At 73.0% G+C, this 57671-nt stretch carries 44 protein-coding genes (2 of these 44 running past the window's edge); 29 read left to right on the top strand and 15 right to left on the bottom strand.

The window, feature by feature from the left end; genetic code table 11:
* The 8 genes from BJ965_RS09215 to BJ965_RS09180 all read right to left on the bottom strand — a co-directional run.
* On the bottom strand, positions 1-497 hold the 5' end (the start) of the coding sequence (locus BJ965_RS09215) for a beta-ketoacyl-ACP synthase III (protein WP_184908227.1). It extends 511 nt beyond the left edge of the window; only the first 497 of its 1008 coding nucleotides appear in the window; the start codon lies at positions 495-497; its stop codon lies off the left edge, out of view.
* Positions 494-1486, bottom strand: a complete 993-nt coding sequence (locus BJ965_RS09210) for a ferritin family protein (RefSeq protein ID WP_030854087.1) — start codon at positions 1484-1486, stop codon at positions 494-496. The genes BJ965_RS09215 and BJ965_RS09210 overlap by 4 nt, the downstream gene beginning before the upstream one ends.
* Positions 1483-2040, bottom strand: coding sequence for a flavin reductase family protein (locus BJ965_RS09205; protein WP_184908226.1), 558 nt, complete (start codon positions 2038-2040; stop codon positions 1483-1485). Before BJ965_RS09205 ends, BJ965_RS09210 begins: the two co-directional genes overlap by 4 nt.
* The gene (locus tag BJ965_RS09200) at positions 2037-2645 is read right to left on the bottom strand and encodes a hypothetical protein (RefSeq protein WP_184908225.1); all 609 of its coding nucleotides are present in this window, start codon (positions 2643-2645) and stop codon (positions 2037-2039) included. The genes BJ965_RS09205 and BJ965_RS09200 overlap by 4 nt, the downstream gene beginning before the upstream one ends.
* Positions 2646-2666: 21 nt before the next feature.
* On the bottom strand, positions 2667-3149 hold the full coding sequence (locus tag BJ965_RS09195; RefSeq protein ID WP_043378878.1) for a type II toxin-antitoxin system RatA family toxin: 483 nt from the start codon (positions 3147-3149) through the stop codon (positions 2667-2669).
* A gap of 2 nt (positions 3150-3151) precedes the next feature.
* Positions 3152-4447: an aspartate aminotransferase family protein gene (locus tag BJ965_RS09190; RefSeq protein ID WP_030862352.1), complete on the bottom strand. Its 1296-nt coding sequence runs from the start codon at positions 4445-4447 to the stop codon at positions 3152-3154.
* Positions 4448-4670: 223 nt separating this feature from the next.
* Positions 4671-5810, bottom strand: coding sequence for an acyl-CoA dehydrogenase family protein (locus BJ965_RS09185; RefSeq protein ID WP_184908224.1), 1140 nt, complete (start codon positions 5808-5810; stop codon positions 4671-4673).
* Positions 5811-5855: 45 nt separating this feature from the next.
* Positions 5856-7487, bottom strand: a complete 1632-nt coding sequence (locus BJ965_RS09180) for an aldehyde dehydrogenase family protein (protein WP_150483467.1) — start codon at positions 7485-7487, stop codon at positions 5856-5858.
* A 151-nt stretch (positions 7488-7638) separates the two neighbouring features.
* Here BJ965_RS09180 and BJ965_RS09175 point away from each other — a divergent pair, with 151 nt between their 5' ends.
* From BJ965_RS09175 to BJ965_RS09125, 11 genes are all read left to right on the top strand, one after another.
* A complete protein-coding gene (locus BJ965_RS09175) occupies positions 7639-7953 on the top strand; it encodes an acyl carrier protein (protein ID WP_030854101.1) in 315 nt (104 codons plus the stop codon).
* Positions 7954-7964: 11 nt separating this feature from the next.
* A complete protein-coding gene (locus BJ965_RS09170; protein WP_184908223.1) occupies positions 7965-13673 on the top strand; it encodes a type I polyketide synthase in 5709 nt (1902 codons plus the stop codon).
* Between the two features lie 18 nt (positions 13674-13691).
* Positions 13692-15308 (top strand): fatty acid--CoA ligase, encoded by a 1617-nt coding sequence (locus BJ965_RS09165; RefSeq protein ID WP_184908222.1) that lies wholly within the window; start codon positions 13692-13694, stop codon positions 15306-15308.
* 38 nt (positions 15309-15346) lie between these two features.
* Entirely contained in the window at positions 15347-16351 is a 1005-nt protein-coding gene (locus BJ965_RS09160) for an LLM class flavin-dependent oxidoreductase (RefSeq protein ID WP_184908221.1), read from the top strand.
* Positions 16352-16404: 53 nt separating this feature from the next.
* On the top strand, positions 16405-17172 hold the full coding sequence (locus BJ965_RS09155; RefSeq protein WP_184916983.1) for a thioesterase II family protein: 768 nt from the start codon (positions 16405-16407) through the stop codon (positions 17170-17172).
* A 454-nt stretch (positions 17173-17626) separates the two neighbouring features.
* Positions 17627-18880, top strand: coding sequence for a cytochrome P450 (locus tag BJ965_RS09150; protein WP_184908220.1), 1254 nt, complete (start codon positions 17627-17629; stop codon positions 18878-18880).
* Positions 18881-18940: 60 nt separating this feature from the next.
* A complete protein-coding gene (locus BJ965_RS09145; RefSeq protein ID WP_184908219.1) occupies positions 18941-20413 on the top strand; it encodes an MFS transporter in 1473 nt (490 codons plus the stop codon).
* A 30-nt stretch (positions 20414-20443) separates the two neighbouring features.
* On the top strand, positions 20444-21274 hold the full coding sequence (locus BJ965_RS09140) for an alpha/beta fold hydrolase (RefSeq protein WP_184908218.1): 831 nt from the start codon (positions 20444-20446) through the stop codon (positions 21272-21274).
* Between the two features lie 455 nt (positions 21275-21729).
* Entirely contained in the window at positions 21730-22695 is a 966-nt protein-coding gene (locus BJ965_RS39875) for a diacylglycerol/lipid kinase family protein (RefSeq protein ID WP_184908217.1), read from the top strand.
* An 82-nt stretch (positions 22696-22777) separates the two neighbouring features.
* On the top strand, positions 22778-23146 hold the full coding sequence (locus tag BJ965_RS09130) for a nuclear transport factor 2 family protein (protein WP_030234889.1): 369 nt from the start codon (positions 22778-22780) through the stop codon (positions 23144-23146).
* Positions 23147-23273: 127 nt separating this feature from the next.
* A complete protein-coding gene (locus BJ965_RS09125) occupies positions 23274-24827 on the top strand; it encodes an MmgE/PrpD family protein (RefSeq protein WP_184908216.1) in 1554 nt (517 codons plus the stop codon).
* A gap of 88 nt (positions 24828-24915) precedes the next feature.
* Here the strand turns inward: BJ965_RS09125 and BJ965_RS09120 are convergent, their stop codons facing one another.
* On the bottom strand, positions 24916-25566 hold the full coding sequence (locus BJ965_RS09120) for a ScbR family autoregulator-binding transcription factor (RefSeq protein WP_246545872.1): 651 nt from the start codon (positions 25564-25566) through the stop codon (positions 24916-24918).
* 334 nt (positions 25567-25900) lie between these two features.
* Here BJ965_RS09120 and BJ965_RS09115 point away from each other — a divergent pair, with 334 nt between their 5' ends.
* On the top strand, positions 25901-26866 hold the full coding sequence (locus BJ965_RS09115) for a ScbA/BarX family gamma-butyrolactone biosynthesis protein (protein ID WP_184908214.1): 966 nt from the start codon (positions 25901-25903) through the stop codon (positions 26864-26866).
* 45 nt (positions 26867-26911) lie between these two features.
* On the opposite strand, the gene BJ965_RS09110 is transcribed toward BJ965_RS09115, so the two are convergent.
* Positions 26912-27505: a TetR/AcrR family transcriptional regulator gene (locus BJ965_RS09110; RefSeq protein ID WP_313666767.1), complete on the bottom strand. Its 594-nt coding sequence runs from the start codon at positions 27503-27505 to the stop codon at positions 26912-26914.
* A 98-nt stretch (positions 27506-27603) separates the two neighbouring features.
* Here BJ965_RS09110 and BJ965_RS09105 point away from each other — a divergent pair, with 98 nt between their 5' ends.
* Together BJ965_RS09105 and BJ965_RS09100 are read left to right on the top strand one after the other, a co-directional pair.
* On the top strand, positions 27604-28839 hold the full coding sequence (locus BJ965_RS09105; RefSeq protein ID WP_313666766.1) for an acyl-CoA dehydrogenase family protein: 1236 nt from the start codon (positions 27604-27606) through the stop codon (positions 28837-28839).
* Positions 28829-29584 carry an HAD family hydrolase gene (locus BJ965_RS09100; RefSeq protein WP_313666765.1) on the top strand — a complete coding sequence of 252 codons (756 nt, stop codon included), beginning with the start codon at positions 28829-28831 and terminating at the stop codon, positions 29582-29584. The genes BJ965_RS09105 and BJ965_RS09100 overlap by 11 nt, the downstream gene beginning before the upstream one ends.
* 27 nt (positions 29585-29611) lie before the next feature.
* Here BJ965_RS09100 and BJ965_RS09095 read toward each other — a convergent pair whose 3' ends face one another.
* Positions 29612-29998 carry a hypothetical protein gene (locus BJ965_RS09095; RefSeq protein WP_184908212.1) on the bottom strand — a complete coding sequence of 129 codons (387 nt, stop codon included), beginning with the start codon at positions 29996-29998 and terminating at the stop codon, positions 29612-29614.
* A gap of 100 nt (positions 29999-30098) precedes the next feature.
* Positions 30099-31157 (bottom strand): PucR family transcriptional regulator, encoded by a 1059-nt coding sequence (locus tag BJ965_RS09090; RefSeq protein ID WP_184908211.1) that lies wholly within the window; start codon positions 31155-31157, stop codon positions 30099-30101.
* Positions 31158-31404: 247 nt separating this feature from the next.
* Here BJ965_RS09090 and BJ965_RS09085 point away from each other — a divergent pair, with 247 nt between their 5' ends.
* Positions 31405-31821, top strand: a complete 417-nt coding sequence (locus tag BJ965_RS09085; protein WP_184908210.1) for a hypothetical protein — start codon at positions 31405-31407, stop codon at positions 31819-31821.
* A gap of 663 nt (positions 31822-32484) precedes the next feature.
* On the opposite strand, the gene BJ965_RS09080 is transcribed toward BJ965_RS09085, so the two are convergent.
* Positions 32485-33423, bottom strand: a complete 939-nt coding sequence (locus tag BJ965_RS09080; protein WP_313666764.1) for an MBL fold metallo-hydrolase — start codon at positions 33421-33423, stop codon at positions 32485-32487.
* Positions 33424-33694: 271 nt separating this feature from the next.
* On the opposite strand from BJ965_RS09080, the gene BJ965_RS09075 reads away from it, so the two are divergent.
* From BJ965_RS09075 to BJ965_RS09060, 4 genes are all read left to right on the top strand, one after another.
* A complete protein-coding gene (locus BJ965_RS09075) occupies positions 33695-33901 on the top strand; it encodes a hypothetical protein (protein WP_184908209.1) in 207 nt (68 codons plus the stop codon).
* Positions 33888-35294, top strand: a complete 1407-nt coding sequence (locus tag BJ965_RS09070) for an amidase (RefSeq protein WP_184908208.1) — start codon at positions 33888-33890, stop codon at positions 35292-35294. The genes BJ965_RS09075 and BJ965_RS09070 overlap by 14 nt, the downstream gene beginning before the upstream one ends.
* Positions 35295-35374: 80 nt before the next feature.
* Complete coding sequence (locus tag BJ965_RS09065) at positions 35375-35935, top strand: TetR/AcrR family transcriptional regulator (RefSeq protein WP_184908207.1); 561 nt, start codon at positions 35375-35377, stop codon at positions 35933-35935.
* Between the two features lie 437 nt (positions 35936-36372).
* Positions 36373-36633, top strand: coding sequence for a WhiB family transcriptional regulator (locus tag BJ965_RS09060; RefSeq protein ID WP_184908206.1), 261 nt, complete (start codon positions 36373-36375; stop codon positions 36631-36633).
* 148 nt (positions 36634-36781) lie between these two features.
* On the opposite strand, the gene BJ965_RS09055 is transcribed toward BJ965_RS09060, so the two are convergent.
* Positions 36782-37993, bottom strand: a complete 1212-nt coding sequence (locus tag BJ965_RS09055) for a mannose-binding protein (protein WP_184908205.1) — start codon at positions 37991-37993, stop codon at positions 36782-36784.
* Between the two features lie 533 nt (positions 37994-38526).
* Here BJ965_RS09055 and BJ965_RS09050 point away from each other — a divergent pair.
* From BJ965_RS09050 to BJ965_RS09035, 4 genes are all read left to right on the top strand, one after another.
* Positions 38527-39255 (top strand): type VII secretion system-associated protein, encoded by a 729-nt coding sequence (locus BJ965_RS09050; protein ID WP_184916971.1) that lies wholly within the window; start codon positions 38527-38529, stop codon positions 39253-39255.
* A 248-nt stretch (positions 39256-39503) separates the two neighbouring features.
* Positions 39504-40772 carry a ricin-type beta-trefoil lectin domain protein gene (locus BJ965_RS09045; protein WP_313666763.1) on the top strand — a complete coding sequence of 423 codons (1269 nt, stop codon included), beginning with the start codon at positions 39504-39506 and terminating at the stop codon, positions 40770-40772.
* Positions 40773-40915: 143 nt separating this feature from the next.
* Complete coding sequence (locus BJ965_RS09040) at positions 40916-44233, top strand: right-handed parallel beta-helix repeat-containing protein (RefSeq protein WP_184908203.1); 3318 nt, start codon at positions 40916-40918, stop codon at positions 44231-44233.
* Positions 44230-45474, top strand: coding sequence for a S8 family serine peptidase (locus tag BJ965_RS09035; protein WP_184908202.1), 1245 nt, complete (start codon positions 44230-44232; stop codon positions 45472-45474). Before BJ965_RS09040 ends, BJ965_RS09035 begins: the two co-directional genes overlap by 4 nt.
* A 336-nt stretch (positions 45475-45810) precedes the next feature.
* On the opposite strand, the gene eccCa is transcribed toward BJ965_RS09035, so the two are convergent.
* Positions 45811-49869, bottom strand: a complete 4059-nt coding sequence (gene eccCa, locus BJ965_RS09030; protein ID WP_184908201.1) for a type VII secretion protein EccCa — start codon at positions 49867-49869, stop codon at positions 45811-45813.
* A 467-nt stretch (positions 49870-50336) separates the two neighbouring features.
* Here eccCa and eccD point away from each other — a divergent pair, with 467 nt between their 5' ends.
* The 6 genes from eccD to BJ965_RS09000 form a co-directional block, all read left to right on the top strand.
* Positions 50337-51743 (top strand): type VII secretion integral membrane protein EccD, encoded by a 1407-nt coding sequence (eccD, locus tag BJ965_RS09025; protein ID WP_184908200.1) that lies wholly within the window; start codon positions 50337-50339, stop codon positions 51741-51743.
* A gap of 46 nt (positions 51744-51789) precedes the next feature.
* Positions 51790-53397, top strand: a complete 1608-nt coding sequence (eccB, locus tag BJ965_RS09020) for a type VII secretion protein EccB (protein WP_184908199.1) — start codon at positions 51790-51792, stop codon at positions 53395-53397.
* A gap of 423 nt (positions 53398-53820) precedes the next feature.
* On the top strand, positions 53821-54156 hold the full coding sequence (locus BJ965_RS09015; RefSeq protein WP_184908198.1) for a hypothetical protein: 336 nt from the start codon (positions 53821-53823) through the stop codon (positions 54154-54156).
* A gap of 102 nt (positions 54157-54258) precedes the next feature.
* Positions 54259-54567 carry a WXG100 family type VII secretion target gene (locus tag BJ965_RS09010; RefSeq protein ID WP_030838417.1) on the top strand — a complete coding sequence of 103 codons (309 nt, stop codon included), beginning with the start codon at positions 54259-54261 and terminating at the stop codon, positions 54565-54567.
* Positions 54568-54927: 360 nt separating this feature from the next.
* Positions 54928-55398 (top strand): type VII secretion system-associated protein, encoded by a 471-nt coding sequence (locus tag BJ965_RS09005; protein ID WP_184908197.1) that lies wholly within the window; start codon positions 54928-54930, stop codon positions 55396-55398.
* 121 nt (positions 55399-55519) lie between these two features.
* On the top strand, positions 55520-57671 hold the 5' portion of the coding sequence (locus BJ965_RS09000; RefSeq protein ID WP_449343236.1) for an AAWKG family protein. 1496 nt of this gene lie beyond the right edge of the window; 2152 of the gene's 3648 nt are visible here — the first part of the coding sequence; the start codon lies at positions 55520-55522; its stop codon lies beyond the right edge, outside the window.

Here is a 57671-nt window from a genome sequence, read left to right as displayed (position 1 = left end):
ACCGCGCCCGCGCCGTCCGCGAAGATCACCGCTGTGGTGCGGTCCTCGGGGTTGATGATCGTCGTGAACGCGTCCGCGGCGATCAGCAGCACCCGGTCCGTCACCCCGGCGGCGATCAGGCCCGCCGAGCTGGCCAGGCCGTAGAGGAAGCCGGAGCAGACGGCGGCCACGTCGAAGGCGGGCACCTCGCCGAGTCCGAGCCGCGCCGCGACCTGCGGCGCGGTGGCCGGGCACGGCTGGTCCGGGGTGGTGGTGGCCAGCACCACCGCGCCCGCCCGCCCGTCTCCCGCCGACTTCAGCGCCCGCAGGCCCGCCTCGACCGCCAGGTCGCTGGTCGCCGTGCCCGGGGCGACCACACGGCGCCGGGCGATCCCGGTGCGCGAGCGGATCCAGTCGTCCGAGGTGTCCAGGCGCCGGGCCAGGTCCTCGTTGGTGACCACGTCGGGCGGGACGTACGACCCGATCCCGCAGATCACGGCGGCCCGTCCGGTGCTCACGCGCCCGGCCCCGGACTGCTGAGGATCTCCAGGGGCAGGCCCATGTAGGCCATCCGGGCCTCGGCCATCTCGTCGGTCCACCGCTCGGCCATGTCATAGCGCTGCTCGGGAGTGGTGTCGAGCATCCGCACGCCGGGCCAGATCTCGTAGTCGCCGATCCGGTCGGCGTGCCGGAGCATGCCCTCCTGGAACAGTTCCTCGCGGTGGATCACGAACTCCCGGTCGGGGATCTCGTCCCACAGCCGCACGCCGGCCCGCAGGATCTCCAGCAGGCGCGGACGGTACTCGGGGTGCGCGGCCACGTGGTCGCGCAGGATGGTGCTGGCCACCGTCAGATGGCGGATCTCGTCGATCGCGGTGCCGCGGGAGATCTCGCCGGTGGCCGGGGACAGGGGAGTCCACTTGCGTTCGCTCAGCTCGGCGGCCGGCGCCAGCACGCCCTCGATGACGATGGCGAACACGGCGACACCGCCGGGGAAGTCGGCCTGGTCCCGGACGATGTCGAGGGTGAAGTCGACCACCGGGTCCAGCACCCGGGCGCGGTAGTCCCGGGCCATCTCGTCGATGCTCTTCAGGAGCGTGTCGGCCGGGATGCCGAGCTCCACCAGGTGGTTGCGGAACACGCGGGCGTGCCGTGCCTCGTCGAGCAGCTGGGTGGCGTAGAACTCCATCTCGGGGATGCCGGGCGCGATCGACACGTAGTGGCCGAGCAGCCGGGTGGCCAGCTCCTCGGACAGCCCGCGCAGACCGAACTCCAGCACCAGCGCCTCGCGCAGCGGGCCCGGCTCCTTCAGGAAGTCCGGGACGATCGCGTCGTCGTGGTGGCCGGTCACGCCGCGGTCGCGCAGCGTGCCCTGGGCCACCGAGGTGATCCAGTAGGCGAGGTCGCACTCCTCGGGACCGAGGGTGAGTTCCTTCGCCCCGTCCAGCAGACCGGGCGCCTTGTCCCAGTCGGCCTCGGGGGCCACGAGTACCTTGGACTGCGTCATGACGCGGCGGCCTCCTTCGCCGGATGCAGGGTGCCGGCGTGCAGGCGGCCGGCGTAACTCAGCAGGGGGAGCCCTTCGTCCGCCCTGGCGCGCACGACGTGGCCGAGCAGCAGCTCGCTGTCGCCCGCGGGATGGGCGGAGTGGAAGCGGCAGGTGTAGTGGGCGAGCGCGCCCGCGATGAGCGGGGCCTGCGCGTACGGGTCCGCGGTCCAGGGCAGGCCCGCGAACTGGGCGCTGCCGTCGGGGCGCCCGCTGTCGGCGAACCGGCGGGCCACCTCCGCCTGGTCACCGCCCAGCACGTTGATCGCGAACCGGCCCTCGGCGGCGGCCCGCCGCGCGAAGGACGAACCGGCCCGCAGCACGACGCCGACGAGGAGCGGCTCGCGCGAGACCAGGGTGACCGTGCTCGCGGTGGTGCCGTGCATCCGGCTCTCCGGGCCGGTGGTCAGCACCGACACGGGGGACGCCAGGTGGTAGAGCGCCCGGCGCCGTTCGGCCGGGTCCTGGCGGACGGGCCGGCGCGTGCGCGGGCCGGTCGCGGTCGCGGTGCTCATCGCAGCGCCTCCGCTTGCCGGGCCGCGGGCTCTCCGGCCGCGGCGGCCTGCGTCGGGGCCTCCTGCGCCGCGGCGGCGTCCGCCCGCGACGCCGGCACCGGCTTGCGGACCGGGACGTGCCCGACCGGCACCGGGTCCGTCACATGCCCGACCGGCTTGGGGTGCGGCAGGCCCAGGTCGTCCAGGAGCCGCAGGTAGCCGGGCTGGCGGACCGGCTCGAAGGGCAGCGCGAAGGACTTCATGAAGTTGCCGAACAGCCCGCGGTCGCCGAAGAGGTGGAAGGGCAGCACCAGCAGCGCCCACTCCGGCTTCACCAGCCAGCACCACAGCGCGGCCACGGCGGCCTGGGTGATGAGGCTGTGCATCACGTTGTACAGGACGTAGTACGCCTTGTGGATCGGCCGCCCGCCACTGCGCCGGAACGCGATCGCGCCCGGGATGTAGCCGATCAGGTCGATGTAGAGGAAGAGGGCGATCGCCGGCAGCCAGCGGATCTCGCCGAAGTGGGCGATCATCAGGCCGGTGGTGACGGCGAAGGCCACCAGGTACTCGGCGCGGTGCAGCGAGTACGTGCGTGGTGTCTCGAACGGGTTTGCCTGGTCCATGGTCAGCAGCTCCCTGATGCGCTAGGCGCCGACCGCGGCGGGCGGGGTGAGTTCGATGCCGCCGCTGATGCGCACGGCGGGGAACAGACCGGTCAGCGCCCAGGCCACGGTCTCCTTGATGACCCGCTCGGCGATCGGGTCGAGGATGCCCTCCAGACTCGGGATGCCGAAGTCGAAGTCGGCGTCGAAGCGGACCGCGACGTCGTCGCCGTCCTGCGTCACCGACCAGGTCCCGGAGAAGGAGTCGAAGTCCCCGTCGGACTGCTCGAAGCGGATCTCGCCCTGCTCCGGCAGCACGGTGTCGTCCTCGGTCCAGCGCAGCAGGCCGCTGCGGAAGTGCAGCTCCCAGCTGGAGGAGGCGGCGGGGTCGGGGTAGGCGGCGTGCACCGTGGTCGCGTTGACGTGGGGCGCCAGGTCCGGGTACCGCTCCCAGCGCCGTACGGCGTGCAGGACCGTCTCGGCCTGCTCCCCGGGTATCAGGGCATCGAGTTCGACGTGCCTCACGATCAGTTACCGCCTTCCGGCATCTTGGCCGCGCCCCGTACGAGGTCGCGGGTGGCCAGGTCGAAGGAGTTGAGGAGGAAGTCCACGTCGGTGTCGCCGAGCACGGCGGGCGGGGTGAACCGCACCACCGAGCTGCCGTTCATCGAATGGTTGGCGACCACTCCGTGGTTGAACAGTTCGATCAGCAGCTCGCCGGCCAGCCCGGCCTCGACGAGCTCGACGCCGATCAGCAGGCCCCGGCCGCGCACGTCCACCACGAGGTCGGGGATGTTGCGGCGCGCGATCTCGGTGATCGCCGGCAGCAGCCGGGCGCCGAGGTCCAGCGCCCTGGTGACCAGGCGCTCCTCCTTCACGGCCCGGATGGCGCCCTGGACCGCGGCCATCAGCACCGGCTGGCCGGAGAACGTGGCGGTGTGGACGTAGGGGTCCTTGTCGAAGGGGCGGAAGGCCTTGCGGGTGGCGACGGCCGCCGAGACCGGCATCACTCCGCCGCCGAGCGCCTTGCCGGCGAGCAGGACGTCCGGGAGGACGCCCTCGATGTCGGCGCCCCACCACTCGCCGAGCCGGCCGAAGCCGGACTGCACCTCGTCGAGGATCAGGAAGCCGTCGTACTCGCGCACCAGCTCCTCGACGCGCTTGAGGTAGCCCTTCGGCGGGATGATCACACCACCCTCGCCCTGGACCGGTTCGAGGATGACGCACACCTCGCCCGGGTGGGCGGCGAGTTCGGCCTCCAGGGCGTCGGCGTCACCGAAGGGCAGGTGCAGGAAGTCGGGCACCAGCGGGCGGAACGGCCGCTGGTAGACCTCCTTGGCGGTGGCCGACAGCGCGCCGAGGGTCTTGCCGTGGTAGCCGCCGCGCATGGAGACCGTGCGCTTGAAACCGCCCGCGCGGGCCAGCTTCAGGCCGGTCTCCACCGCCTCCGCCCCCGACAGCGCGAAGTGCACCCGGTCCAGACCGGGCGGCAGCACCGAGACCAGTGCCTCGGCCGCGCGGGCCACGGTGGGCTCCAGCAGGATGCGGGTCGCGGTGGGGTGGGTGCGCAGCTGGCGCTCCACCTCCTCCATCACGATCGGGTGGCGGGCGCCCATCACGAACACGCCGTAGCCGCCGGCGTTGAGGAAGCGCTCACCGTCGCTGGTGGTGAGCCAGGCGCCCTCGGACGCCACCTCCATGTGGCTGCCGAACAGCTCGGCGAGCGTGGCCCGGCCCTTGCTCAGATGCGCGCGGTACAGGCCAAGGACCTCTGCCTCGGCGTCGGCGGACGAAGCCGCCGGGGATTCCTGGATGACGGTCACGTGTGGCTCACTCCAAGGGGTCGTGGGGTCGTGCGGACAGGACCGGGACCGTGCCGCGGCCGAGGCCCTGTCCCGCCGCGGCAGTGGTGCCGTGACCGGGTTCTCACCGGCCGGCGAACCGTTTCAGCCGCGGCCCTAGGGCCTGTGGTTTGGATCAGGTCGGCCGAGAGTGACTGCGCCTCTCGGCCGCCCGCTCGGGTCGGCATGATCCAAACGACAGGCTCTAGGCGAGGACGAGCTCTCCGCCGTCGAACCAGCGCAGCAGCGGTTCGGCGGCGGCGGCGCGCGACGGCGGGTGGAAGGCGAGGGCCCGCAGCGCCGCGGCGGCCTGTGCCGGACCGGAGCCGCTGATGAAGTCCAGGCCGCCCAACAGCTCCAGGGCGCGGGAGGCGATGTCGGGCAGGGCGTTCTGCACGGCGTACCGGGCCACCAGCACGCGGGCCACCGACTCCTCGTCACCGGGCTCCGGGCCGGTCGCCCGCGCGACGCCCTCCAGCAGCGCGACCGCGGTCTCCATGTCCACGGCGAGGGAGGCCCGCTCCGCCACGCTGCCGCGCTCGCGCTCCAGCACCTGCTCCACCAGCGCCAGCGCACCGCCCGCGTAGCCGGCGGAGATCAGCATCTCGAACCAGACGAACCCGGCCGACTGGAGGTCGTCGAGGCGGTTCGGGTCGTCGGCGCCGGCCCGCACGACCATGCCGGCCGGCACGAACACGTCCTCCAGCCGCACCTCTTCGCTCTCCGCGCCCGCCAGCAGGTCGTTACCCCAGTACGGGTGCACGGTCAGGCCGGGCGCGTCGGCCGGCACCAGGGCGAGCGCCAGCTCCGGCTCGCCGTCGTCGCCGTGGATGGCGACGCTCGCCGTGAGCAGGCTCATCGAACGGGAGAGGCTGCACGGCTTCTTGGCGCCGGTGAGCAGGAACCCGTCGCGCACCGGGCGGGCGGTCACGGCCGGCTTGAGGATGTTCTGCGCCGTCCGGCCCTCGGCCCAGCCGGACGCCATCACCTGCTGGTCGGGCACGATCCGGCGCAGCAGGGCCGTCTGCTCGTCGGTCAGCCGGCCCTCCTTCACGGCCAGCGAGTACAGCATCGCGATGGTGAAGTGGTGCATCGACACGGCCGCCACCAGCGACGGGGACACGGCGCCCAGGGCCAGCTGGACCCGCAACGCGTCCAGGGCGTCGGCGCCGTGGCCGCCGTACTCCTCGGGGATCAGCAGACCGACCCCGCCGTGGATGCGGAACAGGTCGATCACCGGACTGCCGGGCCGCTCGCGGTCGGTGTACGGGATCTGGTCCAGCTCCTTGAGCAGACCGGGGTGGAAGCGCTCGCAGACGGAGCGGGCGAGTTCGAGGGAACGCAACGGAAGCCTCCAGCGGAAACGGCGGGGTTCAGGGGCGGATGGCGGTCAGGCGCCGAACACCGCGTCGTACGGGCTGACGCCACGGGCGATGCTGACGCCCTGCACGTGGGAGGTCTTGAGCATCGGGTAGTTGGCCTCGCCGAAGGCGCCGCCGGTGCGGCCGGTGCCGCCGTGGCTGGGCAGGTAGGGCAGGAAGCCGATGTGGGAGTCGTTGACCTTCAGCAGGCCGCCGTTGACGACCCGCCGCACGAAGGTCTCGATGACGTGGTCGGAACGCGACCACAGGGAGTTGCGCAGCCCGTAGTCGTTGCTGTTGACGAAGCGCAGGAACGCCTCCAGGAGGGCGTCGTCGTCCTCCCGCTCGGGGACCACGATCGGCACTAGCGGGAAGAACGTCTCCTCGCGCACCACGTCGTAGGTGCGCGCCCGGTCCAGGCCGTCCACGCGCACCACCGTCGGCTGGAGGAAGACCCCCGTCTCCGAGGGCGTGCCGTCCAGTTCGGTGCGGTGGCCGCCGGTGACCAGCTCGGCGCCGTTGTCCAGCGCCTGCCGCAGCAGCCGGAAGAACCGCTCGCTGCGCCGCACCGGCGACAGCAGCACGTCCTCCTCCTCGGGCAGGCCCGGCCGGATGCCCTTGACCTGCTCCTTCACCTCGGCGATCAGGCTGTCCGCGACGTCCGGGTGCACCAGCACGTAGTTGGGCACCATGCAGATCTGGCCGGAGCCGTAGAAGGCCTCGGTGATGGCCTCGGCCGCCCACTTGACGTCGGCGTCCTTCCACACCACGATGCCGTCGTTGCCCGCCAGTTCGAGGATGGGCTTCTTGCCGTGCGCCACGCACTGCTGCTCGAAGCGCAGGCCCTCCTGGCTGCCGCCGATGTAGAAGATGTCGTTGATCAGCGGGTCCGCGATCCAGCGGTCCATGGTCTGCTTGGGGTTGCTGCACACCGCATTGAGCACCCCGGCCGGCGCGTCCATCTCCTCCAGCAGCGGTGCCACCACGTCCCGCAGCAGCCACATGGTGCTCAGCGCGATGCTGCGCGGCGCCCGCACCACCACCGCGTTGCCGGCCATCAGCGCCAGCACGCACAGGGCGGCGCTCGGCAGGGGTGCGTTCTGCGGCGGGTTGAAGGCCACCACACCGTCGGGCTGGCGGTGCAGCACCAGCGTGCGGCCGGCGTACTCCTTCTCCACCCGCATCTGCTTGGTGTACCAGCGCAGAGAGCCCGGGGAGTAGATCTGCAGCAGGCAGCTCAGCTCCCAGCGGGCCAGCTTGACCGGGTGGGATTCGGCGACCAGCATGCGCAGGAACTCGTCCTGGTGCTTGATGAGTTCCTCGCGGAACCGGGTGCCCAGCCGCATCCGCCGCTCCAGCGGCACGGCCGCCCAGTCGGGTGCGGCGGCTGCCGCGGCCTGCGTGGCCAGGTCGATGGACGCGTCGTCCGCGACCGCGCAGCGCCCGACGACGTACGGGTGCCTGGCCGCCTCCGACTCCGGGTCCTGCTCCAGGGCGCGCTTCAGGCTCACGCTGGTGAACACGTCTTCCAGCAGGGACCGGCCGCTGACGGTGTACACCCACCCGTCACCCGCGACGTCCTTGCCCGCTATGTAGAGGTCGTAGCTCTTGATATCGGAAGGTGCCTCGGCACTCTCCTCCTGCGCGGCTTCGCGAAGCATCTTCAGCCTTTCACCTGTGGCGAGCGGATTTTTCGAAGCAGTGCGAGCGTGGCAGTGGAATCTGACCCGGCGCTGACAGGGGGCTGATTCAGCCAAGCCGGCCCAGCCGTCCGTCAGTGGGGCGTCAGCCCGCGTTGCTTGCATGAACCGCATGCCACCCGTCGACAGCACTGTTCAGCGCCTGCGTGATCTGCCGCGCGCCGAACTCGCCGAAGAAATCGAGTCGATCGTCCTGAAGAAATTCAGGGCGGTTCTCCTCATGGACGAATCCGAGGACCTCCCGCTCGACATCAGCTATTTCGATCTCGGACTCACCTCACTGCGGCTGACCGAGATACGGCAGAGCCTGGAGCGGCTCCTTGATCTCTCCATCAACGTCAGCGTGCTCTTCAACGAGCCGACGGTCGCCCATCTGGTGGACCACCTGACCCAGGCCGTCCAGGACAGTTCCTCTCAGGAAAGCTAAGGAGCCCCTCCATGCCGCGTGCGGAATCCCAGCAGCCGCCCGAGCCGGTCGCGATCGTCGGAATCGGTCTGCGATTCCCCGGCGGCAGCACCTCGCCCGACGAGTTCGACGCCTTCCTGCGGGAGGGGCGCAGCGGGATCGGCCCGATCCCGCAGGACCGGTGGGACGTGGCCGCGTTCACCCCCGAGACCCCCGAGGACAAGGGGAAGATCCACACCACCGCGGGGGGCTTCCTCGACCGCGTGGACCTCTTCGACGCCGCCTTCTTCAACATCTCCCCGAAGGAGGCCCGGTACATGGACCCCCAGCAGCGCCTGCTGCTGGAGACCGCCTGGCAGGCCCTGGAGCACGCCAACATCGACCCGGCACCGCTGCGCCGCGGCAACGGCGGCGTCTACGTCGGCGCCAGCTCCATCGACTACGCGCTGGAGCTGGAGTCCCTGCCGTACGAGGAGATGGACGGCCACCTGGCCTCCGGCATCACGATGTTCCCGCTGTCGGGCCGGCTGTCGTACTTCCTGGGGTGGCGCGGACCCAGCATGAGCGTCGACACCGCCTGCTCGTCCTCCCTGGTCGCCCTGCACCTGGCGGTGCAGGCCCTGCGCTCCGGCGAGACCGACATCGCGCTGTGCGGCGGCGTCAACGCCCTGCACCACCCGCGCATCCCGGTGATGTTCTCCAACGCGCAGATGCTCGCCCCGGACGGGCAGTGCAAGACCTTCGACGAGTCGGCCGACGGCTACGCGCGCGCCGAGGGCTGCGGCGTCCTGGTCCTCAAGCTGCTCTCCGACGCCGAGCGTGACGGCGACCGGGTGCTCGCCCTGGTGCGCGGCACCGCCGTCGGCCAGGACGGAGACAGCGCCGGACTGACCGTGCCCAACGGCCCCGCGCAGGAGAAGGTGATCCGCGCCGCGCTGGCCACGGCCCGCCTCGCCCCCGAGGACATCCAGTACGTGGAGGCGCACGGCACCGGCACCCCGCTCGGCGACCCGATCGAGTTCGGCGCCATCGGGGACGTGTTCGCCGAGTCGCACACCGCCGACAACCCCGTGCTCACCGCGTCGGTGAAGACCAACCTGGGCCACATGGAGCCGGCCTCCGGCATCGTCGGCGTCATCAAGACGGTGCTGCAGCTGCGCTCCGGCACCATCTACCCGCACCTGAACCTCACCACCCCGTCCGGGCGCATCCCCTGGGACCTCTACCCGCTGCGCGTGCCGACCGCCTGCGAGCCATGGCGGGCCGAGGTGCGCCGCGCGGTCGTGAACAGCTTCGGCTTCGCCGGCACCATCGGCGCGGTGGTCCTGGAGCAGGCACCGGAGGCGAGCCCCGCGCCGCAGTCCTCCGGCACGCCCGCCGCCCCGCTGTTCACCCTCTCCGCCAAGAGCTCCGCCGCCCTGCGCGAGCAGGCCGCGAACCACCGGCTGTTGCTCGACGAGCGGCCCGACCTCCCCCTCGACGCCCTCTGCCACACCGCCAACGTCGCCCGCACCCACCACCCCTACCGCGTCGCCGCCCCGGTCGCCGACCGCGCCGCCCTGGCCCGGCTCCTGGACCGGGCGGCCGGCCAGGACCACGAGGGCCCCAGCGGCATCCGCAAGACGGCCTTCATGTTCACCGGCCAGGGCTCCCAGTACGCCGGCATGGGCGCCGCCCTCTACGCGGCCCTCCCGGAGTTCCGCTCCCACGTCGACGCGTGCGACCGGCTGTTCGCGGAGCACCTGGACCGCTCCGTGCGCGACCTGCTGCTCGGCACCACCGAAGACCCCGGGGCGATCGACCGCACCGAGTACACCCAGCCCGCCCTGTTCACCCTCGGGTACGCCCTCGCCCGGCAGTGGATGGCCTGGGGCGTGCGCCCCAACGTGCTCGTCGGGCACAGCATCGGCGAGGTCGTCGCCGCCGCGGTCGCCGGCCTGTTCAGCCTCCCCGACGCCGTGCGGCTGGTCGCCGCGCGGGCCCGGCTGATGCAGGCGGTGCGCGCCGAGGGCGGCATGGCCGCGGTCACCGCCCCCGCCGAGGACGTCGAGCCCCTTCTGGAGAGCCGCCCCGACCTCGCCCTGGCCGCGGTCAACGCCCCCGACCAGTGCGTCGTCTCCGGCGCCCTCCCCGCCCTGGACGAGGTCTGCGCCCTCCTCAAGGAGCGCGGCGTGCGCGTCGACCGGCTCGCGGTCTCGCACGCCTTCCACTCCCCGCAGATGGCCGAGGTCTACGACGACTTCCGCGCCGCACTCGACGGCATCGAGTTCCACGAGCCGGCCATCAGCCTGATCTCCAACGTGACCGGACGGCTCGCCCGGTTCCGCGACATCGCCACCCCCGACTACTGGGTGCGGCACATCGGCGAACCCGTGCGTTTCCTGGACGGCATCCGCGCGGTGGCCCGGCGCGGCCGGCACGCCATGATCGAGATCGGCCCGCAGGCCGCGCTGACCGCGCTCGCCCGGCGCGGCGTCGTCGCCGAGGACCACCTGTGGCTGGCCAGCCTGCGCCGCCGGGACCGGACGGCCACCACCACCCTGACCGCACTCGCCGACTACTACGCCGCCGGACTCACCGTCTCCTGGCCCGGCTACCACGCCGGGCACGCCGTGCCGGCCAAGGCGGACCTGCCCACCTACGCCTTCCAGCGCAAGCGCTACTGGCTGCCGGCCGCCGGACCCCGCCGCGCCGCCGCGGGCGGCACCGCCCGCCACCCGCTGCTCGGCACCGAGGAGCGCTTCGCCTCGGGGGTACGGGAGTTCACCGCGGAGTTCACCGCCGAGGACCTCGGCCCGCTCGCCGACCTCGCCGACGGCGGACGCACCACCCTGCCCGCCGGCGCCTACGTCGACCTGCTGTTCGCGGTCCAGGACGCGGTCCGGGGCCACGCCCGGTCCGCCGTGCGCGACCTCCGGCTGCTCGCGCCGCTCGACGTTCCCGCCGAGACCAGGACCACCCTGACCACCCGCTGGCGGCCGCTGCCGGGCGGGGGCGCCGAGGTGTCGGTGTTCACGGTCGTCGGCGGGGAGGAGGACGTGCACGCCACCGCGGTGATCGCCGCCGACCGCGAACCGGTGGTCCCCGTCTCCGAACTGGCCGAACTGGACGCGGGCCTCGCCCCCGCCGGAACGCAGATCGACGACGAGGACATCTACACCGACCTCGCCTCCGTCGGCCGCCCGCACGGCCCCCGGATGCGGCTGCTGCTGCGCGCCGCCCGGCACGCCGACGGCCTGGTCACCGGGGAGCTGACCGGCCGGAACGCCTCCGCCGTCGAACACGTGCCGGCGGAGCTCGTGGAGGCAGCCGTCCAGGCGTGCGTCGTCCTCGACCCCGAGGGCCCGGTGTTCGTGCCCCGCGGCGTCGCCTCGGTCCGCCACTTCCGCAAGCCTCGCGGCGAGGAGCTGCGCGTCCTCGCCCGGGTGCACGGCGACCAGGACCGCCGCACCGCCGACGTACTGCTCCTGGAGAACGGCGACCCGGTCGCCGAACTGCTCGGCGTCCGGCTGGCCCGCCCCGAGGGCAGCACCGGCCGCCGTCGGTTCCTGCACCGCCCCGAGTGGGTCCGCCGCGCCCTGCCCGCACCGCGGACCACCGCGCCCGCCCGGCACGTCGTGCTGCTCGACCCGTCGCCCGCCCGCGCCGCCGACCTCGCCGGACGGCCCGGCCTGAAGGTCACCCTGGGCGCCGGTCTCACCGAACTCAAGGCGGCCCTGGAGGACCCCACCGTCACCGACGTCTGCCGCGTCTGGCGGCAGCTCCCGCAGGCCATGTCCGCCGACCGGCTGCGCGCCGAGTGCGAGGAGAACTACCGCGAACTGCTCGCCCTGGTCACCGCGCTGGACGCCACGGGCACCCCCCGGCCGCCCCGCCTGTGGCTGGTGACCGAGGGGGCCCAGTGCCTGCCCGGCGACCAGGCCGGCGACGGCGGACACCTGGCCGCCGCCACGCTCTGGGGCTTCGGCCGGGTGCTGCTCACCGAGTACCCCCAGTACCGGGCCACCCTGGTCGACGTCGCCCCCGGCAGCGGCCTGACCCCGCTGCTGGAGGAGTGGCACGCCGAACCGCCCGGCGAGTACCAGGTCGCCCATCGTCCGGGCCGCCGCTACGTCCGCCGGCTCCTCTCCGGCGACGCCCCGCTCACCTGGTCCGGCGGCTTCGAACTGCGCGCCCCCGACTCGGGCGACCTGTCCGACCTCGCGCTGGTCGCCGCCACGGACGTGCCCCCGGGGGCCGACGAGGTCCAGATCCGCGTCCGGTCGGTCGGCCTGACCGCCGGCGACGCCCGCACCGCCCTGGACACCGGCCGCGCGGAGCGCGAGGAACTGCTCGGCGCGGAGGAGGAGCCCCCGCCGCTGCTCGGCACCGCGGCCACCGGCACGGTCCTCGCCGCGGCCGAGGGGACCGGGTTCGTGCCGGGCGACGACGTCCTCGTACGCCACGACGGCACGTTCCGCTCCACGCTCACCGTCCCCGCGGCGGCCGTGGTGCACGCCCCGTCCGCCGAAGAGGACGACGGTGCCCGGCACTTCCGCCTCGACGAGACCGGCGAGGCGCTGCGGACGGCCCTGTCGGACCCGTCGGGACAGTCCTGGGTGACCCTCCCGGACGCCCCCGAGGCGGAGCCCGCCGACCCCGCCGAGGAGGTCCCGGCCGCCCTGCGCCCGGACCGCACCTACCTCGTCACCGGCGGTCTGGGCGGCCTCGGCCTGGTCACCGCCCGGAAGCTGATCGCCCTCGGCGCCCGCCACCTGACGCTGGTCAGCCGCAGCGGACGGCCCACCGAGGAGGCCGCCCCCGTCCTCGCCGACCTCGCCGAGCACGCCGAACTCGACCTGGTCCGGGCCGACATCGGCCGCGCCGAGGACGTGCGGCGGCTGGTGCGGCACCTCGCGGCCGGCCCGCGCCCGGTGGGCGGGATCGTGCACGCCGCAGGCGCCTACGACAAGAAGCTCATCGCCGAGCTGACCTGGGAGGCCATCGACGCCCAGCTGGAGGCCAAGGCGTACGGCGGCTGGCTGCTGCACGAGGCCGCCCAGTCCTCCTTCCCGGAGCTGGACTTCTTCGTCACCTACTCCTCGATCGCCTCGGTCCTCGGCGGCGCCACTCAGGGCCACTACGCCGCGGCCAGCGCCGCCCTCGACGCCCTCGCCGAGTGGCGCGGCCGGCGGGGCGTGCCCGGCCTGTCGGTGAACTGGGGCGCCTGGGCACGGGTCGGCATGTCGGCCCGCCTGGAGGAGCACCTCAGCCAGGAGATCGAACGCAGCGGCGTGCGCTTCTTCTCCCCGACCCGCGCCCTGGACACCCTGGCCAGGCTCTGGGGACGCCCCCGCACCCAGCGGGTGGTCGGCGAGTTCGACTGGGACCGCTACGTCGCGGGCAGCGTCACCGGCGACCTGTTCTACGACCGGCTCGCCCGCAACGCCTCCGACGACGACACAGGCCTCGACCTCACCGCGCTCGCCGCCCTCCCACCGGCCGAGCGGACCGCCGCCGTGACCGGGGTCGTCCGCGAGAAGGTCGCCGCCGTCCTGCACCTGGAGGAGGGCGACGAACTGAACCCGAACACCGAGTTCGTCTCCCTGGGCCTGGACTCGCTGATGGCCCAGCAGGTCAAGGCCGCCCTGGAGCAGGCGTTCCGGCTGCCCCTGCCGGCCTCGCTCACCCACGACCACCCGACCGTGCGGCAGCTGGCCCAGTTCCTCTGCGGGCAGCTCGAGCCGGTGCCGGCCGCCTGACGCACACAAGGACGGATCATGACTGACACACCCAGCGGCATACCGAGGGAGCGCTGGACGCTCACCCACTCCTCACGGGCCCACGCCGGCAGCCGGCCGGACCACCCGGCCATCATCTGCGAGGGCCGCGTCACCACCTACGACAAGCTGCACCGCGACAGCAGCCGTGCCGCGCACGCCCTGCGCGCCGGCGGCGCGCGGCGCGGCGACCGGGTCGCCTACCTGGGGCGCGAGTCGGAGAACTACTACGTGGTGATGCTCGCCTGCGCCAAGGCGGGCGCGGTCCTGGTGCCGGTGAACTGGCGGCTCACCCCGACCGAGGTGGACCACATCCTGCGCGACTCCGGCGCCGCCCTGATCTTCGTCGACGACGAGTTCTGGGACACCGTCGCCGCAGTGCGCCACCAACTGCCCGGTCTGCGGCGGGTGATCCGCGTCGACGGCACCGACGCCGACGGTGAACCCGCCCGCGGCGCGGGCCTGCCCGCCTGGGCCGCCGACCAGCCCGACTCCGAGCCGGTGCCGGGCACCGGCCCCGACGACGCCGTGGTGCAGATCTACACCAGCGGCACCACCGGACTGCCCAAGGGCGCCGTCCTCGCCCACCGCAGCTTCTTCACCCTGCCGCACGCGATGCGCGAGCACGGCGCCGCCTGGATCGACTGGCTGCCCGACGACGTCAGCCTCATCTCGCTGCCGGGTTTCGGCGTCGCGGGCATCGGCTGGTTCCTGCACACCTTCAACGCCGGCGGCACCAACGTGATCATGCCGCAGTTCGACCCGCAGGAAGCGGTCCGGCTGATCCGCACCCACAAGGTCACCACCACCTTCGCAGCCCCCGCCATGCTCCAGATGATGGCCGCCGAACGCGGCGCGGGACCGGAGGCGTTCACCTCCCTGCGCAAGATCGCCTACGGCGCGGCGCCCATGTCCGAGACCCTGCTCAAGCAGTGCCTGGAGACCTACGGCTGCGAGTTCGCGCAGATCTACGCCAGTACCGAGACCGGCAGTGTGGCGGTGTGCCTGCCGCCCGAAGCGCACCACCCGGGAAGCCCGGTGCTGGACTCGGTCGGCAGGCCGTGCCCCGGCAACGAGGTCAAGGTGATCGGCCCCGACGGCGACCCCCTGCCGCCCGGGGAGATCGGCCAGATCTGCGTGCGCGCCCCGTCCCGGATGCTCGGCTACTGGAACCTGCCCGAGGCCACCGCGCGCACCCTGGTGGGGGAGTGGCTGCACATGGGGGACGCCGGCTACCTCGACGAGGACGGCTACCTCCACCTGTGCGACCGCATCAACGACACGATCATCGTCGCCGGGCAGAACATCTACCCGGCCGAGGTCGAGAAGGCGCTCGTCGCGCACCCGGCCGTCGCCGACGCCGCCGTCGTCGGCCTGCCCGACGAGCACTGGGGCGAGAGCGTGCACGCGGTCGTCGTCCTGCGCCCCGGCGCCGAGGCGCACCCGCGCGAACTGCTGCTCTCCCTGCGCGGCCGGCTCGCCGACTACAAGATCCCCACCGCCTACCACTTCACCGACTCCCTGCCCCGCAACCCCTCCGGCAAGATCCTGCGCCGCGCGGTGCGGGAGCGGCTGACGGCACCGGCCCGGGACCCGCTGGCCGGCACGGTCGTATGACACCGCGTCAGCCACCACGGACAGAAAGGTCGTCGCCCATGAACGGGCCCCTGCACGTCGGCATCCTGCTGCCCACCCGGGAACAGGCCATCAACGGCACCTACGCGGCGGCCCCGCTGCTGGACTTCGCCCGGCAGGCCGAGGCGCTGGGATTCGACTCCCTCTGGGCGGGCGACTCGCTCACCGCCCGCCCCCGCCTGGACCCGCTCGTCGTCCTGGCCGCCGCTGCCGCCGCCACCGAGCGGATCACCGTCGGCACCGCCGCCCTGACCCCTGCCCTGCGCCACCCGCTGATCGGCGCCAACATGGTCGCGAGCCTCAGCCACGTGGCCGCGGGCCGGCTGGTCCTCGGGCTCGGCTCCGGCTTCCCCATGCCCGAGACGGAGGAGGAGTTCGCCTCGGTCGGCGCCAGCTTCCACGGCCGCGTCGGACGCCTCGACGAGATCACCGCCCTGTGGCGCACGGCCTGGCACGCCGGACAGGAGGGCGAACCGGCCGACTTCCAGGGCAGGTACTGGCAGGCCGACCACCTCGACCGGCTGCCCTCCCCGGCCACCGCCGGCGGCCCGCCGCTGTGGCTGGCCGGCAGCGACACCCCCAAGGTGCTCGCCCGCGCCGCCACCCGCTACGACGGCTGGCTGCCGTTCCTGCCCGACTCCGACGCCTACGGCCGGGCCCGCCGCCGGATCGCCGAGCTCGCCGAGGAGGCCGGCCGCCCCGCCGACGCCGTCACCCCCGCCCTGTACGCGACGATCACGGTGAATCGCGACGAGCGGGCGGCCGAGGCCGAACTGGAGCACTACATCAGCCACTACTACGGCCGTTCCCTCGACCAGATGCGCACCATCCAGGCCTACGCCTGGGGCAGCGCCGAGAAGTGCGCCGAATGGCTCGGCGGCTACGTCCGGGCCGGCGCCCGCCACCTGGTCCTGAGGATCGGATCGCTCGACCCGGAACCGCAGTTGAAGGAGATCGCCGAGGTGCTGCTGCCCGCGGTACGCGCCCTCGGCCCGTCCACCACCGTGGGGAGTACACAGTCGTGACCAGTACCACCAACGCAACGGACGCCGGCGCCACCGTCACCGCCGGCAGCCAGATGTCCCGTGCGGGCCAGTGGTTCCACCCGGTGGAGCCCTCACCCGACGCCTCGATCCGGTTGTTCCTGCTCCCTCACGCGGGCAGCGGCGCCATCATCTACCGGGACTGGGAGAGCCTGCTGCCGCCCGACATCGCCCCGCAGGCGGTGACCCTGCCGGGCCGTCACAACCGCCGGGAGGAGCCGACGTACGAGGAGTTCTGGCCGCTGCTCGAAGCCCTGCACGAGGCCGTGCTCGACGACCTGGACGACCGGCCGTTCGCGTTCTTCGGGCACTGCCTCGGAGCCCAGCTCGCGTTCCGGCTGGCCATCCGCATGGAGGAGGAGGGCGGCCCGGCGCCCGTCATGGTCGGCATGTCCGGCTGGTCACCCGTCGGCTTCTTCCAACCCACCGAGGAGCAGAGCCGGATGCCCGAGTCCGAGCTCGTCGAGTGGATCAAGAAGCTGGGCTCCTTCCCGGCCGAGATCTACGACAACCCCGAGATGCTCGCCCTCGTGGTCCCCGCGCTCCGCGCCGACCTCAGGGTCGCCGCCCAGTACGTCGACGACGGCGCCGGGGTCGCCTGCCCGCTCGCCTCCTACGGCGGGCGCTCCGACCCCCTGCAGGAGGAGCCGGACGCCATGACCCACTGGGCCGGACGCACCCCCGGCTACCTCGGCCACAACGAGTACTCCGGCGGCCACTTCTACATCGACACGCACGCCCAGGCCGTCACCGCCCACTTCGCGCACCGCCTGCAGCGGATCGCCGCCCACCACGCGCGCTAGCGCCGCGGCAGGCATCGTTCGCCCCGTCGCGACGCCCGGCACGCCCTCTCGGCGCACCGGCCGCACGCCCAAGTACGTCCAGTACGAGGGCTTCCGGCCGGCACGCCGAGAGCACGCACCGGACGCCGCTCCTTCACGGGCGAACGCCGCCTGCCGCGGCACCAGCGCCCCGACCGGAGAGGTCGACCGGCCGGCCTTCCCGGCCACAGCACCAGCGCGGCACCGGGAAGGCCCCCCGCTACGGCGCCTTCCCGGTCCGCACCACACCCCCAGCACCGGCCCCACACGAGTTCCCCGGGGGTTCCACAGCCCGCTCGGCCCTCGTGTCAGCGCCGTGTCAGCGGACTGCGCGACAGTGGCGCACGACCGTCCGCGGCGTTGGACGGGACACCACCCATGTCCCCACCGCCCCGGCGGCGTCAGCGCGTCCGAGTCCGACCACGGAGAAGAGCCGGTGCCCGTAATCCACCTGCCTGCCCCCTCACCCCTGGAGGCCGACGTGTCGCTCGCGGACCACACCGATGTCCTGGACTGGCCCTTCGCCCGCACCGAGGACGGAGACCCGCCGCCCATCCTGGCGGAACTGCGCAACGCGCCCCCCTGCGTGGTGCGCCTCCCGGCGGGAGCCGCCGAGTCCCGCCTGGCCTGGCTGGTGACCCGGTACGCCGACGTACGGCAGGCGCTGGGCGATCCCCGCCTCAGCGCCGACGAACGGCTGCCCGGCGCACCGGTGCGCATCCAGGTCCCGCCCGGCGGGAACCCGAGTTCCTTCCTGCGCCTGGACGACCCCGAGCACGCCCGGCTCCGCCGCATGATCCAGACCGAGTTCACCGCGCGCCGGGTGAAGCGGCTGCGCGAACCGGTCCAGCGGCTGGTGGACGAGCTGCTGGACGAACTGGAGGCACTGCCCCGGCCGGCCGACCTGCACGCGGTGTTCTCCCGCGCACTGCCGACCCTCGTCATCGCACGGCTGCTGGGCGTTCCGGAGGAGGACTCCGCGTTCTTCATCGAGAAGACCCGCGTCACCATCTCCCAGGAGGACCCGGCGGTCTCCCTGGCCGCCTTCGAGGAGATGTCCGAGTACCTGGCCAAACTGGCGCTGCGCAAGCTGGAGAGCCCTGGTGACGACCTGATCAGCCGCCTCGCCGTCAACCACCACGCGAAGGGCGACATCACCCTGGACGAGCTGGTCGGCATCGCCCGGCTGGTCCTGGTGGCCGGACACGAGACCACCACCAACCAGATCGCCCTGAACATCCTGGCGCTGCTGCGCGACGACGACCTGCGGGCGCGGGTGACCGCCGACGACGGCGCGCTCATACCGAACTTCATCGAGGAGTCGATGCGCTACTGGTCGATCTCCCAGGACGCGATGGTCCGGCTGGCGGTGGAGGACCTCGAACTCGGCGGTGTGGCCGTCTCCAAGGGCGACGCCGTCGTCATCTCCGTGCCCGCCGGCAACCACGACGAGTCGGTCTTCGCCTGCCCGCACCGGATCGACCCGCACCGCGACACCAGCGGCCACCTGCAGTGGGGCTTCGGGCCGCACTACTGCCAGGGGGCCCCGCTGGCGCGCCTGGAGATGGAGCTGTCGCTGCGCTCCCTGCTGCGGCGCTTCCCGAACCTGCGGCTGGCGGCCGACCCGCGCACGGTCTTCCGCCGCGGCACCGTCTTCCACGGGGTGACACACCTTCCCGTGACCTGGTGACCGGCCACGGTACCGGCACCACCGGCCAACCACCCGAAATGATCGAGAAACGGAGTCGTCATGACTTCTGAGACAAGCACGGAAGTCGTCGTCGAGGGGCGTGCGCCGACGCCCCCCGACGGCGCACCGGCCGCCGCCCCCTCGGCCGGTGCCCTCCTGGTGGTGCTCGTGGGCACGTTCATCACGGTGCTGGACTTCTTCATCGCCAACGTGGCCGTCCCCGCCATCAAGGCCGACCTGGGCGCCAGCGCCGCCCAGGCCCAGATGTTCGTCGTGGGCTACGGCGTCGCCTTCACCGCGGGGCTGATCACCGGCGGCAGGCTCGGCGACCTCTTCGGCCGCCGGCGGATGTTCACGCTCGGCATGGTGCTGTTCATGCTGGCCTCGGCCGCGTGCAGCCTGGCACCCACGGCGACCGTCCTGGTCGTCGCCCGCATCGCCCAGGGCGCCGCCGCCGCGCTGATGGTGCCGCAGGTGCTCGGCATCATCGGCACGGTGTACACCGGCGCCGCCCGCGACCGCGCCTTCAACGCCTACGGCCTGGTCATCGGAATCGCCGGCGTCTTCGGCCAGTTCATCGGCGGTGCCCTGATCACGGTCGACATCGCGGGACTGAGCTGGCGGACCATCTTCCTGATCAACGTCCCGCTGTGCCTGGTCTCCCTGGCCTTCGTCGGCCGCACGATCCCCGAGTCGCGCGGTGAGGGCGGCACCCGGCTGGACCTCGTGGGCGCCCTGCTGGTCACGGCGTCCCTGGGCATCATCGTCTTCGCGCTGCTGGAGGGCCAGGAGAGCGGCTGGCCGCTGTGGGTGTGGGAGGCGCTGGCCGGTGCGGCCGTCCTGCTGGCGGTGACCGTCTGGCACCTGCGCAGGCGGGCGGCGGCCGACCGGGGCCCGCTGATCGAACCCGCCCTGTTCAAGGGCCGGGTGTTCTCGGTGGGGCTGGCCGCGACGGTGGTCTACTTCCTCGCGATGGGCTCCTTCTTCTTCGTGCTGGCCCTCTACCTGCAGCTGGGCCGGGGCCTGTCGCCCCTGGCGTCCGGGTCCGTCTTCCTGGCCCTGGGCGCGGGCTACTTCGGCGCCTCGATGGTGTCGGCGCGCAAGGCCGCCTCGGTCACCGCCCGCAGGGTGGCCGTCGGCCCGCTGACCCTCGCGATCGGCTACGCGGCGGTCGCCCTGACCGCCGACCGCCTCGACACGACGGGACACGTGCTGTGGCTGCTGCCCGCCCTCCTCGTCGCCGGGCTCGGCATGGGCCTGACGACCGGCCCGCTGACCAACCTGGTGCTGGGCGCGGCCGCGCCCGAGCACGCGGCCTCCGCCTCCGGACTGCTGAACACCGCCCAGGAGGGCGGCGCGGCCGTCGGCGTGGCGATCGCCGGCGCGGTCTTCTTCCCCGCCCTGGCCGACGCCGGTGGCTCGGCGGGCGCCTACCCGCACGCGTTCGCCGTCACGCTCGTCCCGCTCATCGCCCTGGGACTCCTGGCCTCCGCCCTGGTCCTGGCGGCACCGGGCCGCACCGCACGGCGCTGAGGGTCCCCACCACCAAGGAAGGCAGGCGTCATGCCGTACGTCACCACCCGGGACGGGACCCGGCTCCACTGCACCGACTGGGGCGAAGGACGTCCCGTGGTGCTGCTCAGCGCCGCCATGGCGGACTCGCGGATGTGGGAGTTCCAGGCGCCGTTCCTGGCCGGTCAGGGACTGCGCTGCGTCACCTACGACCGGCGCGGCACCGGGCGCTCGGACGTCCCCTGGAGCGGCTACGACTACGACACCCTCGCCTCGGACCTCGCCGACCTGCTCGACCACCTCGACCTGCGGGACGTCCTGCTGGTCGGCTACGCGGCGGGCGGCGGTGAGGCCGTGCGCTACCTGTCCCGGTACGGCGCCGGGCGGGTGGGGAAGCTGGCGCTGGTCGCCTCGACCACGCCGTTCCTGCTGCGCGCCCCGGACAACCCGGACGGCCTGGAGATGGCGCTGTTCGAGGAGATCGAGAAGGCCATCCGGACCGACCGGGCCGCCTGGCTGAGATCACTGACCTGGCCGTTCTTCGCCGGCCCCGAGGCGGATCCGGCGAGCACGCCGCTCTCGCCCCGACTGGCCGAGTGGCTGACGGACCTGGCCATGGACACCTCGCCGCGGGCCGCCACGGAGATCTACCGCACGTTGTTCACCACCGACCAGCGAGCGGAGACGGCGGCCGTCCGGGTGCCCACCCTGGTCGTCCACGGCACAGCCGACCTCGGGGCGCCGTATCCGCTGTGCGGTCCCCGCACCGCGGAGCTCGTTCCCGGCAGCACCCTGCTGACCTACGAGGGCGCGGCCCACGGCCTGTTCGCCACCCACGCCGACCGTCTGAACGCGGACCTGCTGGCCTTCGCCAAGCAGTGACCGCGAGGGCGGGGCCTCCCGCGTTGCCGCCGCCCGGCCCCGGCCGGGCGGCGGCCGGGCATTCCGCCCGGCCCGCGCCCTGCCCTCCCCTCGCTCCCCGCCCGAGCCACCTCGCACACGTCTGTCACCCGCCCGCGGACCGGGACGCCGGGGCGCGGCGCCCGGGGCCCCGCCGAGGGTGCCCGCGGCGCCCGGCCCGGCGCACCGCGGGCGTCCGCGGCGGGCCGGGCGTGCCCCTGGCCCCGCCTCCCCGTGCCCGGCGTGCCCCTGCCCCGCCTCCCCGTGCCCGGCGTGCCCCTGCCCCGCTTCCCCGTGCCCCTGCGCCTCGTCGGCGTCAGCCGCACGTCAGCGCCGTGACAGCGGTGGGCGGCAGAGTCGACGTCGTGGGCCCGGAGCCGCAGGCGCGGCCCCGGCCCCGGACCCGCCGGCACCGTCCGACGAAGGAGTACGCCCGCATGGCAGCTACAGCAGCCCCGGTCCCGACCCGGGCACTGGTCCTGGCCAACCCGGCCTCCGGCAGCCACAGCCCGGAACTGGTGGAACAGGTGCGCCAGTTGTGCGACTCGTACCTGGAGCGCACCGAGGTGCACCCGACCACCGGACCGGGTGACGCCACCGTCGCGGTGCGCAGGGCCCTCGAACGGCACACCGGCGCCCCCGACCTGGTCGTCGTCATCGGCGGCGACGGCACCGTCCGGGAGGCCGTCCAGGGCCTGGTGCCCGCCTCCGGGCGCGCCACGCTCGCGGTGGTGCCCGGCGGCACCGGCAACTCCGGCTACAAGATGCTGTGGGGCGACCGCCCCTGGACGGAGTCCCTCAAGGCGATCCTCACCGACTCCGGCATCGGCGGCAGCGCCCGCCCGCGCCGCCTGGACCTGGCCCGTCTCGCCGAGACCCGTCAGTACGTCTACCTGGGCGCCTGCTCCGGTGTGATCGCCGACGCGCTGATCACCGCCCGCGACCTGCCGCTGACCGGCCGCGAGCGGTACGCTCGCGCCTTCGCCGACACCGCCGCGGGCTACGCGCCGTACCCGGGCCGGGTCACCGTCGACGGGCGGGTCGTGCACGAGGGCCCGACCGTCCTCGCGAACGTCGGCGGCGGCCCCTACCGCGGCGGCCGGTTCAACGTCCTGCCCGACTCGCTGCTCGACGACGGCCTGCTCGACGTCTGCGTCATCGGCGACGGGATCGCCGCGGCCGACGTGCCGCGGCTGACCCTGACCGCCGCTCACATCGGCCACCCCGCCACGCGGTACGCGCGCGGCCGGACCATCACCGTGGAGCGCACCGACGGCCGCCGGCTGCCGCTGGAGCACGACGGCGAGTACCAGCACGGCATCGGCTCCACGGCCACCTTCGAGGTCCTCCCCGGCGCCCTCCCCGTGTGGGCCCCGGCCCCGGACCGCCCCGAGACCCCCTGAGACATCCAGAACCCCCGTCGTACCGCACGCCTGGCGACGGCACGTCGGGTCAGCCGCACCAACGCAAACGAGGAGAACACACATGAGCGACCTGACCACCACCGTCGACCGCTACCTGGCCATCTGGAACGAGGCGGACGCCGACAAGCGCGCGGCGGCCATCGCCGAGCTCTTCACCGCCGACGCCCCGTACATCGACCCGCTCGCCGCCGTCGAGGGCCACGAGGGCTTCGGCGCGGTGGTGGCGGGGGCCCGCGAGCAGTTCAAGGGCCTGACCTTCGAACTGCACGGCACGGTCGACGCCCACCACAACCAGGCCCGGTTCCAGTGGGGCCTGGTCACCGAGCCCGGCGCCGAGCCCATCGCGATCGGTTTCGACGTCCTGGTCGCCGACGAGGCGGGCCGCATCAAGGCCGTCTACGGCTTCCTGGACAAGGTGCCGGCCGCCTGAACCCCTCCCGCGGCGGCGGGAGCACCGGCCGACGGTGCTCCCGCCGCCGCTCCCACCCGCCCGGAGCGACCAGCCGCCGGTCACGGCACGCCCCGGCCGGCGTACGGCAAGAGAGGTGCCTCGCGCCATGACGGCAGTACTCGGTGAGAGCGTGGCCAGGGCGCTGTGCGACGACTGGGGGAGCACGGCGCCCAGGCGTCCGCGCCGACCCACCGACACCCCGCTGCGTGAACTGTCCCAGTGGGCGGCGACGCTGCGCCCCGAGCACATCCCGTGCCGGGTGCTGAAGCTCGCCGCCAGTCAGGTGCTCTCGCAGGCCGCATCCATCAGGGCCGGGCTCCAGCACCCGCTGGGACGGCGGCTGGTGGCGGCCTTCGGGCACCCCATGCAGCGCGACCCACGCACCGCCGCGGGCGTCTTCGCCGCCCTCGGGTCCTGGCTCAATCTCGACGACACCGCCTACGCCGGGCACCTGTCGAACTCCACCGTCGCGGTACCGCTCGCCTTCGCCTACACCCGCCGGCTCGACGGGCTGTCCCTGCTGACCGCCGTCGTCGCGGCCAACGAGTGCGCGGCCCGCATCACCGCCTCGGCCACCCTCGGCCCGCTGCGCGGCCAGAGCGCCGTGCACACGCACCTGGCGGGCGCGGTGGCCGGCCGGCTGCACTGCGACAGGGCCTCGGCCGCGCTCTTCGAGAACGCCTTCGGGCTGGCCTTCGCCATGCCCAACTGGCCCCTGATGCGCGCGTTCCTGGCCAGCGACGCCCGTCTGTTCAACACCTTCACCCCGGTGCGCACCGCCATGGACGCCTGCGACGCGGCGTACGCGGGGCTGCGCGGCGCTCCCGACATCGTCGAGCACGAGGACGGCTTCCTCGCCCGGTTCGCCACCGTGCCGCTGCCGCAGGCGGTGGCCAAGGGACTGGGCCGGCGCTGGCACACCGACACGCTTTCCTTCAAGATGCACCCCGGCGGGCCGGGCATCGACGCGGCCGTGGACTGCGCCGCCGAGATCCACCGGGAACTGGGCGGCCTGCGGCCCGAGGACGTGGCCGAGGTGGTCGTCGAGGCCTCCCTTTACACCCTCTTCGCCGGTGAACGCGCCGCCCGGTACGTCAACGGTCCGGGGTCCCCGCTCGGCGCCCTGGTCCTCGACGTGCCCTACCCCGTCGCGACCACCCTGCTCACCGGCGAGTTCACCGTGGACGACTTCTCCTCCCCGCACCTGGACGACCCGGCCCGCTGGGGGCTGGCCCGACGGGTGCGCCTGGAGCACGACACCGAGATGACGCGCGAACTGTTCCTGTCCGACGCCCCGTTCGGCGAGGCGGTACGGGAGGCGGGAGAGCGTGCCGTGCCGTGGCTGCGTGGCTTCGGCGGGGACGAGCTGGTCGACCTGCTGGGCCCGCTGAGCGCCGACGACCGGGACTTCTCCCGTGCCTCGAAGGCCACCGGTGCCCGGGTCACCGTCCGGCTGACCGACGGCCGTACGGTGTCGCGCACCCGGCTGATTCCGGTCGGTGCGGCCGGCCCGGAGACCCGGGTCCGGCACGCGGACCTGGTGCGGGAGAAGTTCCTGTCGGTCGGCGGCCCGCACGAGGTGTCCGACAGCGTGGACCGGCTGCACCGCATGCGTCCGGGCGCCCTGCGTCGCTGGATAGAGGCCGCCTTCCTGGACTGAACCGTCCGGCCCGCCGCCGGCCGGCGTGGCGGGTGCGGCGAACGGAGCGGTTCACCGGCTCCCGCCGCACCTTCCCGGCCACACGGTCCTACCGCGCCGGCACCGACAGCAGGGCGAAGGCGTCGAGGATCTCCTCGACCCGCTCCACGATGTCGGCCCGGTCGTTCTGCACCCAGGAGATGTGCTGGGCGCCGAACAGGGCGGAGACCAGGACCCTGGCCAGGGCCTTGGGCGCCGCGCTCTCCGGCAGCCGGCCCGCGGCCTGGCACTCCTGGAGGAGTTCGACGATCAGTGACGTGAAACCGACGTACGGGACCGGCATCTCCGCTTTGATGTAGGGACGTTCGATCTGCAGGCGCGCCCCCGCCTTGACGTAGACGTCGTCGCGGAACCCGCCCGCGGTGCGCAGCAGCACGTCCACCACCGTCGAGGGCGAGGAGTGGTCGCCCTCGAGCGCGGGGGAGACGATCTCGTTGAGCCTGCGGTAGAACTCCTCCGTCACGGCGACCGCGAGGGCCTCCTTGTTGGAGAAGTGGAAGTACACCGCGCCCTTGGTCATCTCCGCGCCGTCGGCGATGTCCTTGATGGTGACGTTCGGGTAGCCGTGCCGGGCGAAGACCTCCGCGGCCGCGTCGAGGATGGTGCGCCGGGTGCGGATGGCGCGCTCCTGCTTGAGGTGCGAGGTGTCGTCGACCGAGGTGCCGCCGGAGATGTGTGTCGCGTCGCTGTGTTCGCTCATGACGTCCATTCGTGCCGTGCCGTCCGCTGCTTTCGGTGGCCGGTTCGTGGGGGGATTGGGCCGGGGCACGTGCGGGCGCTTCGCAGGCTTCGCCCCTCTGACCAGCAGGTATGACCGATCATCCGCCGCGCTCCGCCCGAGCCTTGCAAGATACCTTCCCGAAGGTATATTAATTTCGTGCCGAAGGGCGCCGCACGTCTGTTAGTTCGCATGGTCCTGGTTCTTCCAGTACGGGGGAGGCGAATCCCAGATGTCAGTCGTGCTCAATCATCCCAGCATCCCTCAGGCGTCAGCAATGGCCCACGCCTGTGATTCGTTGAGCTTTGCACGTCCCGTGACGCGTGAGCTGGTGCACCGCAGCTCCGTCGCGGAGGTGTTCGTCACCGACGGTGCCCGCGCCGGTGACCGCGAGTTCGTCGTCGCCGCCCAGTGGCCGCGCGACCACGCGCTCTACCACCCGGACGAGAACGGTCTGAGCGATCCCCTGCTGTTCGCGGAGACCCTGCGTCAGGGGATGGTCTACGTCGCCCACCGGCACTGCGGTGTGCCGCTCGGCCGGCGCTTCATCGGCCGCGACATCGACTTCGAGATCACCGACCCCGCCGCCCTGCGGGTCGAGGGCGTACCGCTCTCGGTGTTCCTGGTGGGCGAGTGGACCTGGGACGGCGACGACGCGCGGGGCAGGAGCGGGGCCCGGATGGACTTCCGGCTCGTCGTCGGCGGCCGCGAGTGCGGCTGGGGCACCATCAGCATGCTGATGGTGGACGAACGGCGCTACCGCCTGCTGCGTCGGCTCGGCGGCGGCGCCGCGGACGTGCCGGCCGCCTTACCGGCGCGGACGGCGGTCTCCGGGGCGCCGCGCACGCCCCCGCACCGGGTGGGGCGGCTGCGCTGGCGGGACTGCGTCCTGGAAGAGGCCGCGAGGCCCGACGAGTGGCGGTTGCGCGTGGACCGCGACCACGCGGTGCTCTTCGATCACCCCACCGACCACATCCCGATGATGGTGATGCTGGAGGGCTTCCGCCAGCTCGGCCACCTCAAGGTGCACGAGGCGTGCGACGGCCCGTTCGCCGACCTGTCGTTCGCGCTGGCCCGGACCACGGTGCAGTGCCTGGCCTTCGGCGAGTTCGACCGGCCCACCCGGCTGGTGGTCGATGAGTGCGCGTCGGGCGCCCGTCCGCAGGAAACGTTTCAGCTGTCCGTCTCGGCGGTCCAGGGTGACACCGTACTGGCCCGCGCACAGACCGCCTGGGCCTGCGTGGGCACTCGCCCGGCGGCGGCCGTCCCGGCCTCCTGGTAGCGGCGGCCCACCGGCCCGGACCCCGGGCCGCACGGTCGTCGGGGCTCAGGCTGACGCGCGTGTCCCCATCGCGCGCGTCAGCACGCCCCACATGGCGGCGACGCTGGGCCCGGGCCGGTCCGGGCCCGCGCAGGCGCCGGTCCACAGCGCGGTGCAGAACGCCGCGACGATGAGATCGGCCAGGGCGTCGGCCGGCGGTGCCTCGTCCCAGTGCCGTCCCCGCTGTACCTCGCCCACGAGTTCGAGCGCGATGCCATGGGTGTCGCTCAGGAGAGGAGCCACCGTGTCGGCCGCCCGAGCCGCCTCCACCTCCAGCCGCAGGGCCGCCTGCGCCCTGTGGTCGGTCTCGAAGAGCTTGCCGAGTCCGAGCACCAGGGCCTCCAGCCGGCTCGTGGCCGGCTCGGGCGAGGTCCTGGCCCCGTCCAACAGCGTCCGCACGCTCCGGGACAGATGTTCCGTCAGCGCGGCGGCCAGCTTCTCCTTGCTGGAGAAGTGCCCGTACAGGGCGCCCTTGGTCAACCCGATCCGGTCGGCGATGCGCTGCAGGTTCGCGTTCACGTAGCCGTAGCGTGCGAACTCGTACGCGGCGGCGTCGAGGACGCGATCGTGCGTCCGAAGGGCACGCGCCTGCTTGACCACGCTGATCACCTCCTTCACCCCGGCCCGGTGGTGAAGGACCGGCCGAGAAAGATTCGTTCCCGAACGAATTCTAGTCGTGGAGTAAAGGAGAGCGATAGGTGAACCGGCGTCAAATCTGCACAGGCCAGGGGGCACAGGGTGGCGCGCCGCGGGCGCGCGGACAGCTGGCGGGCGCCGTGGCCTCCGCCGCGGCACAAGCGTCGGCGGCGGACGCCACCGGCCGGCTGTCCGCGGAGACCGTCGCGCTGCTGACCCGCGCCGGCTTCGCCCGTCACTTCGTGCCCGGGGTCTGGCACGGTACCGAGGGAACCTTCAGCGACCTCCTCGCCGAGGTGGCGGCGGTCGGCGAGGGATGTGCGTCCGCCGCGTGGTGCGCCGCCCTGTGGGCGACCCACGGCAGATATGCCGCCCACCTGCCCCTCGAAGGCCAGCTCGACCTGTGGGGCCGATCGCCCGATGTGCGGATCGCCGCCGGACTGCGGCCCTCCGGCTCGGCCGCCCGCTGCTCCGGAGGCTGGCTGCTCAGCGGCACCTGGGAGTGCGTCAGCGGGATCGCGGACGCGGACTGGCTGCTGCTCGCGGCCCCGGAACCGGACGAACCTCGGTTACCCGGCGGCCGGTGCCGGCTCTTCGCCGTCCCCGCCGCCGAGATCCACGTACGGGAGACGTGGCGCAGCACCGGAATGCGCGGCACCGGCAGCCACACCGCGGTCCTCGACGGCCCGGTGGTGGTCCCCGACCGCCGTACCTGCTCGCTGTCGGACGTGCTGGCGGGCTCTCCCGGGCCCGGACGGTCCCGCTGCCACACCGCCCCGGCGTACCTGGGGACGGGACTGCTGCTGTGTGCGCCCGCCCTCGGGGCGGCCCGTCACGCCCTGCGGGAGTGGACCGCGTGGGCCGCGCGCCGGGGAGCCGGCCGACCCTCGGAGCGCGCCACGCTCCAGCTGACGCTGGCGCAGTCGGCTGACGACATCGAGGCCGCCGAACTGCTGCTCGGGGACGCGGCGCTGCGGGCCGACTCGGGCACCCGCGCCGAGCGGGACGTGGCCCGCAACCGCCGGGTCGCGGCGGCCGCCGCACAGCACCTGGTCACCGCCGTCGAGCGGCTGTTCCGCGCGGCCGGAACCCACGCATGCGGCGGCCCGGGGCCGCTCGAGCGCACCTGGCGCGACGTCCACGTGCTGGCCGCGCACCAGGCCGTGCGCCGGGAGACCGCGGCGGCCCTGTACGCCGACTCGGTGTTCGCCGACTTCGAAGACCGTCCCGAGCAGGCGGCCGCGCCCCGGTTCATGGCGCACTCCGCGCCGGCGGAGGTGGTCGCCGGTGTCCACTGACACCCGCAGCGGGCGCAACCGGGCCCCGCTACCCGCGACGCCGCCTCCCCGTCCCACACCCTCCCGGCCCGCTGCGCGGGCACGCCCCGAGGGCCCCCGCCGGCTGGTGTTCTTCGACGTGGACGAGACGCTCATCGGCCGCAAGAGCGGCCCGGACTTCCTCCGCGACCACTTCGCGCGGATGCACGGCGCGGACGGAGTGCGCCGGGCCGACGAACTGCTCGGCGCACTGGCCGGTCTGCCCCGCGCGGAGGCCAATCGCCGTTTCCACCGGGCCTTCCGGGGCTGCCCGGCCGCGGAGGCCGAGGCCGCGGCCCGCCGGTGGTACCGGGAGCACAGCCGGACCGACGGCTTCTATCTCCCCACCACAATGGCCGCGCTGCGCCGGCACCGGGCCGAGGGCGCGTCCGTGGCCCTGGTCTCCGGGACCTTCCCGCCGCTGCTGGCCGTCATCGCCGAGGCGGTCGGGGCGCGGTTCGCCCTCGGCGCGAGACTCGAACGCTGCGGGCCGCTGCTCACCGGCGAACTGATCGGCCCCCCGGCCATCGGCGAGGGCAAGCGCACCCTGGTGCGCCGGCTCCTCGCCCGCCACCCCGACATCGACCCGGCCGACTGCTGGGCCTACGGCGACCATCCCTCCGACCTGCCCATGCTGCACAGCGTGGGGCACGCGGTGTTGATCGCCCCGGACGGGACCCACACCACCGTGCCACCGCACGCCGCCGGTACCGGCGGAGGCGGGTGACCGCGGCGGACCGCCGGCCGGGGCAGGTCACCTGGAGGTGAGGAAGGCGCCCGAGTCCACCAGGGCGCGGGCGCCGAGGTCGGACCGGGCCGGATGGACGCGTAGACCTGCCCTGCGCGGCATGTCGGTGTACTGCGGCGCCCGAAGGTGCTCGCCCGCCCCGGTGCGGGCGAGGCGGCACGGGTTGCGGCCGGGCCGGGCGAGCGCCGCGTGTACCACCGTGACCAGGCACGGGACCTCGCGGCCGGCCTCGGCCGCACCCGTGGCTCGGGCGGGAAGGAGCATGTCGCGCACGTAGCCGGGCGGTGTAAGGCCTGAACCACTCGTCCACAGGTCTTCTTGGTAGACCTCGTCCGCGTGGACGGGTTCGATGTCGAACCCGCCGATGCCGTCCACGGCGTAGCCGAGTAGCACGTCACGGTCTCCCCGTCGGGGGAAGGGGGCGGCGCGCTCAGGTTCAACGTCTCTTCCGGCGCTGCCGAACTGGCGCGCACCTGACGTCGTCCGGGGCCCGTCAGAGCTCCTTGGCCGGCCAGTCCAGCAGCCGTGCTCCGATCACCGCGGTCTGCAGCATGTAGCGGTGGGCCGGATCGGCCGGGTTGGCGCCGGTCAGCTTGTGAATGCGTTCCAGCCGGTAGGTCAGGGCCCGCACGCTCAGGGTCAGGCGGCGGGCCGCCTGCGCTGCCACACAACCCGAGTCGAAGTAGGCGGTGAGGGTGTCCAGGAGGGGCTGGGCGCCGCCGCGGGCCGTGGTGAGCGGGCCGAGGGTGTCGAGGACGAGGTCTGCCATGGCCTGCCGGTCGCGGGTGAGGACGGGGTAGACGAGCAGGTCGGCGGCCCGCAGTACCGGGTCGTCCAGTTCCAGGCGCTCGGCGAGTTCCAGGGTGTTGAGTGCCTCCTCGTAGGAGTGGACGACCCCGCCGGGGCCTGGCTGGGGGCGGCCGATGGCGACCCGGCCGCCGTCGGTGGCGGCATGGGCCTGCTTCGCGAAGTGGGCGAGGACCTCGTCCTGCGGGCCGGGTGCGACGCACAGCAGCCGCCCGTCCTTGGTGGTGAGCAGGATGCTGCGGTCGCCGAAGCGTGCGATAAGGGCGCGTTCCACCTGGCGGGGGACGGGATCGCCCTCCTCGTAGGCGGCCGGGCCCTCGGCGACGGCGACGGCGTGGGCGTGTGAGAGACGCAGGCCGAAGCGTTCCGCGCGTTCGGCGAGGCGTCCGAGGTCGCTGCGGCCGTAGAGGAGGTCGTCGATGAACTCGCGGCGGGCGGCCTCCTCCTGGCGTACGGCCTGGCGCTGGGCCCGCTCGAAGCCCTCGGCGAAGGCGTCTGTCGCCTGCTGTACGGCGGCCAGGACGGTGTCGGCCGGCGCGGGGCCGGCCGGCCAGGCGGCGCGTGTGGCGGTCAGATGGGCGTGGACCAGGGCCCGCAGTCCGTGGCCGGCGTCAGCCGCCTGTTCTCCGAGGGCCCGGCGGGAGGTGAGTTCTTCCCGCGTGAGGCGCCGACCCGAGGCCGCGACCTCGGCCAGTATCTGGGCGTAGCCCTCCAGATAGTGCTCCGGAATCGCCAACTCCGCCATGGTCCCCCCGAGTTCTTGACGCGCCGCTGACGGCTTCTTAGCGGCTGACCGGCATGCAGACCCTAGACAGTGCTGCCGGGAACCGGCAATGCGCGGATGCGTGCCAGGGGTGCAGCATGGGTCGCGGGGAGCACTACGGGGGATTCCGGTGCCGGACATCGGCAGGTGCCCGGCACCGGAACCCTGAGCGAGCGGTGCGCCGCCGGGCACGGTTGACGGGTTGTGCGGACGGGACAGGGGGGACGGCATGCGGACGTTGCTGTCGGTTGTCACCGGGCCGCCCACGATCCTCCTGACCACCGCCCTCGTCGTGCTGCTGTGCTTCTGGATCCTCGTCGCCGCGGGCGTCACCTCGGTGGGCAGTTTCGACGCGGACGCGAACCTCCGTGCCTGGGGCATGGGCGGAGTACCCGTGGCGGTAGCAGTCTCCACGCTGACGGCCGTGGCCTGGTTCCTGAGTGTCGGGGGCGTCCTCCTGCTGGTCGTGTGCGCGCCGCCGTGTGCTGCCACCGGACTGCTGCGCATGGTCCTGCCCGTCGCGGCCCTGCCCGTCGCATGGTGGCTGACCCGCCTGTTCGTGCGCCCCCTGCACCGGCTCTTCCCCGACGAACCCGGCCCGTCCGCTCGCGGCCGCGCACGGGACCGCGCGGACCACGCCGCCTGAGCAGTGCCCCGCCGGCCCTCGCCGCCTCCCCCCTCACGCTTCGATTCCTTCACGCCTCAAGGACGTTTGCCATGACTGTCATCACGCTGCACGGCCGGTGCCGGGCGGCGGGGAGTGAGATGAGAGGTGCCCCTCGGCTCCCGAGCGCGCCGGACAGGGCCAGGGGGCGTCCGACAAATGATCACCGAGCGGGGATGTGCATGCTCGGCGCAGTTGCCTTGCGGCCCAGAGGCCGGTCGGTGAGTCTGGGCTGGTGCCAGGACAAGGGAGAAGAAGGCGGCGACAAGAGGCCGAGAGTCAGCGGCTTGCCGCTCGCACCGCGCCCGACGCGGGACAGTGGGTAGTGATCGTTGAGACTCGGGACCAGGCGGAGATGCGTGGGCGGTTGCGCCGCCTTCAGGAGGCAGGGATCGATGAGGCGACGATCCGGATCGACACGCTGTGCGGGCGCCTGGCGCTCCCGACCACCTACCGGCTGAGCCGGTTCGTGACGGATCCCGGGTGGGAGTCCGAGCACGAGCACTCTGATCGTTGATCTTGTGGCAGGTCGAGGTGAGTTGACGGACGCGGCGGGGGAGCGAATAGCTCTCCGTGAAGGAGTCGGGCCCGGGGCCTCCCCGCGCGGAGTCGGTGTGTGGCACGTCCCTGGCGATCAGGTCCGCCTCAGCCATCGAGGGGTGTGGCCCCTGAGGGGGCCGGGACCAGGCGGTACCCGCCGTTCTCACGTCGCACGTGTCCGGCGGTCGGCGCGGGGAAGTGGCTTCCCAGCAGGAGGGTTGGCGTACCGGCCAGGGAGTCGAGCATCTGGTTCCGGGTCCTGGCCGCGAGTTCGGGAGCGATGTCCACGCAACTGCAGAGCTCCGGATGCGCCATCTGGACCGGATGATGGATGCTGTCGCCGGTGACCAGCGCGCTCTCGCCGCGGCTGCTCAGTTCCACCGCCACCTGCCCCGGTGTGTGGCCTGGGGTGGGCAGCAGACGGATGCCCGGCGCGACGTCCGTGCCCTCGTCCGCGACATCGACGAGGTCGAACAGACCTGCCTCCCGGACGGGATGGACCGAGTCCCGGAACATCTGCCGGCGAGACTCCTCCATCTCGACGCCCGCCCAGTAGTCCCACTCGGTGCGCGAGGCGAGATAGCGCGCGTTCGGGAAGGTGGGCACCCAGGTGTCGCCCTCGGAACGCGTGTTCCACCCCACGTGGTCGGCGTGGAGGTGGGTGAGGATCACGACGTCTACGCTTTCCGGCGCGAAGCCCGCCGCCCGTAGCCGTGCTTCGTAGTCGCTGTCCAGGTTGTGCCAGGCAGGGTGGGCACGCTGCTTACCGTTGCCGATGCCGGTGTCGACCAGCACCCGCGTGCCGTCCACCTCGACGGCGAAGCTGTGACTCGCCAGGCGCAGGAGGCCTTGTCCGTCGGCGAATTCAGGGCTCAGCCAGGGAGTCCGGCTCACGAGGTCGGTGGTTACCCCGGGGAGCAGCCACGCACCGGTCCGGGCGGGCAGGACCACTTCGTCGATGCGCCGGACCGTGTGGTCGCCCACCGTCCACACAGAGGCGGGGGCAGTGGTGGTGGACTCGGTCGTCTGCGATGAGGTGAACACGGCGACTTCCCTGTCTGTTGTGGGTGGCGAGGGCGGAGGTGTCCGGAGCGGTGTGTCCGGTGAGGTGGATGCGCGGGTGCTCGTGCCGGGCCGGAGTGGGTGTCGGGGGCGGTGTTCGGTGCCGGCCGACCCTCCGCGCCGTAAAAGCAATTCGTTTGCCTTAAGCCACCGTAGGTCCTACGATCCACTAAAGCAAACGCTTCGCTTTTACGGGGGTCCGGAGGGCGGACCGGCTCCGGCCCGTCGTACCGCACAGATCCAGAAGGACGCCATGACCAGTGAACTCACCCCCCACGAGGCAGCCCGAGGGGCGCTGCGGGCGGGGCTCCCCCTCGAGGACGGCCGACTGGACGGAGTGGCCATGACGGCCAACCACATCCACTCCGTGATCAGCGCGTTGCGCGAACTCGATTTCGGTGAGACCCCTCCCGCGTCCTCCTTCCGGGCCGGACAGGAGAACGCCGATGCAACCGTTTGAGCTGTCGCTGACCGAAGCCTCACGTGCGGTGCGCGCACGAGAGCTGTCCCCGGTCGAACTCACCGAATCGGTGCTCGCCCGAATTGCCGCCGTCGAAGGACGGTTGAGCGCCTACGTCACCGTCGCGGCCGACGCGGCCCTGGCCGCAGCGGCCCGCGCCGAACGGGAGATCTCCGAGGGCGGACCGCGCGGGCCGCTGCACGGGATCCCCATGGCGCTCAAGGACCTGATCGACGCAGCGGGAATGCCCACCACGGCGAGCTCGCGCGTCCGGGCGGGGCACCTGGCGGAACACGACAGCGGGGTGGCCGAACGGCTCGGCGCCGCCGGGGCCGTCCTCTTGGGCAAGACGCACACGCACGAGTTCGCCTACGGCCTGATCACTCCGCAGACGAACAACGCCTGGGACCCCGGCCGGGTCGCGGGCGGGTCGAGCGGCGGATCGGCGGTGGCCGTCGCCGCCGGCGGGGCCACGTTCGCCATGGGCACGGACACGGGCGGTTCCATTCGGGTCCCCGCGGCCCTGAACGGCGTGGTGGGCCTCAAGCCGACCTACGGCCTGGTCCCACGGACAGGCGTGACCTCGCTGTCCTGGTCCCTGGACCATGTGGGTCCTCTCACCCGCACCGTCCAGGACGCCGCGCTGGTGCTGGCGGCGGTCGCGGGCCACGACCCGCGCGACCCGGCGAGCGTGTCCGGCCCCGTGCCGAACCGCTTCCGGGGAGGGGACGGCCTGCGAGGGCTGAGGGTGGGCGTACCGCGAAACCACTACTTCGACCGGGTCACGCCCGAGGTCGAGGAGTCCGTACGCGGTGCGATCGAGCGGCTCGCGGAGCTGGGGGCGGAGCTCGTCGACGTCGAGATCCCGATGGCGCGTTACCTCCAGGCCGTCCAGTGGGGGCTGATGGTTCCCGAGGCCACCGCTTACCACGAGCGGTCGCTGCGGGCCACCCCCGACCTGTACGCGGCGGACGTCCGCATCCTGCTGGAAGCCGGCGAACTCACCTCCGCGGGTGACTACCTCCGCGCCCAGCGGGCCCGCGCCCTGATGCGAGACGTCTGGGCCCGCATGTTCGACGGAATCGACGTCCTCGCCGCGCCGACGGTGCCGATGACCGCCGCCGAGGCGGGGCAGGAGGCCGTCGAGTGGGCCGATGGCACGACCGAGGCCGTGTCGGACAGCTACGTCCGCCTCTGTGCCCCGGCCAACATCACCGGCATCCCGGCCCTCACCCTGCCGGTCGGTCACGGCCGCGCCGGACTGCCGATCGGTATGCAGCTGATGGCGCGCCCCTTCGGCGACGCGACGGTGCTCCATGTGGGCCGGGTCTACGAGGAGTCGGTGGCCGGTACGGGGCGGCTTGCTCCCCTCGCTGTTCCCCTCGCTGCGTGAGGGAAGGCGGACGTTCGTCGGCGCGTGGTCGAGTCACCGGCCCCGCCTAGAAGCAACGATTTCGCATTAAGGTGGATCGCATGAGTCCCAGGCCCATGGTCCGCCCCGGCGGGCGCAGCGCACGCGTCCAGGAGTCCGTCCATGCGGCGGTCCGTGAACTCGTGGGGGAGGTGGGCCGCGACGCGCTCACGGTCCCGATGGTGGCCGGCCGGGCGGGCGTGACCCCCTCCACGATCTACCGTCGCTGGGGTGACCTGCAGGAACTCCTGTCCGACGTGGCCGTCGAGCGACTGCGCCCGGAAACGGAGCCGGCCGATCTCGGAAGCCTGCGGGCCGATCTCGACGCGTGGGCGGAACAGTTCCTCGACGAGATGGCCTCGCCGGCGGGGCGCGCCTACATCCGGGACGCCCTGCTCGGCGACTCCGACGGCACCAACGCCGGCAAGTGTTCGGCGTATGCCGCGGAGCAGTTGGACGCCGTGCTGTCCCGTGCGGTGCGGCGGGGGGAGCCGGTACCCGAGACGGAGTTGCTGATCGACCGTGTCGTGGCGCCGATCATGTACCGCATCCTCTTCCGCCCCGGTCGACTCGACACCGCCTACGCGCGCGAGCTCGTGACGCATGCCTTGAGCGCCGTGTGAATCGAGGCCGGCGCCGGCCCCCGCCCATGCCGGCGTCCCGGACGAACGCCGAGGAGGTGAAGGTCAGCGCCACCACCAGCAGCACGCCGCCCGGGAACGCCGGAACACCGGCGCTGATCCGGAAGCGGCCCCGGCGTCCTCGACGAAGGAGAGATTCGCGGCGCTGGGCGTCACGGCTTTCAGCGTCCAGGTCCGCTCGAACGTGCTTGTTGATGCCCGGGTGGCGCACGAACGTGCCGCCCGAGGGTACGTCCAGGGCGAGATCGTGCTCACGGTCGACCAGCCGATCACCCTCTGTTGCCGTCCCGAATGCCCGGAAAAACTGCCTATGGCCACCCGGTCGTATCCGGCATTAGCATGACGTTCACCTCTGCCGGGGCCGCGGCTCGTGCTGCCGCGGTGACACCGATGTTCCGATCGGCTGCTGGAGGTGCGGTATGGCGCGTTCACCCGCGTCCTGGAAGGGTGACATCGGCTGGCACGCGCGGGCGCTGTGCGTGGGGGAGGACCCCGAGCTGTTCTTTCCGCTCGCGGAGACCGCCGCGGGCACCGCCCCGGCCCGCGCGGTGTGCAGGCGCTGCCCGGTGCTGCTCGACTGCCGTGACTGGGCTGTCCGGCACGGCGAGACGGACGGCGTCTGGGGCGCCACGACGGCGAGCCAGCGGCGGGCGCTGCGCCGAGCCGTCCTGGACCGGTGACATCCGGGGCGTGGCGGCGCTATCGGGATTGCCCGGGCGTGCCCCAGGGCGGCCGGGCCGCCCAAGCTGCCGAGGTTGCCGAGGCCGCGGTCGCAGTGGTCGCTGCGGGCGCTGCGCCGTTCGTGGTGACCAGGCTCCGACGGGATCGTCAGGTCGACCAGATCACCCTGCCCTGGTGCCGGACGACCACCTTGCCGTCGGTCCGCAGCACCAGCTGGGCGCCCTCGTTGCCATGGGTCTTGGAAGCCCAGATGGGGCGGTCGTCGCCGTTGTGGATGACGAGGTTGCCGTCGGCCTGGAAGATCGCCCGGTGGTTCTTGCCGAAGGTCATCGACGCCCAGGTGGGCTTGCCGTGCTCGTTGTAGACCACGAGGTTGCCGTCGGTCTGCATGACCATGCGGATGCGGTTGGTGGTCCAGGCCTGGTTCACCTCCAGAACGCTGGTGGCGTAGACGGTCTCGGTGCTCCAGTTCGGCCGCGGGGACGGCTTGGGCTTCGGCTTGGGCTTGGCTGCGGGCTTCTTCTCGGGAGTGCCGGACGGCGCGGGCTTCGACGCGGGCGCGGCAGGGGGTGGGGCGACGGTCTTCGGGGGTGCGGGCTTCTTCGGCTTGTCCTTGCTCGGGGACGCACTCGGCTTCTCGGCCACGTAGTCGCCGAGCTCGGCCGGGGCCGATTCGGGGTTCAGGACCGTGTCGGAGCCCTCCGCGGCCAGGGCCTTGGCGTTGTCACGGGGCCCTTCGTCCCTGCCGCTTCCGGTCAGCAGCAGCGGAATCGCCACCAGGGCGGCGCCGAGGATCGCGGCACCCGCCAGAACCGGCTTGCGGGGCCGTGAGCTGTCCGTGCCGGTTCCGGCTTTGACGCCGGGAGGCGCGCCGGCGGCCGCCGCCACGGCGATCGGCTCGGGCGACGCGGTCGCCCGGGTGGCGGCTGAAGGGGAGGGCGGGGTGGCGGCCGGTTCAGTGGTGGCCGGTTCAGCGGCCGGGCTCGTGGCCTCGCCGGTCGGGGAGGGCTCGGCTGCCGGGGTGGCGGACGCGCGCGTCGGGGAGGACAGGGCATCCGGGGTGGAGGGCTTGCCCGTCTGAGTGGTGGACGCCGAGGACGAGTCGGTGGTCTTGCCCGTCGGGGCCGCGGAGCCGGAGGCGGGAGCGTCGGGTTCGGTGCCCGGGGCCGGGGCCGGGGCCGGGGTCGGAACCTGGGCCGAGGCCGGGCCGGACTCCGTGTCGCCGGTCGGTGCTTGTGTCGGGGTGGGGGCGGACCGGCCCTCGGGGGAGGGTTCCTGCGTCGGAGGGGTGCCGGACTCGGGTCCGAGGGCGGCGGCCGCCTCCGCGTTCGCCTCGGGGGCCTGGTTCTCGCGGGACATGCGGTACTCCTCCTCGGTGGCGCGGCTGTCGGTGACGGGCTGGTGCCGGCGCGGCCTGCGGGGTCGGTCGGACGCCGGTGCGTCCGGCGGGCGGGTGCCGCGCGGAGGCGGGCGGTTCGGGTCGGCCCCGGTCGCCGTCGTCCGTGCGTCCTGCCGCGGTGGCCGCGGGCCGAACGCACGCCCCCTTCGAGTCGCGAGCCTTTTTGCGGGCCCCAGCCCGGACGCCCGGCCGCATGGACCGTACGGGGAACGTGACCGATGCCGGAGCCAACTTAGCCCGTACCGCGCGCAGTTGCCGGACCCCCCCTCCCTCTTCGGCCAGTGGCTTTGTATCTCCACGCCCCCCTGCTCCCGGAATGTTCTCGGAACGGGCAGGAAACGGGCATGAATTGAGGCCGATACGGATCAACTCCGGGCGACAACGGACCGGGTGTGTATGGCATTCTGTTGACTTCCCGATCTGATCAATGTCGGCGTGCGCGCATTCCGTTCGGCAGACCAAGCATTCGTACAGCCCAAGAGTTCAGGTGGAGATGCGGCCCGGAGAACGGCAAGAGGGCAGGCATGACGCCCCGCCCGCGGCGTCCGGCGTCCCCGGTCCGGCTGCCGTCCCCGAGTCGTCCGTCACCGGCGACTCCTCCGATGCCCCCGCGGTACCCGACGCCGTGCGAGCCGCCGCCCGCCGGGCGCCGGGCCACTGGATCGGCATGGTCGACCCGGAGTGGACCGAGGAGCGGACACCACCGGAATGGGCGGTGCTGGGGGAGTGGCGGTCGGACGAGAGCGGGGAGGTGGGCGAATACCGCGCCAACCCGGCCTACCGGCCCTCGTCGCGGATGCTCGGCTGGCCCGAGGCCACCGACCCGGTGGACGCGGCCGCGCAGCGGGCGGCCACCGGCTACGGCTCGGTGGACGAGGCCGTCGCGGCGCTCGCGGAGGCCGAGATCTCGGTGCCGCGCGGGCCCGACGGCGGACCGCTCACGGCCGACGGGAGGGACGGCGCGCCAGTGGTGCTGCTGTTCACCTCGGAGGCACACGCGTTCATGTCCGTGGCACTTCGGCATGACACCCTTCCGGCCGCCGAGCTGGCCCGTTCGCTGAGCGGTTCGGGCACCTTGCTCATGGTCAACGCCGGGGCCGCGGCTCCGCTGCTCGTCCCGGCGGACTCTCTCCTCGCTCCCGTGCAGACGGCGGGGGCCGAGCAGACCTCGACCGACAAGTCTCCCGAACCCCGGCCCCACACCGCAGGGAGGACCCCGTGACACCTTCGGCCCAGCAGGACCCCAGGCCCTCTGGGGCGGTATCCGGCTCCGGCGGCGACGAGGCGGCCGAGGCCGCCGGTACCGCTGCCGAGACAGAGACAGAGACAGAGACAGAGACAGAGACAGAGACAGAGACCGAGACCGAGACCGAGGCCAGGACGGGAGCCAGGGCACCGGCCAGGCCAGAGGCCGAAGCGGGAGCCAAGGCAGAGGTGAAGGCAGAGGCCGAAGCGGGAGTCTGCGCAGAGGTGAAGGCAGAGGCCAGCGCAGAGACCAAGGCCGCGACGGAGACCCAGGCCGCGACGGTGGCCAAGGCCAAGACGGTGGCTCAGGCCAAGGCGGTGGCCAAGGCCAAGACGCAGGCCAAGGCCCACGGCGCTGCCACCGAGCCCCCGGCGGACACCGCCCCCGAGGGCGCCGCAGCCCCGGCCTCCCCGACGGAAGCCGATCGTGAGAGCGAGCCGGACGCCGAACCCTCGGCCGCCTCCGGTGCCGAACCGGCCATCGACTCCCCGGCCGAGCCCGGCACGGGCGCCGGTACCGAGCCCGACACCGACTCCGGCACGGGCGCCCGCGCCGACTCCCGCACCGAACCCGACAGCGACCCCGGCGCCGCCGCGGCCGCCAAGAGCCGGCTCCCCGCGCTCGTACGCACCATGACCGTGACCGCCATCGACCGGCCGCAGGAGCAGGCGGGACCTGTGGGGCGGCCGGGCAAGGCGGTGCTGGCCGGTGCCGCCGTCGTCGGGGCGCTGCTCGTGTCGGTGCCGTTCCTGGTGCTCGGCGGGCACGTCGACAAGGACCGGGAGACGTCCTCGTCGGCGGGAACCGTGCTCGGCGGCAACGCGCAGAACGCACCGGGTGAGTTCGCGGTGACCGACTCCGGCTCTCCTTCCCCGAGCGGCAGCGGGAAGGACGCGGGCAAGGGCGGCAGGAAGCCGGAGAAGACGGTGCGGGAGAGCACCACTTCCGGCCCCGCGAAGGGCAAGGAAGCGGGTGGTTCCGGGGACACGGACACGGGCGAGCCGAAGAAGGAGTCCGGCGGTGCCGCCCAGCCGGAGAAGAAGCAGAGCGGCGGGACGAAGGCCGACGTCAAGAACGCTCCCGCCGGCGGAGGTTCGGGGGTGACGCTCAGTTCCCCCGTGGCCTTGCGCAGCCATCTCTCGGGCCGCTGCATCGACGTACCCTGGAGCGACTTCAGCGACGGGGCGAAGCTGTTCGTCTGGGAATGCAACGGCTCCCAGGCGCAGCAGTGGCGGTTCGCCTCCGACGGCACGATCCGCATGAAGGACAAGTGCCTGGACGTGGCCAACGCGGACTTCAGCGACGGCACCCCCATCCAGATCGCCTGGTGCAACGGCAACAACGCCCAGAAGTTCGTGCTGAACGGCGCCCACGACCTGGTGAACACCGTGGTCGGCAAGTGCGTCGACATCAAGGACAACAACCGGGACAACGGGGCCTGGCTGGTCCTGTTCAGCTGCAACGGCGGCGACAACCAGAAGTGGAGCGTCTGAGGAACGCCCCCGCGCGGGGAGCACCGCTCCCGGCATCCGCCCGCCCCGAGGGCGAGGCATGATGGCACGGTCGGTTCGCCGACACCCGCCCCCGGCGAAGGGGGCATCCGCTGAAGACGCCGCCATGGCAAGGAGGTTGGTGCGTGTCGCGCCAGGTACTGACGGTCGGACCCGGGGACCGGGACCGCTACCGGACGATCGGTGAGGCACTCGCGGCCGCCCGTACCGGTGCGCTGATCAGCGTCCGGCCCGGGACGTATCCCGAGAACCTGGTGATCCAGACCCGGGTCACCCTCACCGCCGCCGAGGGGCGGGGCACCGTGGAGATCCGGCCGCGCTCGGGCAGTGTGCTCGCGCTGCGCGCCGACGCCGTGATGCTGTCCGAACTGACCCTGCGCGGCGGCGACGCCGAGCTGCCGGCCGTGGACGTACGGCGCGGGCAGGCCGCGCTCGACGGCTGCGAGGTGGTCGGAGCCGCCTGGACGGCGATGCTGGCCGGGGGCACCGGTTCGCTCGCGCTGCGGGACTGCCGGGTGAGCAACCCCCAGGGTGCCGGCATCGTGGTCACCTCGACCACGCCCACCACCGTGGAGTCCTGCACCCTCGAACACCTGGGGACCAGCGGTGTGGTCCTCGCCGAGCAGGGCGAAGCCCGCCTGCGTGGCTGCACCGTGCGCGGCGCCCGCGGCAACGGACTGCTCGCCAACGGCGAGGCCCGCGGCGCCGTCGAGGACTGCGACATCTCCTCCACCGACAAGCCCTCCATCGCCCTGGAGCAGAACTCCTCCCTGACGGTGGTCCGCACGGTGGTGCACGACACCAGCACGGGCGTGCACCTCAGCAGCGCCGGGCGTACGACGCTGGAGGACGTCCGCGTCACCGGGGCGTCCGCGAACGGGATCGCGCTGGCCGGGGGCACCGACCCGGTGCTGCGCCGCTGCCGCGTCTCGCGCACCCGCGGCCACGGCGTACTGGTCACCGACCGGGCGCGCGGCACCTTCGAGGACTGCTGGGTGGACGGCGCCCAGGGCGCGGCCCTGCGGGTCGCCGGGGCCGCCTCCCCGGCACTGACCGGCCTGACGGTCCGCGACTGCGAGGACATCGGCCTGCTCCTGGAGGAGGACTCGGCGGCGGAACTGGACCGCTTGGAGGTGATCGGCGGCTCGCCCGCGGTCGCCGTGCGCGCCGGGGCCAACCCGCTGCTGCGCCGGGCCCGGCTGGTGGAGCCCTCCGGTGACGGCATCGCGGCCGTCAAGGACGCCCGGGGCCGCGTCGAGGACTGCGAGGTCGTACGACCGAAGGGCGCCGGAGTGCGGGTCGCCTCCGGCAGCACCCTCTACCTGGCCGGCGGCGGGGTCTCCGAGGCCGCCGGGCACGGCCTGGTCGTGGAGGACGGCGGCAACGTGACCGTGCGCGACTTCCGCGTGGAGATGTCCGAGGAGGACGGCGTGGTGGTGGCCGCCGGCGGCGAGCTGACCGCCAACCGCACGGCGGTGCACGCACCCAAGGGGCACGGATTCCTGCTCCGTGAGGGCGCGTTCGCCTCGCTCAGCGGCTGCGAGGCGACGGGCGGCTCCCAGGACGGCTTCCGGGTGGAGACCACGGCGCCCGTCTCGCTCGTGAACTGTCTGGCCCGGGAGAACGAGGGCGGCGGCCTGGTGCAGACCGCGCCCGGCGAACGGCTCGCCGTGGAAGGGCTGAGCAGCACCGGCAACGGCAAGCGCGACGCCTGGGGCAGCGGCAGCGCCGAGAACACCGACCCGGCCGGTTCCGGCGCCGCCGACGCGCCCCCGCCCGACCGCGCCGACGGGCCGCTCGGCGCCCTCAACGCGCTGATCGGCCTGGAGAACGTCAAGCAGCAGGTGCGCACCCTGGTCAACCTGACCCAGCTCGCCCAGCGCCGCGAGCAACTCGGCATGTCCGCACCGCCGATGAGCCGGCACCTGATCTTCGCCGGGCCGCCCGGCACCGGCAAGACGACCGTCGCCCGCCTCTACGGGGCGATCCTGGCCGAACTGGGCTCGCTGCGCAGCGGGCACCTCGTGGAGGTCTCGCGCGCCGACCTGGTCGCGCAGGTCGTCGGCGGCACCGCCATCAAGACCACGGAGACCTTCCAACGGGCGCTCGGCGGAGTGCTGTTCATCGACGAGGCGTACACGCTCACCGCGGACAGCGGAAACGGCGGCGCCGACTTCGGCCGCGAGGCGGTGGACACCCTGTTGAAGCTGATGGAGGACCACCGCGACGACGTGGTGGTCGTCGCGGCCGGCTACTCCCGGGAGATGGAGTCCTTCCTCGGCTCCAACCCCGGTCTGGCGTCCCGCTTCTCGCGAACCGTCGAGTTCGAGAACTACTCGGTGCCCGAACTGGTCGCGATCATGGAGAACATGTGCGCCCAGCACCAGTACGAACTGGGCGAGGGCACCGCGGACGCGCTGGCCGCGCACTTCGAGGCCATGCCGCGGGACTCCGGCTTCGGCAACGGCCGGGCCGCACGCGGGGTGTTCGAGGAGATGGTGGACCGGCAGGCGGTCCGCCTCGCATCCCTGGCGCAGGTCGGCGAACGCGACCTCAGGCTGCTGCTGCCTGAGGACGTCTCCGCCACCGCCGCCGGGCAGGCCGACCGGGCCGCCGCCCCCGACGACGACCCGCTGACCCGCCTCGGCGACATGGTGGGCCTCGCCGAGGTCAAGCGCGACGTCGCCGACCTGGTCAACCTCATCACCACGGCCCGCCACCGCGCCGCCGCCGGACTTCCGGTGCCCTCGCTCAGCCACCACCTGGTCTTCACCGGCCCGCCCGGCACCGGCAAGACCACCGTCGCCCGCCTCTACGGCGAGATCCTCACCCAGCTCGGCATCCTCCAGCGGGGCCAGCTGGTCGAGGCGGCCCGTGCCGACCTGGTCGGACGCTACATCGGCCACACCGCCCAGCTCACCCGCGAGGTCTTCGAACGCGCCCGCGGCGGCGTGCTGTTCATCGACGAGGCGTACACCCTCACCCCGCGCGGCGGCGGCGCCGACTTCGGCCAGGAGGCGGTGGACACCCTGCTGAAGCTGATGGAGGACCACCGCGACGAGGTGGTCGTCATCGTCGCCGGCTACACCGACGAGATGGAACGCTTCCTGGCCTCCAACCCCGGCCTGTCGTCGCGGTTCCCGCGCCGGGTCGCCTTCGCCGACTACTCCTCCGAGGAACTGGTCACCATCGTGCGCTCCCAGGCCGCGAGCATGGGTTACGAGTGCGGCCCCGGCACCGGCGCCCTGCTCAAGGAGTACTTCGCCGCCCTGCCCCGCGACCGGTCCTTCGGTAACGCACGCCTGGCCCGCCAGGTCGTCGAGTCGATGATCACCCGCCAGGCGGGGCGGCTCAGTTCGCTGGCCGCGCCTACCCTCGACGACCTGCGCATCCTCCTGCCCGAGGACGTCGTCGCCGCGGCACCGAAGGGAGCGGGCCGATGAGGCGGCCCGCCCGCGCGGCGGGCCGCCTGGCCGCCGGCGCCGGGCTCGCCGCCGCCCTGCTGCTGCCCACGGCCGCTCCCGCTCTCGCGGCGGCCCCAGCGCGTGTGCCGGCGGCCGACGGCGCCAAGGGACAGAAACTGCCCGGCATGCCCTCCGCGTTCGACCCGGACGCGACGGAGGTGACGTGTACGCCCGCCTCCCGGGAGAAGGCGAAGAAGCAGGACTGGTCACGCCAGCGCCTCGACCTGGACCGGCTGCACCGGCACGGCACCGGCGCGGGGGTGACCGTCGCCCTGATCGGCACCGGTGTCGCACCCGGCGCCGCCGGACTCGACGGCCGGGTCACCGCCCAGGGCGAGGGCGGGGACGACTGCGTCGGGCACGGCACGTTCCTGGCCGGGCTGATCGCCGGCTCCGGCGGGGACACCCCGCGCCTGGCCGGGGTCGCCCCCGGCGCCGAGATCCTGGGCCTGCGCGGCACCGACCGGCGCGGCCGGGCGACGTCCGCCCTGGTCGCGGCGGCACTGCGCCAGGCCACCGCGGCGGGCGCCGAGGTGATCGCGGTCGCCGTCGCCCTGCCGGACCGCGACGCCGAACTGACCGACGCGGTCGCCGCGGCCCGCCGCGCGGGCGCGGTCGTGGTCGCCGCGGCCACCCCGGATCTCACACGCGCCGGCACCGACGAGATCCCCTCCCACGCCTACTGGCCGGCCGCCGAAGCCGGTGTCCTCTCGGTCGCCGACATGCTCCCAAGCGGCGCCCGCCCGGACGGCTCCCTGCCCACCACCGGCATCGACCTGGCCGCACCCGGCGCCGGGGTGGTCTCCGGCGGCCCCCGCGGCGACGGCCACTACCTCGGCGGCGGCGCCTCGGTGGCCGCCGCCTACGCCGCCGGGGCCGCCGCGGTGGTCCGCGCCGCGCATCCCGGCGACAGGCCTGACGCCGTCGTCCGCCGCCTCACCGCCACGGCCTACCCCGCCGACATCCCTCAACTGGACCCGTACGCCGCCGTCACCGCGGTCCTCGACGACCCCGGCACCCCGGCGGGCGCGGAGCGCGCCGCGGCTCCGGTGACCGTCCGCGACACCTCCGCCGCCGACCACGTCACCGGTCGGGCCCTCCTCTTCGTCCTGACGGGCACCGCGGGCGTCCTGGCCGTCCTCTGGGCAGCCTTCGTCCTTCCTCGGGCCCGAGCCCGGAGGTGGCGCCCGGCGGGAGCCAACAGAACGGCGGGTGACTGAGGGCGCTGGGGCGCTCGGAGTGGGCCCGTCTTTCCCGGGCCGGCCCGCGTCCCCTGGCCTCATCGCCGGGTACGGTGCCCGACCGCAGCATGCCCCGGCGGACAGGTCGACCGAGGCACCGGGCAGCGCCGCCGGTGCCGTTCTCGACTTCCCGCACCCGCACCCGCACCCGCGCCCGCACCCGAGAGCGGTGCCGGAGCGGGACTCCGGTGCACGACCGAGCCGCCGCCAGGGCTGCGGAACCCCGGACGCGCGCCGTATGGCTCGCTGCCCGCCCCGCAACGCCCGCGGGGGGCCACTCAAGTGGCCCCCCGCGGATCTCGTGCCGGGCAGTGCTCAGCTCTCCTGTTCCACCAGAGCGGTCTGCATCAGCCGTGCCCGGCGGCGGGCGACGTGCAGGGCTCGGCCGGGTGGCAGGTTCAAGGGCTTGGCGTCGCCGAAGAGGCGGCCCTCGGTGGGCGGGCAGGACAGCAGGACCGCCGGGTTGTTGGCCTCGTCGAGGCGGCGCAGCAGGCCGTCGCTGAGACCCCGGCCGGCGCCCATGGCGCTGCGGGCGACGACCAGGTGCAGGCCCATTTCGAAGCCGAGGGTCAGATGCTCGAAGAGCGGCTCGAAGGGGCTCTGGAAGGAGTTGCCGGAGACCATGTCGTAGTCGTCGACCAGGACGAACAGGCGCGGTCCGGTCCACCAGTCGCACTGGCGCATGCGGGCGGGGGCGATGTCCGCGCCCGGGACGCGGGTCTTCAGCGCGCGGGCCGCCCCGTCGATGGTCTCCTTGAGGTTGTCCAGGGAGATCACGTGCCCGATGCGGTACTCCTGCGGGACGGCGTCCACCAGGGTGCGGCGGTAGTCCACGACGATGATCTTCGCCTCGTGCGGAGCGTAGCGGGCGGTGATGCCCTCGGTGACGCGGCGCAGCAGGTTGGTCTTGCCGCTCTCGGTGTCGCCGACGACGATCAGGTGCGGAGTGCGGCTGAAGTCGTGCCAGACCGGTTCCAGCGCGTCCTGGTCGATGCCGAGCGGGAGACGCATGCCGCCGCCCTCGGTGGCCTCGGGCGCGGGGAGTTCGGCCAGCGGCAGCCGGTGCGGCAGCATCCGCACCTGCGGGGCGACCGGTCCCGACCAGTGCCGGGAGACCTCGGCGACCAGGTGGGACACGCCCTCACCCAAGTCGTCGAGGGAGCCGCTGCCGTCCAGGCGGGGCAGGCCCGCGAGGAAGTGCATCCCGCTGTCGGAGGTGATGCCGCGGCCGCCGCTGCGCGGCACGGACCGCGCCTTGCGGGTGTCGATCTCGGAGTCCATCGGGTCACCCATCCGCAACTCCAGCCGTGTGGCGGCCTGGTCGCGGACCTGGGCGGACAACTCCACCCAGCGCGTGGTCGTGATGATCAGGTGGATGCCGTAGTTGAGGCCGCGGGCGGCGAGTTCGTTGAACTTCGGGATCAGGTCGTCGTAGTCCTGGCGGACCGTGGACCAGCCGTCGACCACCATGAACACGTCGCCGAACGGCTCGTCGGAGAACTCTCCGGCGGCCCGGCGGCGACGGTAGGACTGCATGGAATCAAGGGTGTGGTCCACGAAGAACTGCTCCCGGCGGGCGAGCAGCGTCATCACCTCGGCCACCGCCCGGTGCACCCGCTCCGGGTTGAGCCGCGCCGCGACACCGCCGACGTGGGGCAGGGCGGCGAGCTGGGAGAGGCCACCGCCGCCGAAGTCGAGGCAGTAGAACTGGATTTCGGCCGGGGTGTGGGTGAGGGCGAGGGCGGCGATGAGAGTGCGGGCGAGGGTCGACTTGCCGCTCTGCGAGCCACCCGCGATGGCCACGTGCCCGCCGGCCCCGGCCAGGTCCACGACCAGCGGGTCACGGCGCTGCTCGAAGGGCTTGTCCACCAGGCCCACCGGCACCCTGAGCCGGCCGGTCCCGGACCACCCCGCCGCGGTGAGGCCGCGCTCGGGGCCGGGGGCGATGCCCGGCAGCAGGGCGTCCAGCGGGGACGGCTCGTCCAGCGGCGGCAGCCACACCTGGTGGGCGGGCGGACCGGAGTCGCGCAGCCGGTCGAGGGCCACGTCGAGAAGGGTTTCCTCGTCGCCGCTCTCCTCGGTCTCCGGCTCCGGCGCGGTGGCCGGGTCCAGCGTGCGCGGCACCACCCAGCCGCTGGTCCACGGCACCACCTGGCTGGCCACCCGGGCCTGCACCACCGCGCCGGTGCGCCGCCGGTACGTCCCGGAGGAGTAGGCGGCGCGGAACCGGGTCAGGGCCTCCACCCCGGATTTCAGATAGCCGCTGCCGGGCTGGGCCGGCAACTGGTAGGCGTCCGGCACCCCGAGCACGCCGCGGCTCTCCATGGCGGAGAAGGTCCGCAGGCCGATCCGGTACGACAGGTGGCTCTCCAGCTGGTGCATACGGCCTTCGTCCAGGCGCTGCGAGGCCAGCAGCAGATGCACCCCGAGGGATCGTCCGAGGCGACCGATCATCACGAACAGCTCCATGAACTCGCGGTGCGCGGAGAGCAGTTCACTGAACTCGTCGACCACCACGAACAGGCTGGGCAGCGGTGCCAGGTCCGCCCCGGCCGCGCGGGCCCGTTCATACTCCAGCGCGGAGGTGTGGTTGCCGGCGGCCCGCAACAGCTCCTGGCGGCGGATGAGTTCGCCGTGCAGGGCGTCCTGCATGCGCTCCACCAGGGCGACCTCGTCGGCCAGGTTGGTGATGACGGCGGAGGTGTGCGGGAGTTCCTCCAGGCCGAGGAAGGTGGCACCGCCCTTGAAGTCGACCAGCACGAAGTTGAGGGTCTCGGAGGAGTTCGTCAGGGCGAGGCCGAGGACCAGGGTGCGCAGCAGCTCGCTCTTGCCGGAGCCGGTGGCACCGATGAGCATGCCGTGCGGGCCCATGCCGCCCTGCGCGGACTCCTTGATGTCGAGCTCCACCGGGCGGCCGTCCACGCCGACGGCGATCGGCACCCGCAGCCGGCCGGAGCCGGTGTGCCGCTCGAAGAGGGCACGCGGGTCGTGCCGGTGCAGGTCGGGTATGCCGAGCAGGGTGGTCAGCTCGACGTCGGTGTCCAGCGGCTGCGCGATGTCGGTGCCCAGGCTGATACGGCGGGAGGCAAGCAGCCGGGCCAGGGACTCCGCGCCGAGCGGGCCCAGCCGGTCCGGCCGGCCGAGCGGCACCGAGCGCTCCTTGCGGCTGCGGTCGGTACGCACCAGGCTCACCTGGTCCGCCCCCACGGTCAGCCGCAGGGTGTTGCGGCCCGGCCGCCAGCGCAGCGCCCCGGAGACGTCGAGGGCCAGGGCGTTGCGGTAGCCGTGCCCCTCCCAGCGATGGCCCTCCGGCACGGTGACGCCGTCCAGGACGACGATCGTGTACGGCTCGTCGCGGCCGGGGCGGGCGTCCGGGTCGAAGCCGGGCCGCTCGGCGAACTCGGCGCCGAGCAGGTCGTCCAGCTCGGTGAGGTCGCCGGTGATGCGGCGGACCTGCCCGGCGCCGTCCTCCTCGTGCGGGTGCAGGGCGTGCGGCAGCCACTTCACCCACTCCCAGTCCGCCCGCCGCTCGTCGCTCACGCACAGCGCGATCCACAACTCCTCTGGGGCGTGGAACACCGCGAGCTGGCCGAGGAGGGCCCGCACCAGGGCCCGCGCCGCGTCGGCGTCACCCACGGCCGCACCGGCCGCCGCACCCGGGCCCGCGCCCACGGCCGCACCGGCCGTCGCACCCCGGGCCGAGCCCACGGCCGCACCCGTCGTCACGTCCGGCGCGGAGGAGCCCTCGCCGGGTGTCTCCTCGGGACGCAGCAGGACCCGGGCCGAGGAGCGCAGATACAGGCCGAGGGGCTGCTCGGGGATGGTGGAGTAGGCCCGGATGAAGCGCCGCAGGGCGTGCGCGCACAGCGGTTCCAGGTCCTCGACCGGCCGGGTGGAGACCGGCTCCAGGGTGAGGGCGAGCTGCTGCTCGCCGACCGCGAGCCGGACCTCGCCGAAGTCCTCGTCGGCCGGGCGGCGTTCCCACAGCCGCGAGGTGCGCGCCAGCGAGCGCAGGGAGGCCGGCTCCGGGTGGCGCCAGGCGAGCGCGCGCTGCTGCTCGGCGATGGTGGCCCGGACCCGCTTGCGGGTCTGCGCCAAGTACCGCAGGTAGTCGCGGCGTTCACCCTTGAGACGCTGCTTGCGCTCGCTGGAGCGGCGCATCAGCTGACCCAGCAGCATCGCACCGGCCGAGAGCGCCATCACGCCCATCGCCAGATACATGAAGACGCCGTTCCCGCCGCCCGGGCGCAGGAACATCAGCATCATCGAGACCGACATCAGCGCCATCGGCAGATAGGTCCACACGGCCGAGGTGTCCGGGACCGTCTCGGCGAGGACCGGCGGCTCCTGGAGGGTCAATTGCCCCTCGGGCATCTCCGGTCCGCGTCTGCGGGCCGGCCGGCGAAAGAGCACCACACTCAAGGAACGAAACCTCCGGTTTCACTGACTTTCCGGCCCGCGCCGAATACCGGTCCACCCGAGGAGGGGGAAACACCGGACCGCGCCGATTCTCCGGGCCCTCCGCGGCACGGTGAACGCCGTGACACGGTGAACGGCGGATGAATGTTTCCAACGGATTGCGGGGGTCGGCCGACTCCCGTGAGGCCGGCTCCGAACCGGACGAGGAGTCCGGACCGCAGCGCGATCCACCGGGTGCAGGCAGTAGTCTGCATTCACGGAACACGCCCTGTCCACGCGGGAGGTGACAGCGCGGGGAGGCAATTCCCGTTTTCGGCCCCCCGGTTCACCGCCGCGTCCGGCTTTCCGTACCCTTCGCACGTTCGCCTTGCCGGGGGGCAATCCTCCGGTCGAAGCCCCCACGGAAGACGAGAGTTCAGCTGATGACCGACAGTGCGGTGGCCGAGCTGTGCCGCCTGACCGTACGTGCGCCGAGCGTCTCCGTCGATCTGGCCGTGCCCGCCGACGTGCCGGTCGCCGACCTCCTGCCCACCCTGCTGCGCTACGTCGGCGAGGAGGCCGAGGAAGCCGGTCTCGACCACGCCGGCTGGGTGCTCCAGCGGCTCGGTGACGCCCCTCTCGACGAGGAGACCACCCTGGGGCGCGCCGGGCTCGCCGACGGCGCGGTGCTCTACCTGCGCCCGCACACCGAGGCGCTGCCCGAGGCCCGGCTCGACGACCTGGTCGACGGGATAGCCGACACCGCCGGCCGGCGGCTGCACGACTGGCACCCCGGGGCGGCCCGCGGCTTCCTCGTCGGTGCCGTGGTGGCGACCGTCCTGGCCGCCCTCGCCCTGGTGCTGTCGCCCGGCGTGACCGGCTCCACCTCCTCCCAGGCGGTCTGCGCGGCCGTGATCGGGCTGCTGCTGCTCGCGGGGGCGGGCTCGGCCAGCCGCGCGGTCGGCGACCGCCTGTCCGCGACCGCGCTCGGCCTGCTGGTCGCGCCCTGCCTGGCTTTGGCCGGCTGGCTGCTGCCCGGCGGCGAGCTGACCGGGCCGGACATCGCGCGGGTGGTGGGCGCGCGGCTGCTCGCGGCGGGCGCCGCGGGGGCGGGCGGCGCGGTGCTCGCCCTCGCCGCCACCGCGGTCGGCGCCCCGGCGCTGCTGGCCACCGCGGTGGTCGCGGTGGCCACCGCGATCGCCGGGGCCCTGATCGGTTACACGGGCCTGGACGCGCCCGCCGCGGTGGCGCTGGTGGCGGCCGTGGTCGCCCTCGCCGCGGGGACGGTGGCACCGTTCGCCTTCAAGCTGGCCGGGATGCGGATGCCCTCACTGCCGTCCTCCGCGGGGCAGCTCCAGGAGGGCATCGAGCCCTACGCGGGCAGCGAGGTCGCCGAGCGCACCGAACTGGCCGGGCGCTGGGTCACCGCGCTCTTCGCCGCCACCGGCGTCATCGCCGCGGCCGCCCTGGCCGTCCTCACCCGGCACCCGAACCTGCCCGAGGTGCTGACCTCGCTCACCCTGGGCCTGCTGCTGCTCCTGCACTCCCGCGGCCTGGTGCACATCGGGCAGCGCCTGACCCTGACGGTCCCCGGCCTCTGGGGGCTGCTGCTCCTCGCCCGCGCCTGGGCGGTGGACAGCGACGGCGACGGACGGCTGGTGGTCCTCGCCGTACTGCTCGCCGCCGCGGCCGCGCTCGTGGTCGCCGCCTGGACCGTGCCCGGCCGCCGGATGCTGCCGTACTGGGGCCGTGCGGCTGAACTGGCCCACACCGGCCTCGCGGTGGCGCTGCTGCCGCTCAGCCTGTGGGTGGCGGGGCTGTTCGGCTGGCTGCGCGGCCTGTTCGGCTGACCGGCCCCTGAACGCCACCACGTCGACGAGGAGTTGAGGAGAGGCCGTGCAGTCCAAGCGCGACCAGGTACACGCCCACAGTTTCATGATGGGCAGGCTCAGTTCGGGCCTGCTCATGGCCGACCCGGACGCCCCGGAGAGCCCGCTGGGCCGCACTACGCGCGGCGTGGTCTTCGGCGTCCTGGCCACCGTCCTGATCGGCGCCGGCGCCGTGGTCTACGGCCTGCTGCGGCCCGGCGGCAACGACGGCTGGCGCGACGGCGAGCACCTGGTCGTCAACCGCGACACCGGCGCCCGGTATCTGTGGACCGGCACCGACGGTGTCCTGCACCCGGTGCGCAACTACGCCTCGGCCCGGCTCATCGGCGGCTCCGACCTGCCCACCGCGGACGTGCGCACCCCCTCCCTGCGGGACGTCCCCGTGGGCGCCCCGGTCGGCATCCCCGGCGCCCCGGACGCCGTGCCCGACCCCGGCCGGCTCGACGACGGCCCCTGGCACCTGTGCGTGACCGGGCCGGGCGGGGCGCTGCCCGACACCTCAGGCGCCGTGGCGGACACCGGCGTGGACAAGCCCGGGGCCACCACCCTGGTCGCCGGGGCGCCCGTGGACTCCCGCGCAGTCGGCGCCGACCGGGGGGTGCTCGTACGGGGACCCGACGACACCGAATACCTGGTGTGGCGGGGCAGCAGGCTGCCCCTGGACCGGGCCTCCGACGCCCGCACCGCCCTCGGCTACGGCGCCGAGCAGCCGATGCCCGTCTCGGCGGCCTTCCTCGACGCCCTGGCACCCGGCCCGGCCCTGAAGCCGCCCGCAGTGCCCGGACGCGGCGGCAAGGGCCCGGACCTCGGCGGCGAACCCACCCGGATCGGCCAGCTGTTCAAGGTCAGCGTGCCCGGCGGCGGCAGCACCTACCACCTGCTGCGCGAGGACGGCCTGGTGCCGCTGACCCGGCTCGGCGCCGCCCTGGTGCTGGGCGACCCGGCCACCCAGAAGGAGGCCTACCAGGGGAGTTCGCCCGAAGCGCGCACGGTCGGCGCGGACGCGCTGCGCGAGCACCGGGCGAAGGACGCCGGCACGGCGAGCACGGCGGAGCTGCCGGACGCGCCGCCCGTGCCGCAGTCCGCGCCGCGCGGCAGCGCGCTGTGCGCCCAGGTGGACGGCGGCGACGGTGGCGCCCGGATCAGGTCGGTGCTGGTCCCGCTGGCCAGGCTCGCCCCGGTCGCCGTGCCGGACGGCACCGCCGAGCCGCTGGAGCCGGCCTGCGCGCCGACGGACGCCACCGTGGTGCGGCCCGGCAGCGGCGCCCTGGTCAGGGCCCTGCACGCGAGCGGCGCCGCCCACGCGGGCACCACCTATCTGGTGGCGGAGAACGGTGTGAAGTACCGCGTGAGCGACAAGAGTTCCCTTGCGGCACTCGGATACGGGCCCTCCGACATCGGCTCCGTTCCGGCCCCCCTGCTCGCGGCGCTCCCGACCGGAGCGGACCTCGACCCGGCCGCCGCGTCCGGCGCCGGCCGGCCGGGGGTCACGGCACCCGCGTGCGGTGCCGCGCCCGACGGTACGCGACAGCGGAAGGCGAACAGCGGCAAGGCGGACAAGAGCGGCAAGGCGGGAGCGGCGGGCACCGCTCCCAGAACCGGCACCGCAGGCTGATCGCGGCAAGGACCGCAAAGGGCGGCGAAGGAAAAGAAATCACCGGCCGGACCGGGGCCATTTCGAGCCGAATGAAAGCTCAGGAAAAGCTCAAGTAATCCGCTCGGTGTGACGCGCGGAATACCGTGGCTGTACGCGGATCCGAAACGGTCCTTCCCGATGACCGTTCGGCTCCCCGGCGTGCCCGTTTCCCGCCCGAATTGCATGCGTCCGCCGGACGTCCGGGGTTCTTCCCGCCCGCCCGGCGGCCGAACCCGTTCATCCGGGCGTGACCCGACCGCAACTCCGTTGCCGGGCAGCCGAATTCCATCCGTCTGACCTATGCTCAAAAAGTCACCGATCGCGTTGCGCGGAACTCCGGGACCTCTTTAGCCTCGGCGTGCAACGGTGCCACGAGACCTGCCTGAACGAAGGGAACGCGACATGGCGGACAGCGCCGCGAGGAAAGCGGACTATGCCAAGGGCTTGGGGGGCGTCTCCTCCCTGGAGTCGGCCCGGGACCAGGTCGAGAAGATCCAGAACAACGTCGCCGAGATCGCCGCGCGTTCGGGTGTCGGCGGCGACGAGGGCCAGGCCCTGCTGAAGCTCTTCCGCAGCTGGAACGCCGAGGCGCAGAAGGTCGTCATCCAGATCAGCAAGATGGTCGACGCGCTCCAGGAGAACGTGACCTCCGCCAACCGTCTGGCGAAGGAGAACCAGGACCTCACCGAGATCCTCAACAGCAAGACCAGCCAGGGCGTCTTCGAAGCGCTGCGCTGACCCACCCCCCCCGCGCGGCACCGGCCCCCTTCCGGCGAGGCCGTACCCCGTGAGTTCCGCCGGGCTGCACGCCCGGCCCCCCCCCCCCCGAGAGGAGACGTCATGGCCGACGGCATCATCGACGTGCAGTACGGCAAGGTCCGGCACGCGGTCGAGGAGCTGATGGACCAGACCCAGGCGATCATCAAGACCCTCAACAACCTGGAGGACGAGCTGAAGCCGCTCGTCATGTCCTGGGAGGGCTCGGACCAGCAGACGTACCGTGAGGTCCAGGCCGAGTGGGACCAGGCCACCAAGAACATGGCCCAGCTCCTCGGCGACAACGGTGAGCTGGTCCAGATGATCCACGACAACCACTCCCGGGACGAGCGCCGCAGCGCCGACAACTGGGGCGGCGTGCGGGCCCGTTAGGGTTCCGGGGACGTGCTCGGGCCCCGGGTCCGCCGCGACGGCGGCCCTGCCGGAGCCGTCCGTACATCGCCCGCGTACGTCCGGCGTACGTCCCCTGCGTCCGCCCGGTGTGCGGCCCCGGCATCCCCGCGGTGCGGCCGCCGATGCCCGTCCGGTGTGCGGCCCCGGCGTCCCCCGCGTGTGCGGCCCGGCGTCCGGCGGGCCCGATGGGTCCGGAGCGCCGGTGCGCCCGTCCGGAAGGCGGCGGGCGCGCCCACGCCACGTCCGGGCGGGCGCCCGCCGGGGCCTCGCGGTCGCGCGGGGCGCCATCCGGGCGGCCCCCCATCCCCCTTCCGGCACCAAGCGGCAGGAGAGCGTCCCATGGCCGGTGAGAAGGCCGACGTCAAGCACTTCGACCTCAAGCAGATGGAGAACTTCCGGGACAACGAGGTGCAGCCGGTGTACACCGCCGCGAAGAAGCACCGCGAGCAGGGCGACGGCAAGAGCGTCCGCCCGCTCGGCCAGCTCATCGACGGGCACACCACCCCGGACAACCTGGACCAGAAACAGCAACTCCTGCGCATAGGCAAGATGGTCACCGATCCGCTCGTCTCGGGACCGGCGCTGATCGAGGACATCCGCGGCGCGGCCGAGGCCATCGACAAGCTGCTCGGTGACCAGATGGAGCTGTTCAAGGAGTTGAAGGAGGCGCTCTCCGACACGATCGAAGAGGCCAACAAGACCAAGAACAAGAACCTGGACGCCATCGACGCGCAGACGCTGCTGCAGACCTTCGAGGACGTCGACACCCTCACCGCCGGCACGTCCGGCACGACGGACGAGGACGACTGACCCCCGCGCCGTGCGGGCTGCGGCCGCCCGGCACACCTCCTCGAGACAGGGACCCGGCTGTGAATCCGCGTGAGGACGCGGTGCGCCGGCACGGACGACGACCGACCAGAAAGGGTGCCCGGTGCCCGAGCGGTACGACCCCACATCCGGTACATACATCTCCGACATGAACAGCCGGACCGACTCGTCGTCCGACACCTGGGCCACTCTGGTCACCCACATCACCGGCTATCCCGTGCCGGACCGGAACACCGTCTTCGACACGCTCCGCTCCGACCACGGCGGCAAGCTCTTCCGGATGGACATCAAGGAGCGCGGCCTCGGCCTGCTCGTCAAGGATTCCGGCTTCCTGACGAACAAGGGCGAGGACTACGACATCTGGTTCTTCAACGGCGGCAAGAAGAGCTCGATCATGCAGGCCCGGATCGTCTTCGAGGGCCGCGTCAAGGTCGGCGACGAGGTCGTCTTCGCCGAACCCGGCTCCGACAACGTCAACGACGTCCAGGTCCGTGAGGGCAACGAGTTCACGGACTACAACAAGGACAAGATGAGCACCATCCCGCTCGCCCGGTACATGAACGGGCCGCGGGCTGCGCTCCTGGAACTGCTGACCGGCAACACCCAGAACGCCCGGTTCAGCAACCTGGGTGTGCCCGGCGCCGACGTGGTGGACCTGAGCTCGTTCACCCGCACCGGCGAGTCCTTCGACTTCGCGGCCAAGTTCTTCAAGGACTACGCGCCGGTGCTGAAGGACTGGGAGGACCGGTTCGGCCGGGACGACGCGAGCTGGAAGGGCGAGGCGGCGGAGGTCTTCCGCAGCCTGCTGAAGAAGATCCGCGAGAACTACGACAGTTACGTCGAGACCTTCAACACGGCCGTCACCGGCGACAACACCGGTGCCGGCGCCACGGTGTACTCGCGTGCCCTGTCCCTGGGCCGCACGTACCTGGAGGAGGCGGCCAGGGAACTGCTGAACGCGTGGCTCGCGTGGGCCAAGTCCCCCTACTACGACCCGCACCGGGTGCTGCGCTACGTCCTGGACGAGCTCGCCCAGTGGGTCAACGACAACAACGTCATGAAGACGGACATCAAGGCGTCCAGCACGCGCTACAGCACGAGGGTCTACCACAGCCCGAAGGAGGGGTTCACGCAGGTGCACCCCGAGTACGGGGACCTCACCGACGTCGCGAACTGGGCGAAGGTCGGCGACAAGGCCGTGAAGATCTGGAACCGGGGTGTCGACAAGTACCTGGGCGAGCCGGCGGCCAAGGTGCAGTCCACGCTGAACAACCACTTCCTCGACCTGGGCAAGGACTTCTCGGGGAACATCCCCGAGCCGAAGTCCACCAGCACGGCCTCCGAGGAGTACGAGAAGCGGAAGCTGAAGGAGGAAAAGGACGAGATCAACCGGCAGAACGAGGAGAACAAGAAGTATCAGGACGAGCTGCGGGAGGAGCAGAACCGGCAGCGGGAGGAGGACAAGAAGTATCAGGACGAGCTGCGGGAGGAGCAGAACCGGCAGCGGGAGGAGGACAAGAAGTATCAGGACGAGCTGCGGGAGGAGCAGAACCGGCAGCGGGAGGAGGACAAGAAGTACCAGGACGAGCTGCGGGAGGAACAGGACCGGCAGCGGGAGGAAGACAAGAAGTACCAGGACGAGCTGCGCAAGGAGGCCGAGCGTGAGGCCGAGGAACAGCGGGCGAGCCTGGAGGACAGTCTGGGCGGCCTCAACGATCCCAACGGGGTCGGCGAGCAGAACCTGAACGGCCTCGACGACCTGCTCAACCAGAGGGCGTTCACCACCGAGAGCCCCGGCGACCTCAACGACGTGAACGCGCTGGGCGGCTCCGGTGAGCAGGGCCCCCTGGGCCCGGTCCCGAACGTCCAGAACCTCGGCAGCCTCGGCGGCCTGAACAACGCCCGGGGCGGGACGGACAATTCCGTCAACGACGCGATCAACCAGAACCTCGGCAGCCTCGGCAACCTGAACGGCACCGGCGGCTCCCTCAAGACCCCGACCGGCGGCAGCACCCGGCTCGACGACGGCAAGCTCACCACCGCCTTCCCGGACGGCAGCGGCACCAGCTTCGACCCGGACAACGGGGTGCTCACCACGACTCACCCGGACGGCTCGGTCACCACGCAGAACCTGGGCGACGGTGTGAAGGTGACGAACCCGGACGGCTCGGTGACGTCGCTGGGCGACGACGGCAAGCTGACCACCACCTTCCCGGACGGCACGGTCCAGAAGGTCGACCCCGCGACCGGCCGGA

It is taken from the genome of Streptomyces luteogriseus, from assembly GCF_014205055.1.
Classification (GTDB): domain Bacteria; phylum Actinomycetota; class Actinomycetes; order Streptomycetales; family Streptomycetaceae; genus Streptomyces; species Streptomyces luteogriseus.
Note: the sequence above shows the minus strand (reverse complement) of the source record. Positions and strands in the feature narration are given on the sequence as shown.

Coding starts and splice junctions, on each gene's coding strand:
- BJ965_RS09210 (WP_030854087.1), bottom strand. CDS start 1,486: ATGACGCAGTCCAAGGTACTCGTGGCCCCCGAGGCCGACTGGGACAAG.
- BJ965_RS09205 (WP_184908226.1), bottom strand. CDS start 2,040: ATGAGCACCGCGACCGCGACCGGCCCGCGCACGCGCCGGCCCGTCCGC.
- BJ965_RS09200 (WP_184908225.1), bottom strand. CDS start 2,645: ATGGACCAGGCAAACCCGTTCGAGACACCACGCACGTACTCGCTGCAC.
- BJ965_RS09180 (WP_150483467.1), bottom strand. CDS start 7,487: ATGCTTCGCGAAGCCGCGCAGGAGGAGAGTGCCGAGGCACCTTCCGAT.
- BJ965_RS09175 (WP_030854101.1), top strand. CDS start 7,639: ATGCCACCCGTCGACAGCACTGTTCAGCGCCTGCGTGATCTGCCGCGC.
- BJ965_RS09170 (WP_184908223.1), top strand. CDS start 7,965: ATGCCGCGTGCGGAATCCCAGCAGCCGCCCGAGCCGGTCGCGATCGTC.
- BJ965_RS09165 (WP_184908222.1), top strand. CDS start 13,692: ATGACTGACACACCCAGCGGCATACCGAGGGAGCGCTGGACGCTCACC.
- BJ965_RS09160 (WP_184908221.1), top strand. CDS start 15,347: ATGAACGGGCCCCTGCACGTCGGCATCCTGCTGCCCACCCGGGAACAG.
- BJ965_RS09155 (WP_184916983.1), top strand. CDS start 16,405: ATGTCCCGTGCGGGCCAGTGGTTCCACCCGGTGGAGCCCTCACCCGAC.
- BJ965_RS09145 (WP_184908219.1), top strand. CDS start 18,941: ATGACTTCTGAGACAAGCACGGAAGTCGTCGTCGAGGGGCGTGCGCCG.
- BJ965_RS09140 (WP_184908218.1), top strand. CDS start 20,444: ATGCCGTACGTCACCACCCGGGACGGGACCCGGCTCCACTGCACCGAC.
- BJ965_RS39875 (WP_184908217.1), top strand. CDS start 21,730: ATGGCAGCTACAGCAGCCCCGGTCCCGACCCGGGCACTGGTCCTGGCC.
- BJ965_RS09130 (WP_030234889.1), top strand. CDS start 22,778: ATGAGCGACCTGACCACCACCGTCGACCGCTACCTGGCCATCTGGAAC.
- BJ965_RS09125 (WP_184908216.1), top strand. CDS start 23,274: ATGACGGCAGTACTCGGTGAGAGCGTGGCCAGGGCGCTGTGCGACGAC.
- BJ965_RS09120 (WP_246545872.1), bottom strand. CDS start 25,566: ATGAGCGAACACAGCGACGCGACACACATCTCCGGCGGCACCTCGGTC.
- BJ965_RS09090 (WP_184908211.1), bottom strand. CDS start 31,157: ATGGCGGAGTTGGCGATTCCGGAGCACTATCTGGAGGGCTACGCCCAG.
- BJ965_RS09085 (WP_184908210.1), top strand. CDS start 31,405: ATGCGGACGTTGCTGTCGGTTGTCACCGGGCCGCCCACGATCCTCCTG.
- BJ965_RS09075 (WP_184908209.1), top strand. CDS start 33,695: ATGACCAGTGAACTCACCCCCCACGAGGCAGCCCGAGGGGCGCTGCGG.
- BJ965_RS09070 (WP_184908208.1), top strand. CDS start 33,888: ATGCAACCGTTTGAGCTGTCGCTGACCGAAGCCTCACGTGCGGTGCGC.
- BJ965_RS09065 (WP_184908207.1), top strand. CDS start 35,375: ATGAGTCCCAGGCCCATGGTCCGCCCCGGCGGGCGCAGCGCACGCGTC.
- BJ965_RS09060 (WP_184908206.1), top strand. CDS start 36,373: ATGGCGCGTTCACCCGCGTCCTGGAAGGGTGACATCGGCTGGCACGCG.
- BJ965_RS09055 (WP_184908205.1), bottom strand. CDS start 37,993: ATGTCCCGCGAGAACCAGGCCCCCGAGGCGAACGCGGAGGCGGCCGCC.
- BJ965_RS09050 (WP_184916971.1), top strand. CDS start 38,527: ATGCGGCCCGGAGAACGGCAAGAGGGCAGGCATGACGCCCCGCCCGCG.
- BJ965_RS09035 (WP_184908202.1), top strand. CDS start 44,230: ATGAGGCGGCCCGCCCGCGCGGCGGGCCGCCTGGCCGCCGGCGCCGGG.
- eccCa (WP_184908201.1), bottom strand. CDS start 49,869: ATGCCCGAGGGGCAATTGACCCTCCAGGAGCCGCCGGTCCTCGCCGAG.
- eccD (WP_184908200.1), top strand. CDS start 50,337: ATGACCGACAGTGCGGTGGCCGAGCTGTGCCGCCTGACCGTACGTGCG.
- BJ965_RS09015 (WP_184908198.1), top strand. CDS start 53,821: ATGGCGGACAGCGCCGCGAGGAAAGCGGACTATGCCAAGGGCTTGGGG.
- BJ965_RS09010 (WP_030838417.1), top strand. CDS start 54,259: ATGGCCGACGGCATCATCGACGTGCAGTACGGCAAGGTCCGGCACGCG.
- BJ965_RS09005 (WP_184908197.1), top strand. CDS start 54,928: ATGGCCGGTGAGAAGGCCGACGTCAAGCACTTCGACCTCAAGCAGATG.